This is a genomic window from Mycobacterium colombiense, assembly GCF_001672755.1.
Taxonomy (GTDB): Bacteria; Actinomycetota; Actinomycetes; order Mycobacteriales; family Mycobacteriaceae; genus Mycobacterium; species Mycobacterium colombiense_C.
In genome coordinates, this window is sequence record NZ_LZKI01000195.1 from 1 (window position 1) to 57,466 (window position 57,466).

A 57,466-nucleotide genomic window follows, 5' to 3' on the forward strand; every position below is an offset into this window, starting at 1 on the left:
TGAAGGAGACACTGCGGATGCGGCCTGTACTCGCCCTGGTCAGCAGGCGACTCACAGAACCGATGGAGGTCGACGGGTTTTCGTTGCCCGCCGGGGCCAAGGTCGCGCCATCGATCTATCTCATGCACAGGCGTCCCGACATCTATCCCGACCCCGAGCAGTTCCGTCCCGAGCGGTTTCTCGACAACCGAGCCGGAACCTACACGTGGATTCCATTCGGAGGTGGCGTGCGTCGTTGCCTTGGTGCGACTTTCGCCGAATGCGAGATGCGGATTGTGCTTGGCGCGCTGTTCAGCACCGCACGGGTGCGCCCCGTCGACCTCCATCGGTTCTGTGAGTCGCCTGCTGACCAGGGCGAGTACAGGCCGCATCCGCAGTGTCTCCTTCACCACGGCATCGGCGTACCGTTGGCCGTCGCCGGATTGCGTCTCTTCGATGAGTCGCGAATGCGCATCCGGATGACGGATGATCCGCTCGACCGCCCAGGCCAATCCCGATGCCGTCGTTTCGTGGCCCGCCAGTAGCAACGTGACGAGCTCATCGCGAATCTCTTGGTCGCTCATCGGGTTACCGTCTTCGTGCTCGGCCCTCAACAGCATCGACAGGACATCGGTGCGGACATCGAGGTCGTTTTGCATTCTGCGAGTGGCGATCTCGTCGTGGAGCAGCCGATCCACTTCGCCCAGCAGTCTGTTGGTAAGCGCGGTCCTCAGTTGTTGGGGACCTACGACCAAAAGAAACATCTGCGCGATGGCGTGGGTGGTGAGGGCGAGCATCCGCTGTAGCGCCTGGCGCAGCCGGTCCATGCTTTCCCCTTGTTCGAGCCCGAACACGAGGTGCAAGATGACTTCGAGCGTCAACGCCTGCATCCGAGGATGCAGGCGCACCGGCACACCCCTTGGCCAGCCGGCAATCTCGGCCTCGACAATGGCGGTCATGGTGCTGATGTAGCTCTGCAAGTGGTTGCCGCGAAAGGCGGGCATGAGCAAACGGCGCTGTTCTTTGTGCGCGTCGCGGTCGAGCAGTAGAACCGAGTTCCGGCCCACCACGGGCAGCAGGATGCGGTTCGCCTCCCCGGCGAGCGCCAGTTCCGGAGGCGCGGTGAAAACCTGCCGCACCGCATCTGGATGCGAGACCATCACGATCGGTCCTTCACGGACCAACTTCATGGTGAACGTGTCGCCATATCGAGCGGCGGCACGTTCCATGAATTCCCATGGTCGGGCTATCCACTCAGCGGTTTGCGCTGCCGTTGGTAGTCGAGGACCAGGTGGCAGGGAGTCGGCAGCCATCTTTTACCCCCTAGTGGGGACGGCGCGATCGATCGCTTCAAGCACAGCAACTTTATGTGCTGGGGCCTACCAACTACCAGACCCTCGATCACCTTCGACGCGTCGTGGCGCGAGCGGATGGCCGCGAAGCCATAATCGGCTACACACCGCCTGAACTGCTCAAACTCTGTGATGCGAACGAGTGGAATGGACAAGCTACCGTTCTTGCCCGGGGGTTCGTAGTCTCGTCAAAGTTACTCGCGTCAGGGTCTCTCAACACCCGAGGTCACGTGTTCCGGCCGAACCCCAATACCTCATTAAGCAATAGCAGTAAATGAAGCTCGCCAAAACTCATAAGAACTTCATGTAAGGCGCGACACTGTGCCGGAGTAACGGCAGCCACCGCTACCCGGCAAGAAATGGGAAGCATGAAGATCACTTTTGCGGGATTCAAGATAGCGACTGCAGCCGCCATAGAACCGTTGGTCGCCGCGTCCGGGGAGGACGCGCACGCTTATCCGGGTGCGACAAAATGACTGGGACAAACCGTTATTGGCGCGAAAACCAGTGTGACTTAAATTTACAGACGGGCGCGTACAACGGGCGTGCGGTACGCGGGTGGTGCAAGCGCCGGGCCCGCCGATCCAGGCCCCGGCCATGCCGCCAGTGCAGGCACCGAGCAGTCCGCCGTCCACCCAGGCACCAGCCACCATGCCGGCGCAAGCACCGGACTATTCACCGACCGTGCCTATTCGGCGACGGGGCTGGCTTTTGTTCCCGCGAAGCCAAGCTGGAGGCAATTGCCCATGGCGGCCAACAAAACCGCCGTATGACGGAGTCTACTCAAAATCGACCATATTCGGCTTTGGTGGGTGCGACCTAACCTGAGGACAGTTCCCCGCGTTTGACAACGTTAGGAGTAATAGGTCATGTTGACGCGATTAAAACGCGGATTGAAACATTACAGGGACACGATTCATCGCAAAAAGCGTATTCAGATGTGGGTTGGCGTTCTTTTAATAATGGGAATCGCCGGTATATTCGGTAGCAGTTTCCTGGAAGACGAGCGGTGGCAGAGGCTTGTCGAGGGTCTTGGCGATGCATTCTTCATCGCTGCGGTTGTCGCCTACTTGGTCGACCCTTTGGCACAAGCGCACCTCGCGCAAGAGTGGGGTCGCGACCTCTACTGGGCGATCTTCAGCCCCCACGCACCCGCAGAATTCAAGGAAGCACACCAAAACCTTGCGGCACCCGATGCGGTAATCGAGATGTGTACTCACGAACTCAACATCACACATGCGGAAGGAACCGCCCCGGAGGTGTTGACCATCGATTGGCAGATCTCGATCGATGGCAAGGTGGTCAACCGAGCCGGCCTCAAGCTGGACGACCAGGTATTTGTCGTGAGGCGACACGACGGTAGCGCATCGTCCTATACATATTGGTCATTCCAAAGCGAGGGTCGAGATCAGTTGGTGTTCGATGAGGACGGATTGCATCAGCGGAAGGCGCTCAGGACGGAGCCGAGTGGCCGACGCGTATTGGACCAGTCGAAGCTGTGGGATAAAATGGAGAAGGTTGAATTCGGAAAGCGGTTCTGGTCGGATCGACATGTTATTACGACCCGCCTCACCACGGATTACCTCACATTATTTCAACCCAGAATGGTTCTTAAGCACCGGATCGTGGTCAGGGGACCCGCTGCGTCAAAACTCGACTTCTACATTACACAACTCGGCGCTCGCTTCGGTGAGCTTGAATTTGAAGCCGATAAAGCACCGGACGGAACCCCTTACCAGTTTCAAGAACTTCACAACGTCGCCTTCCCCGGGCAAACAACACTGCTGTTTTGGCACCCGAAAGATGGCGTCGAAGTGAAGCCGACCGGCGCAGCGCCGGACCGTTAAGCCCGCTGTCGCTGTCCTATTTAATGCGCCTCGGCGCGCTACAGCCCGCACCGAAGTAGCGGTTCGCATCTGCAAAGAGTCATCTTTTAAAGATGCTCGGACGCGCAAAAGCATCCATGGCGCTCAATCTTTACGCCGATGTGTTCGATCAGGATGTGGACCGCGCAGCGGTCCGTCTGGATGCGGCGATGCAACTGCTGCGAACAGTTCCGAAGTCCGAAGTCATGTTCGGCGATACGCCCTGACCAGTTCAAACTTTGTGGAGCTAAGGGGAATCGAACCCCTGACCTACTCGATGCGAACGAGTCGCGCTACCAACTGCGCCATAGCCCCTGACCGCTAGCAGGCTACCAGCCGCGGCACCAACTACCGAACTGCCAGCACTATTCGCCGACGGCACGCGGCAAGTCCCGCGGCCAACCGAAGGTCCGCATCGCCATCGCGTAGTCCAGGTGCTCGAAGACGGGGTCCTCGTCGTCGATCTCCAGCACCACCGCGCCGGGACGTCGCAGCCGCGACGGGACCACGTCGTAGTCGCGGTCGTAGGCGTTCTCCACGCCGAGCCGCGCCCTCGCCATCCGCTTCATCCGGCGGTTGCGCACCTTCTCCTCGATGCGCGTCTGGCGCCGCAGGTAACCCAGGTACATCAGGGTGATCGCGGTGGCGGTGCCGCACACCCACCAAGCGGTCGGCGAGACCTGGAAGGCCGCGGTGGCCGAGCCGACCAGAACGACGGCCATCACCACCAGGACCTTCTTGCGGAAGGCGTACTTGCGGGCGCTGACCGCGGCGGCGGTCTTGTTGTCGAACCGGCGCCGTCGCGAGGCGTTGCGCGGCATCGGCGCCGGCGCCTCCTCGTCGGCGTCGTCAGGCTCGGCGGCGGGCTCCAAACCAGACGAGTCCTCGACGTACTCGTAACTGTCCTCGTCCTCGTCGTGTTTGGCGACGGCCTCGGTTTCCGCCACGTCCTCTTCGATCGGCTCGATGTCGGCCGTCTCCGGCTCCTCGGCAGAACCGCTGGCCCCCACCGGAAGTACGTGGGAATCCTCGACCACATCGACGTCGAGATAGTCGGGCTCGGTGGGCTCGGCGACGGCCATCCTCATCACGACCGGGCGCCGGCGGCTCAGCTCGTCGGTGTCGGCGTCGTCGTCAGCCTCGTGGTCGCGGTCTTCATCCTCGGAGAGGTCGCGCTCCTCGTCGAGGTCGGTGTCGGCCGATTCTTCCGGCGGCGTCCAGTTGGGGTCGCTGCGATGCCCGGCGGCCGGACCGTTGCGTTTGATCAGCCGGGAGTTGCCTCCACCGTTGAGCACCCGGGTCGCCAATGCCACGTCGCTGGTGCGCCGCACCGCGTCGCGCTTGCTGACGAGCATCGGCACCAAGACGAACAGCCACAGCACCACGAGCGATATCCACAACAATGACTGCGGGATGCTTGGCATGATGACCTGCTCTCTTCGGTGTCCATCCCCCGCGAAGCCCATTGGTGGCCAACGCGGCCGGGTCGTACTGACCAGGACAATTACACACCTGTAATTTGCCTCTCACAAGCACCACGAGTCACTCGTGTCGCGCCAGTCCCAGAAGGGCAACGATTTGGACTCCCCCGCGGGCCGTCGGAGATCCCAGGAAGGGACGGCCAAATCCCCGCCTCGCCGGCGAATCCGTCACACCCAGCTGGCGTTACCCGCGCGGACCAGCGCCGATGCCACCGAGCCGCTGACCTCTTCCACGGTGATGGCCATCAGCAGGTGGTCGCGCCACGCCCTGTCGACTTCCAGGTAGCGCTGCAGCAGGCCTTCCTGGCGGAAGCCGACTTTGGCCAGCACGGCCCGGCTCGCGGCGTTTTCCGGGCGCACGGTGGCCTCGACGCGGTGCAACATCACCGGGCCGAAACAATGATCCAGCCCCAGCGCCAGCGCCGCGGTGGCCACACCGCCGCCGGTGGCCGATCGCGGCACCCAGTAGCCGATCCACGCCGACCGCAGCGCGCCGTGGGTGACATTGCCGATGGTCAGCTGGCCGCAGAAGTGGCCGTCGAGCTCGATGACGTAGGGCAGCATCCGCCCCTGCCGCGCCTCGGCGCGCAAACCGGAACACAGCGCCGGCCAGGCCGCCACCGCATGACGGGTCGTCCAATCACCCTCGGAGCTGGGCTCCCACGGTTCGAGATGCGCACGATCGGTCAACCGGATCCGACTCCACTGCGCGCCATCGCGCAGCCGCACCGCCCGCAACCGCACGACGCCGGCCGGAACCCGCAGTGGCCCAACGCTCATGGGCCACCCTGGATGACGGGAATTGGCGCGCAACAGGTTCACCGCGTATGCAGTTCTTTCGCTCAGCCGCGCTGAGCCAGGAAGGCGACGTCGACGATCTCGCCGGTGCGGATCTGCTCGGCGCCGCTCGGCACCACCACCAGACAATTCGCCTCGGCAAGAGTCGCCAGCAGGTGCGACGACGCGCCGGGGCCGCCGCCGAGCGCCTGCACCAGATACTCGCCGCTCTCCTGGTCGCGCATCAGCTGGCCGCGCAGGAAGCCCTTGCGTCCGGCCACCGACGTGATGGGCGACAGCGTGCGCGCCTGCACGATGCGGCGCATCGGCTGGCGCTTTCCCAGCGACAACCGGATCAAGGGGCGGACCATCACCTCGAAGACCACCAGCGCGCTCACCGGGTTGGCCGGCAGCAGGAAGGTCGGGACACCCTCGCGGCCCAGCTGCCCGAAACCCTGGATGGATCCCGGATGCATGGCGACGCGCACAACCTCTATCTCGCCGAGCTCGGCGAGCACCTGGCGCACCGCCTCGGCCGCGGCGCCCCCGACCGCGCCGGCGATCACGATCACCTCCGCGCGATTGATCTGCCCCTCGACGATCTCGCGGAGCTCGCGGGGTCCGCCGCTGACGATCCCGACGCGGTTGACCTCCGCACCGGCATCGCGCGCCGCTGCGGCCAGCGCATAGGAGTTGACGTCGTAGACCTGCCCGTTGCCCGGGGTGCGCGAGATGTCGACCAGTTCGCCGCCCAGCGCCATGATCGTCACCCGGGGCCTCGGGTGCACCAGCACGCGTTCGCGGCCGACCGCGGCCAGCAGCCCGACCTGCGCCGCACCGATCACCGTCCCGGACCGCACCGCGACGTCACCGGGCTGGACGTCGTCGCCGGCGCGGCGCACGTAGGCGCCCGACGGGGCACCCCGCAGGATCCGCACCCGCTGCGTCCCGCCGTCGGTCCACCGCAACGGCAGGACCGCGTCGGCCAAGGTCGGCAGCGGCGCCCCGGTCTGCACGCGCACCGCCTGGCGCGGCTGCAACCGGCTCGGGGTTCGTGACCCCGCCTCGACCATGCCCATCACCGGCAGCACCAGGCCCTCGCGCCCGTCGCTCTCGCCCGACTCCTCGAACGGCCCGGGAAGGCCCTCGCTGCCCACCTCGCCGACACCGAGGACGTCGACGCTGCGCACCGCATAGCCATCGATCGCGGCTTGGTCGAAGCCGGGCATCGGGCGCTCCGTCACCACTTCTTCGGCGCACAACAATCCCTGCGCCTCGGCGATCGCCACACGTATCGGCCGCGGGGCCACCGCGGCGGCCGTGATCCGGGCCTGCTGCTCTTCCACCGAACGCACAGCGCGCCTCTCTGCCGTCGGGCCGCGCGTAGGGCGACCCGCTCACTGCGCAGGCGGGGCATCCCCGCCCGGGACCGCTACGCGTTCCGCCGTCGTCCGCCGGCCGGGTTAGCGCCCGGCTACTGCTCGGCCAGACCTAATCGCGCCACCAACCACTGCCGCAAATCCGGGCCGTAGTCGTCACGATCCAATGCAAAGTCAACCGCAGCCTTGAGGTAGCCGCCAGGATTTCCCAAGTCGTGTCGAGATCCGCGATGCACGACCACGTGCACCGGGTGGCCCTCCGCGATCAGCAACGCGATGCCGTCGGTGAGCTGTACTTCGCCGCCGGCCCCACGCTCGATGCGGCGCAACGCGTCGAAGATGGCGCGGTCGAGCACGTAACGGCCGGCGGCGGCGAACGGCGACGGCGCGTCTTCGGCCGGTGGCTTCTCGACCATGCCGTTGACCTTGAGCACGTCGGGATTGTCGTCGTCGGGAATCGGTTCGACGTCGAAAACGCCGTAGGCGCTGACCTCTTCGGGTGTCACCTCAATGGCGCACAACACCGTGCCGCCGTAGTGCGCGCGCACCTTCGACATCGTGCCCAGCACGCCGGTCGGCAGGACCAGGTCGTCCGGCAGCAACACCGCGATGGCGTCCTCGTCGTCGGCCAGCCGCGACTCCACGCAGCCGATCGCATGCCCCAGGCCCAGTGGCTCGCTCTGCACCACGGACTCGACCTTGATCAGCTGCGGCGCGCGGCGGACCTTGTCGAGCATCGCCGTCTTGCCGCGCTCCTCCAGCGTGCTTTCCAGCACCAGGTCCTCGACGAAGTGCGCGACGACGCCGTCCTTGCCCTCCGAGGTGATGATCACCAGGCGCTCGGCACCGGCCTCGGCCGCCTCGGCGGCCACCAGCTCTATGCCCGGCGTATCGACAACCGGCAACAGCTCCTTGGGGACCGTTTTGGTCGCCGGCAAGAAGCGGGTCCCGAGACCCGCGGCGGGCACGACCGCAGTGCGTGGCACCACCACGTTTGGGCTTGACATTGTTCACACGATAACCCGCATCCACTTCGCCGAGTCGATGTGGCGCGGGCAAAGACCGGGCTGTCATGGTTAACAAATGGCGACCACCAGCAAAGCCGCGCTGCGCGACCAGCTGCTCGCCGCCCGGCGCCACGTTGCCGACGACGTTCGCGCCGCCGAGGCGCGGCAGGTGTGCGAGCGGCTGGAGGCCCTGGAAGGCATTGTGACCAGCGGCAGCACGATTTGCGCCTACGTGCCGGTGGGCACCGAGCCGGGGTCCATCGAGATGCTCGACATGTTGCTGCGGCGCACCGGGCGAGTGCTGCTGCCGGTCGCGCGCACCGCGGCCGATAACACGCCGCTGCCGTTGTCCTGGGGCGAATACCGGCCCGGCACGCTGACCACCGGGCGGTGGGGGCTGCTCGAACCGCCGCAGCCGTGGCTGCCGTCATCCGCCCTGGCGCACGCCGGCGTGGTGCTGGTGCCGGCCCTGGCCGTGGACCGCCGCGGCGTGCGGTTGGGTCGCGGCCGGGGTTTCTACGACCGCTCGCTGGGCGGCCGCGACCCGCACGCGCGGCTGATCGCGGTCGTCCGCGACGCCGAGGTGCTCGACGAAGTACCGGCGGGTCCGCACGACATTCCGATGACCCACGCGCTCACGCCGCGACAGGGATTGATCGATCTTGGTGGGCGCTGACATATCGGGAATGAGACATGTCACGTGGCGGTTCTAGCACTTGAGACGCTAGAGTGCTAACCAGTTTGCAATCATCCGGAGGTTTTTGTGCCGACTTACAGCTATCAGTGCACCGAGTGCGACGATCGCTTCGACATCGTGCAGGCCTTCACCGACGACGCGCTGACCACCTGCAAACGCTGCGCCGGGCGGCTGCGCAAGCGCTTCAACTCCGTCGGCGTGGTGTTCAAGGGCAGCGGCTTCTACCGCACCGACAGCCGCGAATCCGGCAAGAAGTCGAGTTCGAGCAACGGCTCCTCGTCGAGCGACTCGGGCTCCAACGGCTCGAGCTCCAGCGACAAGTCGAGCTCGAGCTCGACCGACAAGTCCAGCTCCAGCTCGAACGAAAAGTCGAGCAGCAGCTCCACGACCTCCCCCGCCGCCGCGACCAACTGACGGTTATCCACACCGGCCTCGCCGGCCGTAAGCCCGAGCGCCGGGGTAACGCCTAGCGTTGCCGCGTGGGCCAATCATCCCTCAACCCAAGCCTATTGAGCCGGGTATCGCTGTGGTTGCGCCCGGACTGGGCACGCACCGTGCTGGCGCGCCGTGTCGCCGCGGGCGGGCTGGTGGCGCTGGCCGGGATTGCGACGCTGCGGTCCAACCCCGCCGGTGATTATGCACAAGTGGTGGTGGCCGAGCATGACCTGCGCCCCGGCGCCGCGTTGACTCCCGACGATCTCCGGCTCGAAAAGCGTTTGGCCGCAACCGTTCCCGACGGCGCGCGGGCTGACCTGGGCGCGGTGCTGGGTTCGACGCTGGCCGGCCCCACCCGGCGCGGTGAGGTGCTCACCGACGTCCGGCTACTGGGGAGCCGGTTGGCGGAGTCGACGGCCGGCCCGGGCGCCCGCATCGTGCCGCTGCATTTGGCCGACGCCGCTCTGATCGACCTCGTCCGGGTCGGTGACGTGGTCGACGTGCTGGCCGCGCCGGCCGGCAGTGGGCCGGACAACTCCCCTGTCGCCCCCAAGGTGCTGGCCACCGACGCCGTGGTGGTGCTGGTGTCGGCCAAAGAAAAAATGAAGACCGCCGACAGTGACCGCGTAGTGTTAGTTGCGCTGCCGGCTCGTGTGGCGAACACGGTGGCAGGGTCGGCGCTGGGCCAGACCGTGACGCTCACCCTGCACTGAGTGCCTGGCCGTTGTTGGTCTGCGAGCCGACAGCAAACGCTGTCCAGTCCCAGAAAGGCCATCCCCAATGCTCAAAGGGTTCAAGGAGTTTCTCTCGCGGGGCAACATCATCGATCTGTCCACCGCGGTGGTCATCGGTACCGCGTTCACCGCCCTGGTCACGCAGTTCACCGACAACATCATCAAACCGTTGATCAACCGCATCGGCGTCAATCAACAGTCCAATTTCGGCATCCTGCGGATCGGCATCGGGGGCGGCCAAGCCATCGATCTCAACAACGTCCTGTCGGCCGCCATCAACTTCGTGATCATCGCCGCCGTGGTGTACTTCCTGGTCGTGCTGCCGTACACCACACTGCGCAAGCGCGGTGAAGTCGAGCCGGCCGACGACGCGCAGGTGGTCCTGCTCAAGGAGATCCGCGACCTGCTCGCCCAGACCAACGGCGATTCGTCGGGCAAGCACGGCAGCGTGAGCATCACACCGCCGCCGGAGCACGGACCCCGCGCGGAAGCCGAATCGAAATCACCGGATAACCCCCAGTAGCAGGCGCGTCAGCTCCGCTTGCCGGTGCGTCCCGGTCTTTTCGAAGATGTGCTGCAAGTGAGTCTTGACGGTCGCGGCCGATAGCTCCAGGTCGTCCGCGATGGGTTTGACGCCGTCACCGCGCAGCATGCGCAGCGCGACGTCGGCTTCGGCATTGGTCAGGTCGAACAGCCGGCGGATCAACGCCCTGGGTGGCTCCAGTTCCCTCTCGGGGTCGATGATCACCACCAAAGCCTTTGCCCCACAGCTGTTTTCGACGTTACCAAGCGGAACGAGGTGAAGCACGTAGGGACGCTTGCCCGAGGGCCTGCTGATGGCCAGCGAGTCGCCGCTGCGAACGCCGGCCTGCCGTGCGCCGCAGGCGGCGGCCACGCCGGCTTGCAGCTCGTCGTTGCAGGACATGCGAGTGGACTCGATGCGCCTGCCGCGCAGCGTCATTCCGTCTTCGGCCGTCAGGATTCGTCGTGCCGCGGTGTTGAGGTGGACGACATCGCAGCCGGCGTCGACGATGGCGATCCCGTGTCGCATCGCATCGATCACCGCGGTGATGTCATCGCTGCTCGTTTCCAGTTCCGAGAGATGCGCGCGGGTGCGAAGCGCCTGCTGCAGATGGGGAATCAGGGCCCGGACGACCTTGACCCGCTCCGCGGTCTCGAACGGCTCGTCTCTGGTCGGAGCGGTGACCACGAAGCTGGTGTCCGGTTCCCCGGCCAGCCGGACGAACAGCCCGTCGGTCAGCTCGAATGGCCGCTGCCAGTCGTTGTAGAACTCGGACCGCGATTTGTGCGCCACCAACTCCTGCCCACCCCGGATCAGCCCGGCGGGGCCCTGCTCGCAGGCATCCAGCACGAAGTCGATGCGGCGGTAGTAGGCGTCGTAGGTTCTGACCGCTTCCACTGGGATGGTCGCCGCCAGAACACAACGTGCGTTGCCGGTGCCCGCCACGAGTCCGCACGCCGTGGCGCCGAGCAGCCGGCTGGTTTCGTCGAGCGCCACCGACCAGTTCCCCGGCCTGATCGCCGAGGCGTGGACCGCAGAGACTAAGCGAGAGAACTCATCGATCGTGACCATCGCCGGTCCCTGGGAAATCTGTCGACACCTCAGCACGCCTTCGCCCAACGGAGTGGTTGCGTGACTTTAGCGCGATCTCAACCGTTTGGGCGACGCTTTCCTTCGTTGCTGTGGTTCAGTGGCCCCCGTTACCGCAAACACTTCAGGTCCGCCACGGTCGGCCCGTGACGCGGGCCGCGAGCAGTTTTGATCGTGGAGGTTGAGAATGAGCAATCCGGGCGCACCCGTCGACGCATTTGCGGACGAAACGAATTGCGACGTCTGCATCGTCGGAGCCGGCGTCGGAGAACTCAACGCTTTGTTCGTCGCGAGCCGATACCTCTCCCGGTATCAGACGGTCGTCCTGATCGACCGCCGGGAGCGTGTGGGCGGCATGTGGGTGGACACCTACCCGTACGTGCGCCTGCACCAGCCCCATGGGCTGTTCACCGCGGGAAAACGTCCCGCTCTACGAGCTGGATATCGACGAGCTGCGGCGCAAGGCGAACCCGGTCCTTCCCTATGCCGTGTTCGCCCTGCTGCGGTACAACCTCAGCCTGATCGCCGACGTCCTGCCCACCAGCGCATTTCGGGACTGCGGGCTCGATCCGGACCGCTGGTATCCGTTGCCTCGCCGCTTGCTGAGCACCGCGCGGTTCGCGCTCACCCACCATCGTCAGCGCGAGCACAACCGTCAGACGCTGGACACAGTCCGCGACCGGTTCGACGTTCGTTGCGGCCCGTTGACCGATTCCGCGGCGATCGCCTAACCGCGCAATTCAGATCTCCAGGCTCGACAACTGCCCGATGATCTGGGCGGCCAGCGGATTCAGCGTCGCCATGCCGTCGCGCACGGCGTAGCGGGAGCCGGCCAGGTTGACCACCAGCGTGCTACCGGACACCCCGGCGAGACCGCGTGACAATCCGGCATCGATGATGCCCGCCGACAGGCCCGACCCGCGGATAGCCTCCGCGATACCGAGGATTTCGCGATCCAGGATCTCGCGGGTGGCCTCCGGGGTGACGTCGCGCGGTGTGACGCCCGTCCCGCCGACCGAGACGACCAGGTCCACCCCGCCGATCACCGCGGTGTTCAGCGCGTTGCGGATCTCGATCTCGTCAGCGGCGACCGCGACCACACCGTCGACGACGAATCCCGCCTCGGTCAGCAGCTCGGTCACCAGCGGACCGCTGTGGTCTTCGTCCCCGTGAGCGGTGCGATCGTCGACCACCACAACCAAAGCCCGGCCAACTACCAATTCCGCACCCGTTTCCATGGGAGCAACCGTATATCCGAGCTCAGACAATCCCGTCGCCGAGGGTTCGTCCACTTTCACTACTGATCCGCCTTCCCGAGGGTGACCGGCAACGTCCGGCTGCCGCCGCCAGCGGGATCCTGGAACGTCAGCGTGATCTTGTCGCCGGGCGCCTTGGACCGCACCGCCGCGACCAGCGCGTCGGCGCTGTTGATCGGCCGGTCGTCGACCTTGGTGACCACCACGTTCTTGGGGACGCCGGCGGATGCCGCCGCGCCGCCCGAGACGACGTCGACGACCTTGGCGCCCGGGGTGCCCTTGTCGTTGGTCACCTGCACGCCGAGCGAGGCGTGGGACGCCTTGCCGGTGGCGATCAGCTCATCGGCGATGCGCTTGGCCTGATCGACCGGAATCGCGAAGCCCAGGCCGATCGAACCGCTCTGGGCGTCCGGCGAATCGGCGCCCAGCGTGGCGATGGCCGAGTTGACGCCCACCAGTTGGCCGTTCATGTTGACCAGCGCGCCACCGGAGTTACCGGGGTTGATCGCGGCGTCCGTCTGAATGGCGTCCAGCACGGTGTTCTGGTTGCCCGACTCACCGGTGGTGGACACCGGCCGGTTCAGCGCGCTGACGATGCCCGTGGTCACCGTGCCCGACAGACCCAACGGCGACCCGATCGCGACGACCGGCTGGCCGACGCGAAGATCGGACGAGGAGCCCAGCGAGATCGGGGTGAGCCCGGACATGCCCTGCACCCGAATCACGGCGATATCGCTGGTGGGGTCCGCGCCGACCACCGTGAACGGTGCGGTGCGACCGTCAGAGAAGGTCACCGTCGTCTTGGGCGTCGGGGAGCCGGCACCGGCGCCGCCGGGACCACCCGGGATGCCGGGAGGCACGGGAGCCGCGGGCGGAGCTGCCGGAGGGCCGCCGGGGCCCTTGGGCGGTCCCGCCGCGGCGGCGATCACGTGGTTGTTCGTCAGGATGAGCCCGTCGGTGGACAGGATGATGCCGGAGCCCTCTTCGGACTGGCGCCCTATGTCGGTCTCGAGCATCACGACGCTGGGCACCACCTTGGAGGCGACCCCCTCGACGCTGCCGGGCGGCATGTTCGCGGCCGGGACGCTGGGCGCCGCCCCGATGACACGCCCGCCGCCGTTCCCCGTCGCGTGCGTGCCGAGCTCGACGGCCGTCGCCGCGGCACCGCCGATACCGGCCGACACCACCGCGACGGCTAATGCGCCCACGACCAACAAGCCTGTGCGAGAACGCTTTTGAGGTTCGGGCGGGACAGGCATTCCGGGCAGCATGCCGGGCATGGGACCCGTGCCGGCGCCTCCCGGTATCGGGCCTGCGCCGGTGCCTCCCGGGATCGGGCCCGCGCCGGTTCCCCCCGGGATCCGACCCGGCCCGGTGTTGCTGAAGGGCTCGTAGGGCGGGCGGAACTGCGTCGTCGGCGACGACGAGGGCTGCGACCGATAGCGCCAGTCATATTGCTGGTTGTACGGCTGCTGTTGTCCCGGGGCGTAGCCGGAGGACCCCGCATGGCTCGGGACGTGCGCAGGCTGATTCGGCGCGGGGGGATAACCCGGCTGCTGCGGCGGTGGCGAATACCTCGGGTCATTCGTCATGTCGCTAAGTCGCTCTTCCTCTATCTCAGTGTTTCGGCAAGTCGACGGCTGGGTTCAACAGTAGCCGCAGACCTACCTTGCCCGCGCGGACTGAGAGTCCACTGAGATAACGTTCGCCGATTCCCGAGAGTTCGCCTCGTCGTCGGTCACCGCCTGTGTGGGGCCGGTTGCTGTGTCTACCTGGTCGGTTTCCACATCGTCGGCGGCCGTGGCGTACGTCGAAGCGGGTAGCGGCCGGCCGGGCAGCAGCACATAGAAGGACGTGCCCGGGGGCTGGCCGCCCGGAACGGTGTCCTCGACGCGCAGCATTCCCCCGTGGTTGAGCACGACCTTTTTGACAATGGCGAGCCCGAGTCCGGAGCCAGGCATGGCGCGTGCCGTCGTCGAGCGGTAGAACCGCTCGAACACCAGACGACGCTCCTGGGGCGGGATACCGGGGCCGTGGTCGGCGATCACCAGCTCCGCGTGCGATGGGTCGAGCTGGCGCATCGTGACACCGACGTGCCCACCGGGCGGGCTCCACTTGGCGGCGTTGTCGAGCAGGTTGAGGACGGCGCGCGACAACCCGGCGGCGTCGCCGTACATCTGCCACGGCGTCACGTCGACGTCGAAGTGAATGTCGTTGCGCCGGCGCCTGACTCGCTCCAGGCTGCGATCGACGACCTCGGACATGTCGACGGGTTCGTGCACCACCTGGCCGGCGTCATCCCGGGTGAGATCCACCAGATCGCCGACCAGCGTTGACAATTCCTCGATCTGCGCGATGACATCGGTGCGCAAGTCGACCATCTCCTGCTCGGGCAGGCGGGGCGCCCCCGGCTCCATCGCGGCCATCAGCAGCTCGACATTGGTCCGCAGTGACGTCAGCGGGGTGCGCAGTTCGTGCCCGGCATCGGTGACCAGCCGTGCCTGTCGCTCCCGGGATTCGGCGAGCGCGCGCAGCATCAGGTTGAACGACTCGGTGAGCCTTGCCAATTCGTCGCTACCGAACACGGGAATAGGTCTCAGGTCATCGGTGCGTGCCACCCGCTCGGCCGCTTCGGTCAGCCGTGCCACCGGGCGCAGCCCGGCCCGGGTCACCATGCCGCCCGCCACCGCGGCGATCGCCACACCTACGCCGCCGACGATCAGCAGCACCCAGCGCAGCCGGTTCATCACCGCCTCGGTGGGCTTGAGGCTCTTGGAGATCAGCAGCGAGGTGCCGTTCTGCAGGTGCACGGCGAGGATTCGCTGGTCGCCGGCGGTGCGCCGCGACATGAACAAGTCACCGTGGATGACCGCTTTTTCCGGCGAGCCGACGGGCAGGGTCTGACCCGGCTGCTGGGCGGTGTAGATCGCGTGGCCCGGGTTCACCAGCATCGCGTTGACGTCGGAATAGGCGGTGCCCTCGATGGCTTTGCCGGGGTCGGCAGCCAGTGAACCGCTGGCGATCAGCAGTTGCGCCCGGCTTTGCAGCTGGTTGTCGATGTCGCTGTACAGCGCGGCCGAGATCACGGCGTAGACGGCGAAGGCCATCAGCACCACGACCATGGCCACCATCGACATGGCCAGCAGCATCACCCGCCACCGCAACGACAGGGAGGGCGTTGCGCGCAACGGTGGGCGCATCGGTGGGCGTTGAGGCCGGTGAAACCGGATCATCGAGGGGCCCGCATTGTCACGGGGGCGTCTCCCGAAGGACGTAACCCACACCCCGCACGGTGTGGATCAGACGCGGCTCCCCATCGGCTTCGGTCTTGCGCCGCAGATAGCCCACGTAGACCTCCAGCGCGTTGCCCGAGGTGGGGAAATCGAATCCCCAGACCTCCTCGAGGATGCGGCTGCGGGTGAGCACCCGGCGCGGATTGGCGATCAGCATTTCCAGCAGCGCGAACTCGGTGCGGGTCAGGCTGATCCGGCGCTGACCGCGGGTGACCTCGCGGGTCACCGGATCCAGTGTCAGGTCCGAGAACGTCATCGCCACCGAATCGGCGTCCTCGTCCTCCGGCTTGGTGCGGCGCAGCAGCGCCCGCATCCGGGCCAACAGCTCTTCCAGGGCGAACGGCTTCGGCAGATAGTCGTCGGCGCCGGCGTCCAGGCCGGCGACCCGCTCCGACACCGAATCGCGCGCGGTGAGCACCAGGATGGGCAGGTCGTCGCCGGTGCTACGGAGCTGACGGCACACCTCGAGGCCGTCCAGGCGCGGCATCATCACATCCAGGACGAGGGCATCGGGCCGCTCGTTCGCGATCAGCTCGAGGGCTTCGACCCCGTCATGGGCCAACTCAACGGAGTAGCCGTTGAAGGACAACGACCTACGCAGCGACTCGCGCACCGCGCGATCATCGTCGACGACCAGTATTCGCACGGACCCTAGTTTCGTCCCACCGCCTGAGACTGACCTGAGAGGCGCGCCGGGCGGGGGCTAGCGGCGGCCGCAAGCGCGGCGAAGCCGGGCGCGGCGGGCCGCCGCCACCGGGCTAGCGGCGGTCGAGGTCGATCAGCCCGAGGCGGGCCGCCTTGAGCAGCCGCCGCGGCACTTTGTGCCGCTGACCTGCGACCGTCACACCGACGAGTTCGGTCTTCTCGGCCTTCCACTGCGCGCGCCGGCTACGGGTGTTCGCGCGCGACATTCTGCGCTTGGGTACGGCCATGGTCGGGCCTAACTCCTCAATGTGGGACTTGCAGTTCGGCATGTCGCGCGGCGTGGCCGGTGGGCCGAACGGGCGACGATCGCACATCAGGATAGTCGCTGGTCCGCCTGTGGCCAAAATGGACGTCCGCGCGCCGATCCCCTGCCCGCCGGCGCGGCGCGGGCGCCCCGTTCCGAAGTGGGATCCTTGACGTGACACCGACGGTACCCGCTAACCTACCGGTTGGTTGGTGGGTCCGAACCGGTGAATCCCCGAATGGAGGACAGGCATGGCCTCTGCTTCCGGCGCTTCCGGCGCCTCGGACAGTTCCGGCGCCGTCCGGATCGCGAACTGTTCGGGGTTCTACGGCGACCGGCTGTCGGCCATGCGCGAGATGCTCACCGGTGGTGACGTCGATTACCTCACCGGCGACTACCTGGCCGAACTCACCATGCTGATCCTGGGCCGGGACCGGATGAAACACCCCGAGCGCGGCTACGCCAAGACGTTTCTGACCCAGCTCGAGGACTGCCTCGGCGAGGCCCGCGACCGCGGTGTCCGCATCGTCGCCAACGCCGGCGGCCTCAACCCGGCCGGCCTGGCCGACGCGATACGCGCGCTGGCCGACCGGCTGGGCATCGACGCCCGGATCGCCCACGTGGAGGGCGACGATCTGTTGTCGCGTGCCGCCGAACTCGGCCTGGGCAGCCCGCTGACCGCGAACGCGTACCTGGGCGCCTGGGGAATCGTCGACTGCCTCGACGACGGCGCCGACGTGGTCGTCACCGGCCGCGTCACCGATGCCTCGGTGATCGTCGGCGCGGCCGCCGCGCACTTCGGGTGGGACCGCACCGACTACGACCGGCTCGCCGGCGCCGTCGTCGCCGGCCACGTCATCGAGTGCGGGGCGCAGGCCACCGGCGGCAACTACTCGTTCTTCACCGAGGTCGCCGATCTCACCCAAGCCGGTTTCCCCCTGGCCGAGGTCAGCGCCGACGGATCCTCGGTGATCACCAAACACCCGGGCACCGGCGGCCTGGTCAGCGTCGACACCGTCACCGCACAACTGCTCTACGAAATCACCGGTCCGCGCTACGCCAATCCCGACGTCACTGCCCGGATGGACAGCGTCGAGTTGTCGTCCGACGGGCCCGACCGGGTGCGCATCAGCGGGGCACGCGGCGAGGCCCCGCCACCCACCTACAAGGTGTCGATGAACAGCATCGGCGGGTTCCGCAACTCGATGACCTTCGTGCTGACCGGCCTGGACATCGAGGCCAAGGCCGACCTGATACGCCGGCAACTCGACGCCGCGCTCAACGTCAAGCCCGCCGAACTGCAGTGGTCGCTGGCCCGCACCGACCACCCTGACGCCGACACCGAAGAGGCCGCCAGCGCTCTGCTGCACTGCGTCGTGCGCGACCCCGATCCCGCCAATGTCGGGCGCCAATTCTCCTCAGCCGCTGTCGAATTGGCGTTGGCCAGCTATCCAGGATTTCACGTGACCGCCCCGCCGGGCGATGGCCAGGTCTACGGCGTGTTCACCCCGGGATACGTCGCCGCCGATCAGGTACCACACGTCGCAGTGCACGCCGACGGATCCCGTGTCGATATCCCCTGCGCCACAGAGACTTTGGAGCTATCCCCGGCCACCACGCCACCGCTCCCGGAACCGCTGCCGGCCGGCCCGACCCGGCGGGTGCCGCTGGGCCGCATCGCCGGGGCGCGCAGCGGCGACAAGGGCGGCTCGGCGAACGTCGGGGTCTGGGTGCGCACCGACGAGCAATGGCGCTGGCTGGCCAACACTTTGACCGTCGAGCTACTCGAGGAGCTGCTGCCCGAGGCCGCGGACTTCGACGTCACCCGCCACCTGCTGCCGAACCTGCGGGCGGTCAACTTCGTCATCGACGGCATCCTCGGCCAGGGCGTCGCCTACCAGGCACGATTCGATCCCCAGGCCAAGGGGCTGGGCGAATGGCTCCGCGGCCGCTACCTCGACATCCCGGAGAGTCTGCTGTGAATCTTTGGACCACGCCAGAGCGCGAACAGCTGCGAAAGACGGTGCGCTCGTTCGCAGAACGCGAGATCCTGCCCCACGTTGACGAGTGGGAGCGCACCGGCGACCTGCCGCGCGAATTGCACCGCAGCGCCGGGGCCGCCGGGCTGCTGGGAGCGGGCTTCCCCGAATCGGTCGGTGGCGGTGGCGGCGACGGCGCCGACGCAGTGATCATCTGCGAGGAGATGCATCAGGCCGGAGCGCCGGGCGGTGTCTTCGCGTCGCTATTCACCTGCGGCATCGCCGTGCCGCACATGATCGCCTCGGGCGATCAGCGGCTGATCGATGAGTTCGTCCGCCCGACGCTGGCCGGCGAGATGATCGGTTCACTGGCCATCACCGAACCCGGCGGCGGTTCCGACGTCGGGCATCTGAGGACCTCGGCGGTGCGCGACGGTGACCATTACGTCGTCAACGGCGCCAAGACCTACATCACCTCTGGGGTACGCGCCGACTACGTGGTCACCGCGGTACGCACCGGAGGCGCCGGCGCGGGCGGGGTTTCACTGCTGGTGGTCGAGAAGGGCACGCCGGGCTTCGAGGTAACCCGCAAGCTGGACAAGATGGGCTGGCGGTCATCGGACACCGCCGAGCTGTCGTATACCGACGCCCGCGTGCCGGTGGCCAACCTGGTCGGCGCCGAGAACAGCGGCTTCGCCCAGATCGCGCAGGCCTTCGTCTCCGAACGAATCGGCCTTGCCGCACAGGCTTATTCGAGCGCGCAGCGCTGTCTGGACCTGACGGTGCAATGGTGTCGCGACCGCGAAACGTTCGGCCGCCCATTGATATCGCGGCAGTCGGTGCAGAACACGCTGGCCGAGATGGCCCGCCGCATCGACGTCGCCCGGGTCTACTCGCGCAGCGTGGTGGAGCGACAGCTCGCCGGCGAGACCAACTTGATTCCGCAGGTGTGTTTCGCCAAGAACACCGCGGTCGAGGCCGGCGAATGGGTGGCGAACCAGGCCGTCCAGCTGTTCGGCGGGATGGGCTATATGGCCGAATCCGAGGTGGAACGCCAATACCGGGACATGAGAATCCTGGGCATCGGCGGTGGGACCACCGAGATCCTCACCGCACTGTCCGCCAAACTGCTGGGATTCCAATCATGACCGTGCTGCAGTCCACCCTCGACGCCGAGGCCCCCGTCTTCACCGACGCCGCCGCGGCGGCGATCACCAAACTCGAGGAGATCGACACCGAGCTGGCCAATGCGCTGGCTGGCGGCGGGGCCAAATACGTTGAACGCCATCATGATCGCGGCAAGCTCACGGCACGCGAACGCATCGAACTGCTGGTCGACCAGGACTCGCCGTTCCTGGAGCTCAGTCCGCTGGCGGCGTGGGGCAGCGCCTTCAAGGTCGGCGCCAGCACGGTCACGGGCATCGGCGTGGTGGAAGGCGTCGAATGCATGATCGTCGCCAACGACCCGACGGTCAAAGGCGGCACCAGCAACCCGTGGACCCTGAAGAAGATCCTGCGGGCCAACCAGATCGCCTTCGAAAACCGGCTACCGGTCATCTCCCTGGTGGAATCCGGCGGCGCGGACCTGCCCACGCAGAAGGAGATTTTCATTCCGGGCGGCCGGATGTTCCGCGACCTGACCCGGCTGTCGGCGGCCGGGATCCCTACCATCGCATTGGTGTTCGGCAACTCCACCGCGGGCGGCGCCTACGTCCCGGGCATGTCCGACCACGTGGTGATGATCAAGGAACGCTCCAAGGTCTTCCTCGCGGGTCCCCCGCTGGTGAAGATGGCCACCGGTGAGGAATCCGACGACGAATCGCTCGGCGGCGCCGAAATGCATGCCCGGGTCTCGGGTTTGGCCGATTACTTCGCCGTCGACGAACTCGACGCGATCCGGATCGGCCGCCGCGTCGTCGCCCGGCTGAACTGGGTCAAGCAGGGGCCGAAACCCAAACCGGTCACCGCGCCGCTCTTCGACACCGAGGAGCTCATCGGCATCGTGCCCGCGGACCTGCGCATCCCCTTCGATCCGCGGGAAGTGATCGCCCGCATCGTCGACGGCTCCGAATTCGACGAATTCAAGCCGCTGTACGGCTCGTCATTGGCGACGGGCTGGGCCCAGTTACACGGCTATCCGATCGGCATCCTGGCCAACGCGCGCGGCGTGCTGTTCAGCGAGGAGTCCCAGAAGGCCACCCAGTTCATCCAGCTGGCCAACCGCTCCAACACGCCACTGTTGTTCTTGCACAACACCACCGGCTACATGGTGGGCAAGGATTACGAAGAGGGCGGGATGATCAAGCACGGCTCGATGATGATCAACGCCGTGTCCAATTCGACCGTCCCGCACATCTCTCTGTTGATCGGCGCGTCCTACGGCGCGGGCCACTACGGCATGTGCGGGCGCGCCTACGACCCGCGGTTCCTCTTCGCATGGCCGACCTCCAAGTCCGCGGTGATGGGGGGCGCCCAGCTGTCGGGGGTGTTGTCGATCGTCGCCCGCGCGGCCGCCGAGGCGCGCGGCCAGCAGGTCGACGAGGACGCCGACGCGGCGATGCGGGCCGCGGTCGAGGGCCAGATCGAAGCCGAGTCGCTGCCGCTGGTGCTGTCCGGGATGCTCTACGACGACGGGGTGATCGACCCGCGCGACACCCGCACCGTATTGGGAATGTGTCTGTCCGCCATCGCCAATGGCCCGATCAAGGGGACGTCGAACTTCGGCGTCTTCCGGATGTGAGCCCCATGATCACTCGAGTTCTGGTCGCCAACCGGGGCGAGATCGCCCGGCGGGTGTTCGCCACCTGCCGCCGGCTCGGCCTGGGCACCGTCGCCGTCTACACCGAACCCGACTCCGGCGCGGCGCACGTCGCCGAGGCCGATGCCCGGGTGCGGCTGGACAAGACCAACGACTACCTCAACGCCGCGGCCATCATCGCGGCCGCCCGCGCCGCGGGCGCCGACGCGATACACCCCGGCTACGGGTTCCTCTCGGAGAACGCCGAATTCGCGGCTGCCGTCCAGGACGCCGGCCTGACGTGGGTCGGCCCGCCGGTGGACGCGGTGCGCGCGATGGGCTCCAAGATCGAGTCCAAAAAGCTGATGGCCGCGGCCGGGGTACCGGTGCTCGACGAGCTCGACCCCGACGCCGTCACCCAGGCGCAGCTGCCGGTGCTGGTCAAGGCCTCCGCCGGCGGCGGTGGCCGCGGCATGCGGGTGGTCCGCGAATTGTCCGCTCTAGCAGGCGAAGTCGCCGCTGCGAGCCGCGAGGCGCAGTCCGCGTTCGGTGACCCGACGGTGTTCTGCGAGCGCTATCTGCCCACCGGGCACCACATCGAGGTTCAGGTCATGGCCGACACCCACGGCACCGTGTGGGCGGTCGGCGAACGCGAATGCTCGATTCAGCGCCGCCACCAGAAGATCATCGAGGAGGCGCCCTCGCCGCTGGTGGAGCGAACACCCGGCATGCGCGCCAAGCTGTTCGACGCGGCCCGGCTGGCCGCCGAAGCCATCGGGTACACCGGGGCCGGGACGGTGGAGTTCCTGGCCGACGACGACGGCGAGTTCTACTTCCTGGAGATGAACACCCGGCTGCAGGTCGAACACCCGGTCACCGAGGAGACCACCGGGCTCGACCTCGTCGAACTGCAGCTCGCCGTCGCCGACGGCGAGCGTCTCGACGTGCAACCGCCTGCCGCCCAAGGACATTCGATCGAGGCCCGGCTCTACGCCGAGGACCCCGCCAAGAACTGGCAGCCGCAGGCCGGCCGGGTGCACGCATTCGACGTGCCGTCGGTCCGGACCGAGTTCAGCTCGCTGGGACACCGGACCGGGATCCGGCTGGATTCCGGCATCGTCGACGGGTTCACCGTCTCGATCCACTACGACCCGATGCTGGCCAAGGTCATCTCCTACGCCCCGACGCGCCGTCAGGCGGCGCTGGTGCTCGCCGATGCGCTGGCCCGCGCCCGCGTGCACGGGGTGCGCACCAACCGCGATCTACTGGTGAACGTGCTGCGGCATCCGGCGTTCCTCGACGGTGCCACCGACACCGCGTTTTTCGATACCCACGACCTGGCGCGGCTGGCGGCGCCGCTCGGCGACGCCACGGTAATCCGCCTGTCCGCCATCGCGGGCGCGCTCGCCGACGCCGCGCACAACCGCGCCGTCGCCCCGGTGTTGGGCGCCGTCCCCAGCGGCTGGCGCAACCTGGCGTCGGGACATCAGGTCAAGGACTATCGCGACGACCAGGGTGACGAGCATCGGGTGCAATACCGGTTCAGCAGAACCGGATTGGCGCTCCCTGACGACCCCTCGGTGCGGCTTGTGTCGGCCACGGCGCAGGACGTGGTGCTGCGGGCCGACGGCGTCGACCACAGCTTCTCGGTGCGCCGGTACGACGCGGGCGATTCCGACGTCTACGTCGATTCCGCACGCGGAGCCGTGCACCTGGTCGCGCTGCCGCGCTTCCCCGAGCCCGGTTCGACGGTCGAAAAGGGCTCGCTGGTGGCACCCATGCCCGGCAGCGTCATCCGGCTCGGCGCCGCGATCGGCGACACCGTCACCGCCGGCCAGCCACTGATCTGGCTGGAAGCCATGAAGATGGAACACACCATCGCCGCCCCGGTCGACGGGGTACTCGCCGAACTCAACGTCAAGACCGGTCAGCAAGTCGAAGTCGGCGCCGTGCTGGCAAGAGTGGAAGCGCCGCAATCAGAAGGGGATCAAGCATGACCGACACCAGCTTCATCGAAAGCGAGGAGCGTCAGGCCCTACGCAAATCGGTGGCGGCGTGGGCAGCGAACTACGGCAGCGAGTACTACCTGCGCAAGGCCCGCGCCCAAGAGCACACCGACGAATTATGGTCCGAGGCCGGCAAACTCGGCTTCCTCGGAGTGAACCTGCCCGAGGAGTACGGCGGTGGCGGCGCCGGAATGTACGAGCTGTCGCTGGTCATGGAGGAGATGGCGGCCGCGGGTAGCGCGCTGCTGCTGATGGTGGTCTCGCCCGCCATCAACGGCACCATCATCAGCAAGTTCGGCACCGAGGAGCAGAAGAAGCGCTGGATCCCCGGCATCGCCGACGGCACGCTGACGATGGCGTTCGCCATCACCGAGCCCGACGCTGGCTCCAACTCGCACAAGATCACCACCACCGCCCGCCGCGACGGCAGCGACTGGATCCTCAAGGGCCAGAAGGTCTACATCTCCGGCATCGACCAGGCGCAGGCGGTGCTCGTGGTGGCCCGCACCGAAGAGGCCAAGACCGGCAAGCTGCGCCCCGCGCTGTTCGTGGTGCCCACCGACGCGCCCGGATTCACCTACACGCCAATCGAAATGGAACTGATCAGCCCCGAACGCCAGTTCCAGGTCTTCCTCGACGACGTTCGGCTGCCCAGCGACGCGCTGGTCGGCGCCGAAGACGCCGCCATCGCACAGCTTTTCGCCGGGCTCAACCCCGAACGCATCATGGGCGCGGCGAGCTCGGTGGGGATGGGACGGTTCGCCCTCGGCAAGGCGGCGGATTACGTCAAAACCCGCCAGGTGTGGGGCACACCGATCGGCGCGCACCAGGGCCTCTCACATCCGTTGGCGCAGTGCCACATCGAGGTCGAGCTGGCCAAGCTGATGCTGCAGAAGGCCGCCACCCTGTACGACTCGGGCAACGACATGGGTGCTGCCGAGGCCGCGAACATGGCGAAATACGCTGCGGCCGAGGCGGCCACGCGGTCGGTGGACCAGGCTGTTCAGTCGATGGGTGGCAACGGGCTGACCAAGGAGTACGGCGTGGCCGCGATGCTGACCTCGGCGCGGCTGGGCCGCATCGCTCCGGTCAGCCGCGAGATGGTGCTGAACTTCGTCGCGCAGACATCGCTTGGCCTGCCCCGCAGCTACTGATGGACGCGCTCGTCGAATACGCCGGCCCCGCCGACACGGGCGGCCCGTACGCGCGGCTGACACTGAACTCACCGCACAACCGCAACGCGCTCTCCACCAGGCTGGTCAACCAGCTGCATCAGGGACTGCGCGATGCCTCGGCCGATCCGGCCGTGCGGGTGGTGGTGCTGGGCCACACCGGCGGCACCTTCTGTGCCGGTGCGGATCTGAGCGAGGCCGGCGACGGCGACCCTAGTGGCGATCGCGAGGGCGGCGTAGCCGGGCGAAGCGGGTCGCCACCGTCGGCCAGTGGCGATCGCGAGCGCGGCGCAGCCGGGCGAAGCGGGTCGCCACCATCCGCGCGTGGCGATCGCGAGGGCGGCGTAGCCGGGCGAAGCGGGTCGCCACCGTCGGCGTACGACATGGCGGTCGAGCGGGCCCGGGAGATGGCCGCCTTGATGCGGGCCATCGTCTCCTCGCCGCTGCCGGTGATCGCCGCGATCAACGGGCACGTCCGCGCAGGCGGATTCGGTCTGGTGGGTGCCTGCGATCTCGCGGTCGCCGGCCCACGCAGCACCTTCGCGCTGACCGAGGCCCGGATCGGCGTCGCCCCGGCGATCATCTCGTTGACGCTGCTGCCGAAACTGTCGGCGCGGGCCGCGGCGCGCTACTACCTGTCCGGCGAGACGTTCGACGCCGGCCGGGCGGCCGAGATCGGACTGATCACCGAGGCCGCCGAGGACGTCGACGCCGCGGTCGACAAACTGGTCTCCGACATCGGCCGCGGTTCGCCGCAAGGCCTCGCGGCCTCCAAGGCACTGACCACCGCCGCGGTGCTGGACGGGTTCGACCGCGACGCCGAGCGGCTCGCCGAGGAATCGGCCCGGCTGTTCGTGTCCGGCGAAGCGCGCGAAGGCATGCTGGCGTTCCTGGAGAAGCGGCCGCCCAACTGGACGAGTTAGCCAGCCGAGAAGTTAGCCAGATGTCAAACAAAGGGCCCGGCCGGATGGCCGGCGGCGCGGCGCGGACCGGCGCAAGGTTGCAGTTTAGCCAATCCTCTTGCAGCAAAACCTGGACGTCGTAGGCTCGTGGGTGATGAGCAACTCAACGCAACGGGATGCGGAGGACACGCGCGGCGAGCCGTCGCGCGCGGCTGACACCGATCGCATCCAGATCGCGCAGTTGCTCGCGTATGCGGCCGAACAGGGACGCCTGCAGCTCAACGACTACGAGGACCGCCTGACCAGGGCTTATGCGGCCACCACGTACGAGGAACTGGATCAGCTGCGGGCCGATCTGCCGGGGACGCCGATCAGTCCCCGCCGTGGCGGCAAGCCCAATCCGGCGCCCTCGACGCTACTGCTGGCATTGATGAGCGGCTTCGAGCGCCGCGGCCGATGGAACGTCCCGAAGAAGCTCACCACCTTCACCCTGTGGGGCAGCGGGGTGGTCGATCTGCGCTACGCCGACTTCACCTCGACCGAGGTCGACATTCATGCGATGTCGATTATGGGTGTGCAGAACATTTTGCTGCCGCCCGAGGTCAACGTCGAGGTGCACGGCCGCGGCGTGATGGGCAACTTCGACCGCGCCGTCCTCGGAAAGGGCACGCCCGGGGCGCCGACCGTCCACATCCGCGGCTTCTCGCTGTGGGGCGGGGTCGGCATCATCCGCAAGGCCCGCCGGCCGCGCGGCTAGCAAGACGTTTCAGTCGGGCACGTAATCGAACGTGTCGGGGTTGGGGCCGTTGCGTCCCGACTCACCCTTGTTCAGCGCGGAGATCGCGTCCATGTCGGAGTCGTCCAGCTCGAAGTCGAACAGCTCGAAGTTCTCTTTGACGCGTTCCGGCGTCACCGATTTCGGGAAGACGATGTCGCCGCGCTGAATGTGCCAGCGCAACACCACCTGCGCCGCCGACTTGCCGCGCGCATCGGCGACGCGGTTGATCACCGGATCGTCGAGCACCTTGCCCTGTGCGATGGGTGCCCACGCCTCGGTGGCGATGCCGTGCTCGCGCCCGTAGGCCCGGACTTCGTCGTTGCCGAAATAGGGATGCACCTCGACCTGGTTGACCGACGGGACGGTGTCGGTCTCGTTGGCGAGCCGATCCAGATGTGCGACTTGGAAATTCGACACACCAATGCTGCGAGCGCGGCCATCGCGCGCGAACTCCTCGAACACTTTCCACGTCGAGACGAAGTCGCCGTCGTAGAGCGTGGGCAGTGGCCAATGGATGAGGAACAGATCGACGTAGTCGGAATCCAGCTTCTTCAGCGTCTCGTCGAAGGCGCGGCGCGCGTCATCGGGCCTGTGAAATCCGTTGTTGAGCTTGCTGGTGACGAAGACATCGCCGCGGTCGAGACCCGCATCGCGAATGCCTTGTGCGACTTCCTTTTCGTTGCCGTACATTTCTGCGGTGTCGATGTGGCGGTATCCGATCTCGAGCGCCGTCTTCACCGCCGCCGCGGTCTCGTCGGGCTTGATCTGGAACACCCCGAAGCCCAGCTGCGGGATGCTGACCCCGTCATTGAGTTTGATCGTTGGAACCTGGCTCATACGTCTCCTCCTTTTGAGTCCCTGTACCCAGTCCAAAGCACGCCTACCCCTGACCGGGGTTGCCCAGCGCGGCGATCAGCGTCGGCGAGACCGCAGGTAGTCGCCGACCACGGCCGCTCCTAATCCGTCGAGATCGGGCACCACGACCCGTCCCTCGACCCGCCGGGCGACCTGGTCGATGAACCGGGCCAGGCCCGGGTCGCTGCCCAGTCGGAAAATGGTGATCTGGGCGCCCAGCCGCGCCATCTCGTCGAAGCCGCGCACGGTGTGGGCGATGGTCCGCGGATGCGGCGGATAGTCGAAGAACACGGTCGTGCCGTCGCCGTCGAAATCCTCCAGGTGCGCGGTCGGCTCGCCGTCGGTCACCACTAGCACCACGGGCTGCGCGTTGGGATGGCGACGCAGATGGCGACCGGCCAGCGCCAGCGCGTGATGCAGATTCGTCCCCTGCTCGTAGACTCCCTCGAGGCCGGTGAGCTCGGCGGCGGTCACGGTCCGGGCGTATCGGCCAAAAGCGATGATCTGCAAGGCATCCGAGCGAAAGCGCGTGCACACAAGATGGTTCAGCGCCAGCGCCGTCTGCTTCATGGGCAGCCAGCGATTCTCCATCACCATGGAGAACGAGGTATCGACCAGCAGCGCGACCGCGGCCTGCGTACGCGTCTCGGTCTCGGAGACCTCAACGTCGTCGACGGTGATCTTCACTCGTCCGTCCGGGCCATCCAGGGTGGCGGTTCCCGATTGCCGCAGAACGGCATTGGTCAACGTGCGGGAGATGTTCCACGGCTCGGTGTCGCCGAACTGCCAGGGCCGGGTGGCGCCGGTGAGTTCGCCGGCCGCTCCGGCACGCCGATGGTCGCGCTCCCCGCGGCGACCGGAAAGTTGTTGTGCTACATCGCGTAGCGCGGTCTCGCCGAGTCGGCGCATGGCCTTCGGTGACAGCCGCCACTGGCCGTCGGAGCCGCGATCCAAGAACCCCTGATTGACCAGCGCGCGTTCCAATTCGGCGAGCGTCCGGGCGTCGACGGCCGCCTCGTCACCGAGCTGGCGCGCCAGCGCGTCCAGGTCGACGTCGTCCATGGTGGCGCCCGGATAGCTCTGCGAGAGTTGCTCGGCCAGTTGCTCCAGCTCGGCGATGTCGGACAGCGCCTGGGTGCCCTCCCCCATCCCGAACGGGTTGTCACCCGAGAACTGTTCGGACCCGCTCCAGTCCTCCCCGGGCCGGGCCGCCTGCAGGTGCGCATCGAGCCGGTTCAGCGCCTGCATCAGCGAGGGCGAGCCAAAAGCCTGCTGCGCCAACGCATCCAGCTCTGCGCGCTGCTCGGCGCTCAGGCTGTTGCGGAAGCGCTGCGCGGCGGCGGCACGCTTGGCCAGGGAGTCCAGCAGCTCATCGACGTTCTGCGGGTTCTCCGGGAAGAACTCGCCGTGCTTGTCCATGAAATTTTCGAAGTCTTGCTGGGTGTCCTCGCCGCGGGCGTGCTTGTCCAGCAGGTCGTTGAGGTCGTTGACCATGTCGTTGACCCGCTGGCGATCCTCGTCGGTGGCGCCTTCCAGGGCCTGCTTCATGCCCGCGAAGCGTTGGTCGAGCATCTCGCGGCCGAGCAGATCCTTGATCTGGTCGTACTTTTGGCGCGCCTCGCCGCTGCGCCAGTTGTAGTCGGAGAGCTCCTGGACGGCCTTGGCCGGCGACGACGGCAGCGCGTCCAGTTGCAGTTCGCCGAAGCGGGCGTCGTCGTCGAGCGCGCGGGCCAGTTCCTTGCGTTCGGCCAGCACGGCCTCGTCCAGGAGTTTCTTGATCTCCTGCAAGGTTCCGTCTAAGTTATTGCGCCGCAACAAATCCCGTCGCCGCCGGTTGGCCTCGGCGGCCAGCCGGTCGGCACCGGGCAGGTTCTTGGTGCCGCGGCGCAGCAGCTCCGACAGCGCACGGCGCGGTGACGTGCCGGCCATGACATCCTGGCCGATCTGTTCGAGCGCCTCGCGCAGATCCACCGGCGGCGCCAGCGGGTCGGGCCCGCCGGTATACGCCGAGTAGCGCGAGGAATGCCCTTTAGCCATAGACGGTTTGACCCTCCCCGGATACCTTGTCGATGCGCTTGGCCAGATATAGGGCCTCGAGCGCCAGTTCCAGCGCCGCGGCGCGTTCGCCTTCCGACTGCGCACCGAGCTTGGCCGCCACCTTGTCCACTACGGGCAGGTTCGGGACCGCGGCCAGCACGTCCTTGGCCGATACCCGCTCACCCGTCGTCACCGCCGAACCGCCCTCGACCGCGCTCACCAGTGAACCGACGTCGATGCCGCCCAGCACCCGCGACGCGGTGTCCGCGGTCGCGCGCCGCAGCAGGTGTTCGAGCACGGCCTGCTCGCGGCCCTCCTCGCCGGACTCGAATTCCAGCTTGCCGCGCAGGACGTCGATCACCGTGCCCAGGTCGACAACCCGGGCCACCGGATCGGTCTCCCCCAGCACGGCACCGCGATGCCGCGCGGCGGCGGCGACGGTCTCGGCCGCGGCAATCGCGAACCGTGCCGACACCCCGGAGCGTTGATCGACGGAGTTGGACTCCCGCAGGTAGCGGGCGAACCGCGCGATGATCTGCATCAGGTAGTCGGGAACCTGGGCCGACAGGTGCGCTTCCTGCGCGATCACGCCCACTTCCGCGTCCAGCTCCAGCGGATAGTGGGTCCGGATCTCCGCGCCGAAACGGTCTTTGAGCGGGGTGATGATGCGGCCCCGGTTGGTGTAGTCCTCGGGGTTGGCGCTGGCGACCACCAGCACGTCCAGCGGGAGACGGAGCGTGTAACCGCGGACCTGGATGTCGCGTTCCTCCATCACGTTGAGCATCGACACCTGGATCCGCTCGGCGAGGTCGGGCAGTTCGTTGACCGCGACGATGCCGCGGTGCGCGCGCGGGATCAGGCCGTAGGCGATGGTCTCCGGGTCGCCCAGGCTGCGGCCCTCGGCCACCTTGATCGGGTCGATGTCGCCGACCAGGTCGGCGACGCTGGTGTCCGGGGTGGCGAGCTTTTCGGTGTAGCGCTCGCTGCGGTGCTTCCATTCGATCGGCAGGTCGTCGCCCAGGGTGGCGGCCTTGCGGATGGACTCCGGCGTGATCGGCGAGAACGGGTGCTCACCCAGTTCGGCCCCGGCGATCACCGGCGTCCACTCGTCGAGCAATCCCGTCAGCGCGCGCAGCAGCCGGGTCTTGCCCTGGCCGCGTTCACCGAGCAGAACGAAGTCGTGGCCCGCGATCAGCGCCCGCTCCAGCTGGGGCAAGACGGTGTCGTCGAATCCCAGAATGCCCGGCCAGATGTCTGCGCTATCCGGCCCGTCGGCTAAAGCGGTGAGCAGATTTTCGCGTATTTCCTGCTTGACTCCCCGTTCACGATGACCGGCGGCACGCAGTTCGCCGACTGTGCGGGGCAGGTTGCTCGGTGACGTCACCACTCCACGCTACGACGCGCGCTCTCACGAGTCATGCCAAGGGCGTTCACTACACGCTTATTGACACCCGCGTCGCCCGCGCACACCGTGGCTAGTGCGCGAAGTGACGCGCCCCGGTGAGATAGAGCGAAATGCCGGCGTTGGCGGCCGCCGCGGTCACCTCGTCGTCGCGCACCGATCCACCGGGGTGCACGATCGCCTTCACTCCCGCGCCGGTCAGCGTCTCGAGTCCGTCGGGGAACGGGAAGAACGCGTCCGAGGCCGCGACCGCGCCGCGCACCCGGTCGCCACCGCGTTCGACGGCCAGCCGCGCGGCGTCGACCCGGTTCACCTGACCCATGCCGACGCCGATGGTGGCGCCGCCGCCGGCGATCACGATCGCGTTGGATTTCACGGCGCGACAGACGCGCCAGGCGAACACCAGGTCGGCCAGCGTCGCCGGATCGGCGGGTGAGCCGGTGGCCAGCGTCCAGTTCGCCGGGTTGTCCCCGTGCGCGTCGAGCTCGTCGCGCTGCTGCACCAACAGGCCGCCGCTGATCGGCCGCAGCTCGGTGCCACCGCTCAGCGGCTCCGAACCCACCAGCACCCGGATGTTCTTCTTGCGGGTCAGCACCTCCAGGGCGGCCGGCTCATAAGCGGGCGCGACGATGACCTCGGTGAAGATGGTGCTGACGTACTCGGCCATCTCCAGGCTAACTTCGGTGTTGGCCGCGATGACCCCGCCGAAGGCGCTCAGCGGATCGCACTCGTGCGCCTTGCGGTGTGCGTCCGCGACCGATGCCGACGAGATGGCGATCCCACATGGGTTGGCGTGCTTGATGATTGCCACGCAGGTCTGCTCGTGATCGAAGGCGGCCCGCCAGGCCGCGTCCGCATCGGTGAAGTTGTTGTAGGACATCTCTTTTCCGTGCAGCTGCTCGGCCTGCGCCAACCCCGGCCAGGCGCCCGGGTCGCTGTACAGCGCCGCCTGCTGGTGCGGGTTCTCGCCGTAGCGCAGCATCGCCGAGCGACGCCAGCTGCGGCCCAGCCACTTCGGGAAGGTCGTCGGCGGGTGTTCGGGAGCCAGCGTCGACTCCATCCAGCTCGCGACCGCGATGTCGTACTCGGCGGTGTGCTGAAACGCCAGCGCGGCCAGCTTTCTGCGCTCAGCGAGGGTAAAGCCGCCTTCACGCACCGCGGCGAGCACTCCGTCGTAACCCTGCGGGTCGGTGATCACCGCAACGCTGGGGTGGTTTTTCGCCGCGGCCCGCACCATCGACGGGCCGCCGATGTCGATCTGTTCGACGCATTCGTCGATGCTCGCCCCGGAGTCGACGGTCTCGGTGAAGGGATACAGGTTGACGACGACGAGCTCGAACCCCGCAATCCCGAGCTCCTCGAGTGCGGCGGCGTGCTCGGGCTTGCGAAGGTCCGCCAGCAGTCCCGCGTGCACGCGCGGGTGCAGCGTCTTGACGCGGCCGTCGAGGACTTCGGGAAAACCGGTCAGCTCCTCGACCCGGGTCACCGGAATGCCTTTGTCGGCAATGACCTTCGCGGTCGATCCGGTCGAGACGATCTCGACGCCCGCGCCCGCCAGACCCTGGGCGAGGTCGACCAGCCCGGTCTTGTCGTACACGCTGATCAATGCGCGCCGGATCGGCCGTTTGGCGTCTTCGCGCCAGTCGTCGGTGCTCATCGGTTCGTCGCCTTTCGTCCGATCGTCGCTGTTCTCCCGACCAGGGTCAGGCCGCCGGTTGCGATCGCGGCCACCACGTCCACCAGGAGCTTGCGTTCGGTGACCTTGATGCGTTCATGCAGAGTCTCTTCGGTGTCGCCGTCGAGCACCGGAACGGATTCCTGCGCCAGAATCGGCCCGGTGTCCGTCCCTGCGTCTACCAGGTGCACCGTACAGCCTGTGACCTTCACGCCGTAGGCCAACGCGTCGGCCACTCCGTGCGCGCCCGGAAACGCCGGCAGCAGCGCGGGATGGGTGTTGATGACGCGGCCGTAGAACCGCGAAAGAAACTGTGGTCCAAGGATTTTCATGAAGCCAGCGGAGACCACCAGGTCGGGTGAGTGCGCGGCGGTGGCCTCGGTGATGGCTGCGTCCCAGGCGTCGCGGTCCGGGTGATCGCCGAGCCGGACGGTGAAGGCGGGCACGGACGCGGCCGCGGCGATCTCGGTGGCCAGGCAGTCGCGGTCGGCGCCGACGGCGACCACCCGGGCCGGGTAGTCCGCGACGGCGGACGTCAGCAGTGAATTCAGCAGCGACCCGGTGCCCGACGCCAGCACCACTACCCGCGCCGGTGCGTTCGGGGGCACATGGAGCGGTTCGACCACATCGGCGAGCCTACTGGCGACGTCATCGCCCCGACGATCAGGCTGGCCGCAGGGGAATTGCCCGCCTCGAGCGACAATCACCTGGTGGCGGACCGCACCCCGCCGCGGTTGTCGCTACGAGGCGAGCGAAAGGCCTAATCCCCGGAATCTCGCTCGGTCGCGCGCGGCTCCGGTTCGGTCGGGAGCGGCGCGTCGGCACCGGCCGGCGCGTCGGGTTCGGTGGGGCCGCCGCCAGCGGCGACCACATCGTCCGCAGGCACGTCGCCCACATCGTCCGGATGCGCATCGGCCGAATCCGCCGGAATCCCGTCTATCCGCTCCGCGTCCTCGGGCAGCCGATCGTCGTCGAAAACGCCGGCGAAGTCCGCGGGTTCCTCGACAGCCGCGACCGGCGCGGGCCTGGGCTTGATCCGTCGGGGACGACGCATGATCCCGCCGCTCATCACCACGGTGATCCCGCCGACGACCACGAACCAGAAGAACACGCCGACGAGCAACGCGCCCTGGTCCACGCCGACGTGGCCGAAGTTGCCCAGCTGGCCGCTGCCGGCGTAAGCGAGCAACGACATCACCAGCGTCCCGCCGACCGCGGCGACCAGCAGCTTGGCTGCGGCCGCGAGCGGTGGCAGCGCACGCCGGGCGCACTGCTGGCCGACGGCCACGCCGGACGACGCGCCGATGATCAGCAGCGCCACCCAGACCGGCCCCAACGGTGGCCTGGGGACCGCGGCCAGCACCGGCAGGGCCGGGATGTCGCCGCCGAACACGGTGAATGAACTGAAGGTCGCGAACCCGATATGCGCGCTGGAGCCGACGGCCATCGCCGCGGTGCCCACAATCACGTTGGGCGCGTAGAGCATTGACAGCAGGGTGAGGCTGAACTCGCCGAAGATCGAATCGGTGATGCCGTAGAGCTCCTGCATGGTCGACCAGTGCACGACCAGCGACCCGGCGGCTACCAGACCGGACAGCCCGAGCAGCGCCAGCAGACCGGCGGATGCGGCGCGCACGGAGTCGCCGAGCCAGAACGGCAGCGACGCGGCCGCCAACGCGCGCGGCCCCACCCGGGACCACACGCCGATCCCGGCGCCGGCGGCATGCACCACGAGCACGCTGAGGAACGCGCGCAACGCGCTGGGTGTTTGCAGCTCGGTGATCACCGAGGACGCGTCGTGGATGACCGCCAGGGCGATCGCCGCCATCAGCAGCGGGCCGCCCAGCGCCGACGCGACGACCCAGCGGACGACCAGCCACGACGAGTGGGGCGTGGTGGCGCGCGCCGTGCTGCGCGCGGTCGCCCAGATCATCAGGAGGACCGGCAGCAGCGGCATCACACCGAGTTCGCGGCCACCGATCGAGACCGGGACCTGGTGCACGCCCAGCCACATGCTGGCGATGGCGCCCAGCGCGCCGGTCATGTCGCTGTTGGCGATCAACAACTGGATCAGCGTGACCGCGGCGATGATGACCAACGCCACCACTGCCGGCGCGAACGCGACCCTGACTAGGTCACGCGCCTGGCGAGCGCCCGCTGCCCGGTTGTCCTCCACCCGTGTCACTCTGGGGCACGTCCCCGACTAGGCGCGACAGCGCACGGTCAGGCGGGCGCTGGCCCAGACGGTGACGACCCCGACTGCTGCTCCTGGCCGAACTGCTGGCCCCCACCCTGCTCGGAGAAGTTCGTCGTCGCCGAACCGGCATCCGATCCGCCGACGTTCGGCGGCGGGCTGAAGCTGGGGAAACCGGTGGGCGGCGTGGACGGGCCGTGCTGCTGCGCGGACGGCTGGGGACCCGACTGCGGCGACGGCTGAGCACCGAAACCGCCGGTCGGAACGCCGCTCTGGGTGGGCGCCGCGCTCGGCGAATAGCCGCCGTACTGCGACCCGTATCCCTGCGGCGACTGCTGCTGACCCCCGTGCTGCTGGCCGCCGGGCTGCTGTCCGTAATACGGCTGCTGGCCGTACTGGCCGTATTGCCCGTACTGGTTGTACTGCGCGTAGGGGTCGTACTTGGGCCGGGGCGCCGGCGCGGTGATCACCCCGGACTCCAGCAGGACCACGACGACCGCGGCGATCGCCTGCAGCACGACGGCCGCCACCAGCGGCCACATCGCCCAGCCGATCGCGAACCCGGCGGGCAGGTTGATCGTCTCGGTGATGGCCAGCAGCGCACCGAGGACCGCGATCACCGCGACGATTCCCGGGTAGTTCTTGGTCTTCGGCAGCAGGCCGAGCCCGGCGAGCAGCGCGGCCAGCACGGCAACCACCACCGCGGTGCCGGCGTCGCCGGCGCGCCCACCGATGCCCGGGCCGAGGTCGGCGCCGATGGTGAAGGTGGGTCCGAAGTTCAGTAGGTACGCCGCCAGACCCAGCACGACCACCGCGATGTTCAGGAAGAACGGCAGCTTGCTCGTTCCGTCGTCGTCCTTGGCGAAGGACGGTGTGGCGCCCGCATAGCTGCCGCCGGGTTGCGCCGGTGGATAGCCCGGGCTTCCGGGAGAGTAGGTCATGGCTCCTCCTGTTGCTTCCAGTGCCTTGAACTGCCTAGCGGTCGCCACGGTTGCAGTGCAACGCTGTGCTTCCAGGCGCCTCGCTGAGTTAGCGACGCGGTCGATCACCCACGCTAGCGCACGTGCGGCAACCCGTGCCGCTGCCACCGGCTTGGACGGCGCGGCCCACACGGACGGCGGCGCGAGCCCTTCGCGAGACGGTCCGTGTCACAACGGCTTGCTCAGCAGAGGTAGAACACGTTCTAATTCTCTGCATGGATTACGGGCTTGTGCTTTTTACCAGCGATCGTGGCATCTCCCCGGCGAAGGCCGCGAAGCTCGCCGACGACCACGGCTTTCAGACCTTCTACGTGCCAGAACACACTCACATTCCGGTGAAGCGCGAGGCGGCTCACCCCACGACGGGCGACGAATCGCTGCCCGACGATCGCTACATGCGGACACTAGACCCATGGGTAAGTTTGGGTGCCGCGTGCGCGGTCACTTCGCGGGTGCGGCTGTCCACCGCGGTGGCCCTGCCCGTCGAGCACGACCCGATCACCCTGGCGAAAAGTATTGCCACCCTTGACCACCTGTCCGGCGGACGGGTCAGCCTGGGCGTCGGGTTCGGCTGGAACACCGACGAACTCGCCGACCACAACGTGCCGCCGGGCCGGCGCCGCACCATGCTGCGCGAATACCTCGAGGCCATGCGCGCGCTGTGGACCGAAGAGGAAGCCCAGTACGACGGCGAGTTCGTGAAGTTCGGTCCCAGCTGGGCCTGGCCCAAGCCGGTGCAGTCGCACATCCCGGTGCTGGTGGGCGCGGCGGGCACCGAGAAGAACTTCAAGTGGATCGCCCGCAGCGCTGACGGGTGGATCACCACCCCGCGCGACTTCGACATCGACGAGCCGGTGAAGCTGTTGCAGGACACCTGGGCGGCCGCGGGGCGCGACGGCGCCCCGCAGATCGTGGCGCTGGACTTCAAGCCGGTGCCCGAGAAGCTCGCCAAGTGGGCCGATCTCGGCGTGACCGAGGTGCTGTTCGGGCTCCCCGACAAATCGGAGGACGAGGTCGCCGCCTACGTCGAGCGGCTGGCCGGCAAACTCGCCGCCCTGGTCTGACGCTCAGGCCAGCGTGGCCCGGTTGTCCTTCTCGGTCGGCCTGACCACGATCGAGGCCCCGAGCGGCTCGCCGCCGCTGAGCAGGCCGACCAGATCGGGGTCCTCGCTCAGGGCCAGGAAGCGGCTGCCGTCGTCGTCGAGCCGGCCGACGATGAGGCCGGTGTGCACCGGCCAGTCGTAGCGCACGGTGTAGGTCTCGATGGTGGCCGGACCGTCGGCCTTGATAGTCACCGGCACCTTGGGGCGGGCGGCGACCTCGGCGCGCAGCGCGGCGCTGTTGTCGGGCGTCCAGTTCACCGGCGTGGTCGAGTACACCCCGACGGAATACTTGCTCATGATCCCGCCGTTGGCGGCGACCAGGCCGAATTGGCCTGGGAGGTCCCGCATTTCGCTGACCGTCTCGGCGATGCCGTGCAGTGAGTAGTTGTTGCCGGGTCCGCCGAAGTACGGCAGGCCGCCGGTGAGCGTCAGCCCGCGAGGATCGTCGGTGGCCAGTCCCATCCCGTCGCAGAAGTTGAACACCGGCACCGGAAAGCAGCTGTAGAGGTCGAGGGTCGAGATGTCGTCGATGGCCACGCCGGCGCCGGCGAGAGCCTCCCGGACCGCGAGCACCGAGGCCGAGTTGCGCGTCAGGTCGAGGCGGTCCAGCAGCGGCTGGTCCACCATGTCGGCGTGGCCGTGCAGGAACACCCAGCGTTCCTCGGGCACGCCGAGCCGGCGGGCGGCGCCCACCGACATCAGCAGCGCGGCCGCCCCCTGGTTGACCTGGTCGCGCGCCACCAGCAGCCTCGGGTACGGATCGCAGATCATCCGGTTGGACGCGGTGACGGTGATGAGCTCGTCGACGCTGCGCTCCACCGGGGACGACGCGAACGGGTTCTTCGCCGCCACCTTGGTGAACGGGGCGAACAGCTCGCCCATCTGGCGCCGGTAGTCGGCCACGCTCAAGCCGAGCCGGGCGCGGCGCGCGTTCTCCAGCAGCCCGTACTGGGCCGGCGCTCCAATGAGTCCGTGCGCGACGGTGTAGTCGTCGAACAGGCCGTCGTAGCCGTAGCCGCGGTCCTCGAGGGAGCCCTCGACCGTGTCGGAGTGGTCCGGCTTATCCCGGTCGGCGAAATACCGGATGCTGGAAGTGTTTTCGGAGCCGACGATCATCACGACCTCGGCGTCGCCCGAGGCGATGACGCCGGCGAACTCGGTGACCAGATGCTGGGGCCCCTGGCCGCCGATCGGCTCGAGAATCGCGCGGCCCGGTGCGGCCCCGATGCGCTTGGCCACCGAGCGCGGATAGTTGTTGGACTTGCCCATCGGCGCCGGTGTGCGCCCGGAGAGCTCGAACTGCCGGATCGCGGCGACGGTGTCGATGGCCGCGGCAACGGCGGTGGCGGCGGCCCCGGTGTCATGCAGTGCGGCCTGCGCCGCTGCCGTCGCCAGTTCCACCGACGACATCCCGCGGTAGCCGGAGTCCTCGATGCGCTCGGTGAACTGCCCCACCCCGACGATGACGGGGGTGTTCGGGTCGAGATTCATAGACCCACTATCTACCGAGGGCCGGGCCCCGGCCAAATCCGGGGCCCCTGCGCGGAGTCGGCCCTACAGGCTCTTCAGGATCTCCCGGGCAAGCTCCGCGGTCTCCGACGGCGTCTTGCCGACCTTGACCCCGGCCGCCTCCAAAGCTTCCTTCTTGGCGGCCGCGGTGCCCGACGATCCGGACACGATGGCGCCGGCGTGGCCCATCGTCTTGCCCTCCGGCGCGGTGAATCCCGCGACGTAGCCGACGACCGGCTTGGACACGTTGGCCTTGATGTAGTCGGCCGCACGCTCCTCGGCGTCACCGCCAATCTCACCGATCATCACGATGACCTTGGTGTCGGGGTCCTTCTCGAAGGCCTCGATGGCGTCGATGTGGGTGGTGCCGATCACCGGGTCGCCGCCGATGCCGATCGAGGTGGAGAAGCCGAAATCGCGCAGCTCGTACATCATCTGGTAGGTCAGGGTGCCCGACTTGGAGACCAGGCCGACCGGGCCCGGTCCGCTGATGTTCGCCGGGGTGATGCCGGCCAGCGCTTCGCCCGGGGTGATGATGCCCGGGCAGTTCGGCCCGATGATGCGCGTCTTCTGCCCCTTGTCGACGTTGTAGGCCCACGCATAGGCGCTGTCCTGCACCGGAATTCCCTCGGTGATGACGACCAGCAGCGGGATCTCGGCGTCGATGGCCTCGATGATCGCGTCCTTGGCGAACTTCGGCGGCACGAAGACGACCGACACGTTGGCACCGGTCTCCTTCATCGCCTCCGCGACGGTGCCGAACACGGGCAGCTCGACGTCCTTGCCGACGGGGTCGACGTGCGACACGGTGGTGCCGGCCTTGCGGGCGTTCACGCCACCCACCACCTGCGTGCCGGCCTTCAGCATGAGCGCGGTGTGCTTGGTGCCCTCACCACCGGTGATGCCCTGGACGATTACCTTGGAGTCTTTGTTCAGGAAGATCGACATCTCTTGTGTCCCTTACTTGTTCGCCAGCTCGGCGGCTTTGTCGGCGCCGGCGTCCATGGTCTCGGCCTGGATCACCAGCGGGTGGTTGGCTTGGGCCAGGATGCGCCGACCTTCGTCGACGTTGTTGCCGTCGAGCCGCACCACGAGCGGCTTGTTGGCCTCGTCGCCGAGCATGTTCAGCGCGGTCACGATGCCGTTGGCGACGGCGTCGCACGAGGTGATTCCCCCGAACACGTTCACGAACACGCTCTTGACCTGCTTGTCGTTCAGGATGACGTCGAGGCCCGCGGCCATCACCTCGGCCGACGCGCCACCACCGATGTCCAGGAAGTTGGCCGGCTTGACCCCGCCATGCTTCTCGCCGGCGTAAGCGACGACGTCGAGCGTCGACATCACCAGGCCCGCGCCGTTGCCGATGATGCCGACCGCGCCGTCCAGCTTGACGTAGTTGAGGTCGTGCTCCTTGGCCTTGAGCTCCAGCGGGTCGGTGGCGTCGCGGTCCTCGAACTCGGCGTGGCCGGGCTGACGGAAGTCGGCGTTGGCGTCCAGCGTGACCTTGCCGTCCAGCGCCAGGATCTGGTCCTGTGGGTCGCGCACTAACGGGTTGACCTCAACCAGGGTGGCGTCCTCGGCGACGAAGACCTCCCACAGCTTGTTGATCGTGATCGCGGCGGCGTCGAGCACCTCGGCGGGCAGGTGGCCCTGCTCGGCGATGGAACGCGCGGTCGCCAGGTCGACACCCTTGACGGCGTCCACCGGAACCTTGGCCAGCCGGTCGGGCTTGGTGGCGGCCACCTCTTCGATCTCCATGCCGCCCTCGACCGAGCACATGGCCAGGTAGGTGCGGTTGGCGCGGTCGAGCAGGAAGGAGATGTAGTACTCCTCGGCGATGTCACTGGCCTCGGCGACCAGCAGCTTCTTCACGACGTGTCCCTTGATGTCGAGACCGAGGATGTTCTTGGCGTGCTCGTAGGCGTCGTCGGGGGTCGCCGCGTACTTGACGCCACCCGCCTTGCCCCGGCCGCCGACCTTCACCTGCGCTTTGACCATCACCGGACGACCGATCTCGGTGGCGATCTCGCGAGCGCCCTCGGCGGTGTCGGTCACGCGTCCCGGCGTAGTCGGTACGTTGTGCTTGGCGAACAAATCTTTTGCTTGATACTCGAAAAGGTCCATGGACTCTCTGTCTTCGCTCGACTCAACTACTAGGCCTCTTGGTGGGCGGTGCCGCACTCGGCAACTCGCACGGACGAACTGTATCCACCCCTCGAACAGCTCTTACCGCCGCGTCCGCCGATGTGGCACAGCTCACCGGCTAGGGGTTGACCGCCCGCGTGATCCAAATCACAATTCGGCCCGGATTTTCCAACGAGGTTGCCAGCCCCGCGCGTTAGCGGATACCTTCCTAGGGTCCAGATAACGTTATGGTCACGATACGAGGACATTTCAGGTTGTCCCAGCACCTTTTTGCCCGGCCTTCTGCCGTAACTGACGGCGTCGTGCGGGTAGGTCGCGCCGCAGGCGCCCGATGGGCCGACGCACCGCATCGCACCGAAGTCACCGAGATCCTTCCGCTCGACGGGTTCGACTTCGACGACTTCGAGTTCAGCGACGACGCCGGTGATCTCGGCGACTTGGACTTCAGCAGCGACTCACCGTTCGACAACGAAGCTCAGGTGCTGCTGGCGCCCGAGCTCGACGACCGGAACGAGGCCGACGACGTCCACCCGGTATGGCTGGCCGCGCCCGTCACCGAGGTGCTGCCGCGGGTGATCGTCGAGCCGCGCACCGAGCGGCGTCCCGAGCGCTCGCACACCGCCGATGTCGTCGGCGTCGCGCGCCGCGGCGGACAGCATCGCAAGCAACCGACCAGCGCGGCCCGGGGCCGTCTGCTGATCTCGGCGATGGCCGCCGGCGCTGCCGCCGCGGCCGCCCACACGGCAACCAGCCACGCCGACACCCCCAAGACTGACGCCGTGCTGACCGCCAACGCGTCCGCGCTCAACGGCGGGGCCGGCGGCAGCAGCACCGTCCGCGGCCCCCAGGTGATCGCCGCGGCCCCGGCGGCCACCGCCGCGCTGCACAACCAGGAGCTGGCCAAAGGCGTCGCCTTCGCCAACGATCGCGCGCAGCGCGAGGCGCGGTTGTCACAGCCGCTCTACGTGATGCCGACCAAGGGCATCTTCACCTCCAACTTCGGTTACCGCTGGGGCGTGCTGCACGCCGGCATCGACCTGGCCAACTCGATCGGGACACCGATCTACGCGGTGTCCGACGGCGTCGTCATCGACTCCGGCCCGGCCAGCGGCTACGGCATGCTGGTCAAGCTGCGTCATGCCGACGGCACGGTCACGCTCTACGGCCACATCAACACCACGCTGGTCAGCGTCGGTGAGCGCGTGATGGCCGGCGACCAGATCGCCACCATGGGCAACCGGGGTAATTCCACCGGCCCGCACCTGCATTTCGAGGTGCTGCAGGGCGGCAGCGAACGGATCGACCCGGTGCCGTGGCTCGCTAAGCGTGGTCTTATGGTCGGCAACTACGCTGGCTGAGGTGACCGCGCCGAACGACGAAACTTCCGGTCCACGTCCGCCCGAGCCCACGCCCAAGCACGATTCGCCCTCCGAGTCACGGACGCGGATCATCCGGCGCGCGCCCACCGGGCCCATCCCGACCACGCCGGACAGCCCTACCACCCACTTCGCCCAGCAATCGGCGCCCTACCAAGCCGGTTCCCGTGCGGGTCGCACCGGCTATGCCGGGGTGCCGGCCCTTGAGCCCACCGATCGGACGGCCATCGCCGCGTGCGCGGTGAGCATCATCAGCGGCTGGGCCACCTCGGTGGTGGCCACGGATCTGATCGCCGGCTGGTGGCGAACCGACCGCCTGTTCTGCATCGCGGTCGCCTTTCTGGCCCTGGTGTTCGCGGGCACCACGGTGTCGGGCGTGATCCTGTTGCTGCAGCGCCGATCGATCAGCCGCTACCTTCTGATGGCCGGTGCGCTGGTCGCCGTCCTCACTTATATCGGCGTGTTCATCGCCGGCGCCCGCGTCGCGTGGATCGTCCACCTGCTGCCGATATTGCCGATCGCCACGGTCGTGCTGGTGCTGCTGCCGCAGACCAAACGCTGGCTGGACGCCTGACGTTCGCCGGCTAGAGCTTGCTGATCGGGGCGTGGTTGTGCATCAGCTTCACCCGCCCGGAGCTGCCGAAGTCGATCAGCGACATCGCCGATTCGCCGACGCCGGAGACCTCCTCGACCCGGCCCAGCCCGTACTTGTCGTGCGTCACCCGGTCGCCGGCCGCGAGCACCAGTAGCGGCCGCTTGCTCATTCCCGAGCGGGTCGGGGCCGCCCGCGGCGTGCCGAACCGTCCGGCGCCGCTCACCGGCGCGCTGAATGACGGGGCCGGCGCCGTGCGCCGCCATTCGATGAGCTCCTGCGGAATCTCTTGCAGGAAGCGCGATTCCGGGTTGAGCATCGGCTGTCCCCAGGACGACCGGACGATGGCCCTGCTCACGTAGAGCCGTTGCCGCGCCCGGGTGATCCCGACGTAGGCAAGCCGCCGCTCCTCGGAGAGTTCGACCGGATCATCCAGCGACCGCATGTGGGGGAACATTCCGTCCTCCCAGCCGGTCACGAACACCACCGGAAACTCCAGGCCCTTGGCGGTGTGCAGGGTCATCAGGGTGACCATGCCGGCGCCGTCCTCGGGGATCTCGTCGCTGTCGGAGACCAACGAGACCCGCTCCAAGAACTCCGCCAGCACGCCGGTGTCCGGCACGTCTTCGTCTTCGGGGGTCTGCAGCGACTCGCCCAGCGCCGCGGCGTTGGCCCGGTCGGTGCTGAATTCGTGCGCCACGCTGACGAGTTCGTTGAGGTTGTCCAGGCGCGCGAGTTCCTGGGGATCGGTGGAGGATTCGAGCTCCCGGCGATATCCGGTGCGTTCGAGCACCGACTCGACCAGATCTCCGAGATCGTCGTCCAGGCGGCCGCGCAGCTCGTCCAGCAACTCGACGAAACCGGCGATCGCCTTCTCCGCACGCGAATTCAGCATCGGCACTTTGCCTTCGGCCGCGGCCACGAGCGCGTCGGCGAAACTGGCGCCGGTGTTCTCGGCGTACACCGCCACGCACGCCTCGGCACGATCGCCGATGCCCCGGCGCGGGGTGTTGAGGATGCGCCGCATGCTGACCGCGTCCCCGGGGTTGTCCAGCACCCGCAGATAGGCGACGATGTCGCGGATCTCCTTGCGCTCGTAAAAGCGCACTCCCCCAACGACTTTGTAAGGTATTCCGGCGCGGATGAACACCTCTTCAAAGGACCGCGAGGAGTTGTTGGTGCGGTAGAAGACGGCGACGTCGTTGTAGGTGATCTCGCCCTTTTCGGCGAGCGCGTCGATCTCCTCGGCGACGAAACGGGCCTCGTCGTGCTCGTTGTCGGCGACGTAACCGACGATCAGCTCACCGGCACCCTCGGCGGTCCACAGCCGCTTGTCGCGGCGCCCGGAGTTGCGGGCGATCACTGAGTTGGCCGCAGACAGGATGTTTTGCGTCGAGCGGTAATTCTGTTCCAGCAGAATGGTAGTCGCGTCGGGGTAGTCGCGCTCGAAGTCCTCGATGTTGCGGATCGTGGCGCCGCGGAACGCATAGATCGACTGATCGGCGTCGCCGACGACGCACAGTTCCGCGGGCGGCACCTCGTCGGATACCTCGTCACCGCCGGACCTCGCTGGACCGCCGCGGCCGGCCAGTTCGCGCACCAGCACGTACTGCGCGTGGTTGGTGTCCTGGTACTCGTCGACGAGGACGTGCCGGAACCGCCGCCGGTAGTGCTGGGCGATCTGCGGGAAGGCCCGCAGCACCGCCACGGTTTCCCCGATCAGGTCGTCGAAGTCCAGCGCGTTGGCCGCCCGCAGCCGCCGCTGGTACTCGCCGTAGACACTGGCCACCGTGCGCGACAGCTCGTCGGAATCGTCGGTCAGGTTGCCCACCGCCTGCGCGGGGTCGATCAGCTCGTTCTTCAGGTTGGAGATGGCGTTGGCCAGCAGCCGGGGCGAGTAGCGCTTGATGTCGAGGCCCATGTCGCGCCCGATCATCTGCAACAGGCGCCGTGAGTCGTCGGCGTCGTAGATGGAGAAGTTGGAGTTGAGGCCCTCGATCAGGGAAGCCTGGTTGCGCAGGATGCGCACGCAGGTCGAGTGGAAGGTGGAGACCCACATCGCGCGGGCCCGGTTGCCCACCAGTCGCACCACCCGTTCGCGCATCTCGGCGGCGGCCTTGTTGGTGAAGGTGATGGCCAGCACCTGGCCCACCCCGACCCCGCGTTCCGCGATCAGGTAGGCGATGCGGCGGGTCAACACCGCGGTCTTCCCCGAACCCGCACCCGCGACGATCAGCAGTGGGGAACCCTCATGCACCACCGCTTGGCGCTGTTGCGGATTGAGGCCCTCGAGCAGTTGATCTGCTTCGGAGGCCGGCTTGGCATCTGTTGCGTGCACACTCATGTCAGTCCAAACTTACCGCCGCCCACTGACGCACAGCGCCCCGGCATCAGACCAGGCTAGTGGCCCGGACGGCCGGGACGGCGTCACTCGGACTACCGGGAATTCGGCGTGTCGGAATGCAATTTGCGACCCTTATTTCGCCCGCCGGGGCAATTGCACCCGAGTCAAAAACGCGCAGCTTAAACATCATTTTTTGCGCGTTCGCCGTTTTTAGTGGCACACTCGATTCGTGCTCAACGTGCAGTGCCGGCGATGCTCCTCGACTCAGGAGTGGCGCCGCCGATTTCCCTACGGGTACCGGTTTGCGGTGCCCGTGGCCTAACTGCTTCCGCAGAGCCCCTTGGTCCGCTTTCGGCACGCGGGGCTCGTCTTTTGTGAGGCCCGAAACTGCATGAGACCAGAAACCCCACATCACGACGACGACGCGGAGTCAGCAGGCATGGACATCGACACGGTGGCGACCCAAGAGGTCACCGACATAGACGAGTTGCGCCAGGAGATCGACCGGCTCGACGCCGCGATTCTCGCGTCGGTGCAGCGGCGCACCGAGGTGTCACAGGCGATCGGCAGGGCCCGGATGGCCTCGGGTGGGACGCGGCTTGTCCACAGCCGCGAAATGAAGGTCATCGAGCGCTACAGCGAGCTCGGCCCCGAAGGCAAGGACCTGGCGATACTGCTGCTGCGGTTGGGCAGGGGCCGGCTCGGCCACTGACCTCGACGGTTCAGTCGTCGGGCGTCAGAGCTCCCCGCTACACCTGGCTCCGTCAGGTCACAGCCCATAGGGTCGAAGGATGACCTCCGTGCACACCCTCCCCGACATCACCGCCACTCCGGCGTGGGACGCCCTGCGCAGGCATCACGAACAAATTGGCGAAACCCACCTGCGGCAGTTCTTCGACGACGATCCCGATCGCGGTCGCGAGCTGACCGTCTCCGTCGGCGACCTCTACATCGATTACAGCAAGCACCGCATCACGCGAGAAACGCTGCGGCTCTTGGTCGATCTGGCGCGCACGGCCAACCTCGAAGAGCGCCGCGACCAGATGTTCGCCGGCGTGCACATCAACACCTCGGAGGATCGCGCGGTGCTGCACACCGCGCTGCGGCTGCCCCGGGACGCCGAGCTGGTCGTCGACGGCGAGAACGTTGTCCAAGAGGTGCACGAGGTGCTGGACGCCATGGGCGAATTCACCGATCGGTTGCGCAGCGGTGAATGGACCGGGGCCAGCGGCAAACGAATCAGCACAGTGGTCAACATCGGCATCGGTGGATCGGACCTCGGACCGGTGATGGTTTATCAGGCGCTGCGCCACTACGCGGACGCCGGGATCTCGGCGCGGTTCGTCTCCAACGTCGACCCGGCCGATCTGATCGCCACCCTGGCCGATTTAGACCCGGCCACAACACTTTTCAACGTCGCATCGAAGACATTCTCGACACTGGAAACCCTGACCAACGCGACGGCCGCGCGCCGGTGGATCACCGATGCCCTCGGCGACGCCGCGGTGTCGCAGCACTTCGTCGCCGTCTCCACCAACAAACGTCTGGTCGACGACTTCGGCATCAACACCGACAACATGTTCGGTTTCTGGGATTGGGTCGGCGGCCGCTACTCGGTGGACTCGGCGATCGGCCTGTCGGTGATGGCCGTCATCGGCCGAGAAGCCTTCGCGGACTTCCTTTCCGGCTTCCACATCGTCGACCGCCATTTCAAGACCGCGCCGCTGGAATCCAATGCGCCTGTGCTGCTTGGACTTATCGGCCTGTGGTACTCCAATTTCATGGGCGCGCAATCGCGCGCCGTGCTGCCGTACTCCAACGACCTGGCGCGCTTTGCGGCCTACCTGCAACAGCTGACCATGGAGTCCAACGGCAAGTCGACCCGCGCGGACGGCAGCCCGGTCACCACGGACACCGGTGAAATCTTCTGGGGCGAACCGGGAACCAACGGGCAGCACGCGTTCTACCAGTTGTTGCATCAGGGCACCCGGTTGGTGCCCGCCGACTTCATCGGCTTCAGCCAGCCCACCGACGACCTGCCCACGGCCGAGGGCGACGGCAGCATGCACGACCTGTTGATGAGCAACTTCTTCGCCCAGACCCAGGTGCTGGCCTTCGGCAAGACCGCCGAAGAGATCGCCGCCGAAGGCACACCCGCGGACATCGTGCCGCACAAGGTGATGCCCGGTAACCGGCCGTCGACCTCGATCCTGGCCAACCGGCTCACCCCGTCGGTGATGGGACAGCTGATCGCGCTGTACGAGCATCAGGTCTTCACCGAGGGCGTGATCTGGGGAATCGACTCGTTCGACCAATGGGGCGTGGAGCTGGGCAAAACCCAGGCCAAGGCCCTACTTCCGGTGATCACCGCGGACGGTTCACCGGCGCCGCAGTCGGACAGCTCCACCGACGCCCTGGTGCGTCGCTATCGCAGCGAACGCGGGCGAACCAGCTGACTCAGGCGAACATCTTGGTCAGCTGAGGCGGCAGCACCCGCATCAATTGCACCAGCGGGGCCCACGGCCACCACGGCACCGCAGCGCGGCCGGGCTCCCGTTCCATCGCCGCGACGAGCGCGTTGACGCCAGTTTCGTTGTCCACCATCAACATTGTGCTGTTGGACTTGGCCGTCATCTCCGACTCGATGTAGCCGGGCTCGATGACCGAAACCTTGACGGGGCCCCCGGCGTATTCGGCGCGCAGCGATTCGCCCAGTGAACTCACCCCGGCCTTGCTCGCCGCATAGGCCGCCTTGACGCCGGGCACGCCCTTGTTGCCGAGCACCGACGAGATCAGCACCAGGTGGCCCGAACCGTTCTTGTTGAACATCTCCAGCGCGGTCTCGATCTGCACCAGCGCCGCGACCAGGTTGGTTTCGATGGTGGCCTTGTTGGCCCACAGCTTGCCGGAGCCCAGTTTCGCGCCCTTGCCGATGCCGGCGTTGACGACGATGCGGTCGATGCCGCCCAGTTCGTCGCTGAGTTCGGCGAACACCTTGGGGACGGCCTCGTGATCGTTGACGTCCAGCGCGGCGACCGCGATCCGAATGCCCGGATACTTCTGCGAGAGCTCGGCTTTCAGCTCATCGAGCCGGTCGGTGCGACGCGCGCACAGCGCGAGGTCGCGGCCCTTGGCGGCGAAGGCGCGCGCCATGCCGGCGCCCAGGCCCGAGCTGGCACCGGTGATGAGGATCTTCTGGCGAGTCATCGGGGCAGCATATCGACAGGCGTCAACTCCGGAGTCGGGCGACTACTTCAGCAAACGCGACATGCGCCGGTCGGCCAGAATCTTGCCGCCGGTCTGACACGTCGGGCAGTACTGGAAAGACTTGTCCGCGAAGGACACCTCGCGGACGGTGTCCCCGCATACCGGGCAGGGCAGCCCGGTGCGGGCGTGCACCCGCAATCCGGAGCGCTTCTCACCCTTGAGCGTGGCCGCCCCTTGCCCGACGGACCGGCTCACCGCGTCGGTGAGCACCGAGACCATCGAGTCGTGCAGCGTCGCGAGCTGCGCGTCGGACAGCTTGCCGGCGGTGGCGAACGGCGAAATGCGCGCCACGTGCAGGATCTCGTCGCTGTAGGCGTTGCCGATCCCGGCGATCACCTTCTGGTCGGTGATGACCGTCTTGATCCGGCCGGTGTTGCCGGCCAACACGTTGGCCAGCGCGTCGAGGTCCAGGTCCAGCGCGTCCGGGCCCAGCGCGGCGATCCCGGGGACCTGGGTCGGGTCGTCGACCAGCCACACCGCCAGCCGTTTCTGGGTGCCGGCCTCGGTGAGATCGAAGCCCGGCGCCTCACCGGGCGTGCCCAGGTGCACCCGCAGCGCGATCGGGCCCTTGCCGGGCCGCAGCGGCGCCGCGGCCAGCTTGTCCGACCACCGCAACCAGCCTGCACGCGACAGATGGGCGATCAGGAACAGGTTGTCGGTGCGCAGGCCCAGGTACTTGCCCCACCGCTCGGCCCCGACAACAGCCTGGCCGTGCAGTGCGCTGATCGGCGGGTCGAAGGTCTTCAGCACGGACAGGGCGGCGATGTCGACCCGCCCGACCGTCAAACCGACGGCGTGGCGCCGCAGGTGGTCGGCCAGCGCTTCGATCTCGGGTAGTTCGGGCACGGTTTCAGTGTGCCGGTCGCAGCAAATAGGTGTCCATGATCCAGCCGTGCCGGGCGCGGGCTTCGGCTCGCAGCGAAACGATGCGGGGGCCCACCTCGCCGATCGTGCCCGCGATGAGCAGTTCGTCGTCGGTACCCAGGTAGGCGCCCCACCAGATTTGCGTGTCGGGCGGGCAGACCTGGAACGAGCAGTCGGCGTCGAGCATCACGACGGCGGACCCCGGGTTCGGGCCGTGGGTGCGCAGCTGCCGCCCGGTCGTGATCAGAACGGGTTCACCGACCTCGTTGAGCGGGATGCGGTGCCGGGCGGTCAACGCCTGCACGGCGGTGATGCCCGGGATGACGTCGAACGTGAAGTCGACCCGTTCGGCCACCGCGTCGAGGATGCGCAGCGTGCTGTCGTAGAGCGACGGGTCACCCCAGGCCAGAAACCCGCCGACGCCGTGCGGACCCAGCTCGGCGGAGATGGCGTCGGCCCAGATCTGCGCGCGGGCGGCGTGCCAATCCGCAACCGCGTCCCGGTAGTCGGCGTCATCGGCCCGCTTAGGGTCGGGCAGCTCGACAAAGCGGTAGCCCGGCTCACGGATGAAACGGCCGCAGATGTCGCGTCGCAGCGCCACCAGGTCGCTCTTCTGTTCGCCCTTGTCCATGGCGAAGAACACCTGGGTGTCGTTGAGCGCCTCGATCGCCTGCACGGTCACGTAATTGGGGTCGCCGGCCCCGATGCCGATGACGTGAATGTGCCGGCCCACTACGCCGCCTCCTGATGCTCGTTGTCCGTCAGATTGCCGAATCGCGACCTCCGGCATCTAGCCGGGACCGCAAGTACCCAGTACCATGGGTACCGTCTGAAGCACCCAATGGAGGGACGCCAGCAATGACCACTCCGGTGAAGCCAGGTGGGCCGAGTCGTGAAGACTTCTCGGACCGATTGCTCAAGGGCTCGGTCAAAAAGTCCTACGAGCCCGTCGTCGACATCGACTGGGACGCCCCGCTGGACCCGGACAAGTTCTACCTACCGCCCCGGCTGGTGTCGCTCTACGGCACGCCGATGTGGGACCAGATGACCCGCGAGCAACAGATCGAGCTGTCCCGGCAGGAATTGGTCAACACCCTGTCGGCCGGGATCTGGTTCGAGAACATGCTCAACCAGGCGCTGCTGCGCACGATCCTGCACGAGGACCCGACCAGCAGGTCGACCCATTACAAGCTGACCGAACTGGGCGACGAGACCCGCCACATGGTGATGTTCGGCAAGGCGATCGAACGCATCGGCGCCAAACCGGTGCGCCCCAAACTGTTTCACCGGATGATCATCAACTGCCTGCCGCTGGCGTTTCAGCGCGGCTCGATGCTCTGGGTGGCCGCCCTGATCGGTGAGGAGATCTTCGACTCGCTGCAACGACAGATGATGGACGACCCGGAGCTGCAGCCAATCATTCAGCGGCTCATGCGGATTCACGTCACCGAGGAGGCGCGCCACATCCAGTTCGCGCGCGACGGTGCCCGCAAGCGCGTGGTCGAGATGCCCCGGTTCAACCGCTGGTTCATGGCCAACATCAACGGCCTGGGCGGCTACTTCTTCAACTACCTGTTCAGTAACCCCGTGCCCTATGCGCGGGCGGGTCTCGACCCCAAGCGAGCCCGCAAGCTGGCGCGCACCAGTCCGCACCGCCGCGACATACAGGTTGCCGGCTTCGCGCCGCTGGCGGCGTTTTTGACCGAGGTCGGCCTGATGGGTTCGATCGCACGCCGCGGCTGGACGCGCAGCAGGTTTCTGTGACGCAGCCGCCGGACCACGCCGAGCGTCGCTGCCATATCGTCGTCGTCGGGCCGGGCGCCTGCGCCTGGAGCGCCCAAACCGCTTTGCTGGCAGCCGGTTTCACCGACCTGGTGAAGCTGGACCGGCCCACCCGGGACGCGCGCTTTGACGACGACTCCGATACCTGGCTGTTGACCACGGCGGAGGGCGATGAAATCCGGGCCGATGTCGTCGTCGCCGCCCACCATCCGGTCCAGCGGCCCTGGCTGCCCGCCATCCCCGGACGCGACGAGTTCGGTGGAGCGGCGTTTCACGCCGCGGTGTGGGATCCCGGATTCGATCCGTCCGGCAAGCGCGTCGCGGTGATAGGCACCGACTCCGCCGCCGCCCACCACCTCGAGCGGCTGACCCAGGCGGCGGCATCGGTCACCGTGTTCGCCCACGCACCGCGTCGCGTCGTGCCCGACATCCCGGCGTGGTCCACCCGGGCCACACGCTGGCTGCGCCGCCGCACGCCGGCTTCGCGGCCGCAGGTCGGCATCGCCGGGTCCGCGATCGAGGCGGTGACCGCATCGGGCGTGCGCACCGCCGACGGCGCCGTCCACCGCGTCGACGCCATCATCTTCGGCACCGGCTACTTCATCCCCGAGGACGTCGCCGACCAGACCCTCACCGGCTCGGCCGGGCTGACCATCCGGCAGGCCTGGCACGACGGCATGGAGCCGTTCTGCGGGGTGGCGATTCATGGGTTCCCCAATTACTTCTTCGTCACCGGTCCCGATCCGGACGCGCAGGCGCGCTACGTCGCCGAGTGCCTGAAAGCCATGAGGCGCACCGCCAGTGGCCGCATCGAGGTGCGCGCCAGCAGCCAGCGGGTGTTCAACGAGCGCGCCCAGCTACGGCCGGCCGGGCCGCCCTCGGTGGCATCCGCCTTCGATCTCTCGGCCAGCGCACCCACCGGTGACGACACGTACGACGGCGACGCCACGCTGGAAATCGCCGGCGCCCGCCACTCGGTGCGGGTCCGGCTGACCGGTCATCTGGACCCGATCGACGGCCGCTACCACTGGCAGGGAACGGTGTCTGGTTCTTCGTCGGGGCCCTTGGCCGGCGACCTCAAGCAATCACGGACGGGCACGCTGACGGTCGGGGAGCGCAGCGCGCCGGCACGCATCGTCGAAGAGACACCGTGGGGGACGCACTCGGTCTCCGGAGTGGGCGCTCCCCCCTACGCGCTGAGCAATCACTGAGCCCGATGTGTGCTCCGCGCGCCGGCTGACGCGCGGCGCGATGGCTGATGCCTTTGCGCTGGTTAACCGGCTGTTCTTCTGGCATACCGAAAAGTTTGGCGGCGGTCACCGCGTGGTAACCCCGATGGAAGCGCGTGCTGGGCATTTGACTCCATAGCGCGTCGGGCTGGGGTTGGTCGGCTCCCGACGGGTGTGGGAGGGGGGCGCATGGTGCTTTTGTTGCGGGCTTGCGGCATGGATTTACCGGGATCGCAATCGCAGCCTGCGGTTTCCGGCTGTGTCGAGGCCGCTGGTTCTCGAAGTAGACTTTTGCCGCTGAGAGCGGATACTCAAGCAGTCGGCCCGGCATGATGCGAGGAGCGGGAAATGGAACCGGACGCCAGGACCGAGCTGGGATGAGCCCGGTGGCCGTTGCGATGCGGACGGATGACTCGGTTGCCGTTCTGACCGTCGACGGCGAGCTTGATGCCGCCAACTCGATCGCACTTCGCGAACGCATCCTCAAAGCCACGCTGGACGATGCCGCCGCCGTGATCGTCAACGTCTCCGGGCTCCAGGTGCGCACCGAATCGGCTTGGGCGACCTTCATGGGCGCGTACTGGCAGGCCGGCAGCGCCCCCCACATTCCGATCGTGCTGGTCTGCACCGACCGGGCGGTCCGCGAGGCGATCACCAATAGCGGTGTCACCCACTTCATGCCGGTCTATGCGAGCGAGAAGGCCGCGCTCAAGGCGCTCGGCCAGAACAGCCGGCGCCCGGTGCGGCGCGCCGATGTGCAGCTGCCCGCCGACCTGACCAGTCTGCGCGAGTCGCGGCGCCTGGTCCGCGAATGGCTCACCACCTGGTCGCAGTCCAAGCTCATTCCGGTCGCGCTGGTGGTGGTCAACGTGTTCGTGGAGAACGTGCTGGAACACACCGCCAGCGTTCCGGCGGTGCGCATCGAAGCGCAGGGCACGACGGCGACCATCGCGGTGTCGGATGCAAGCAACACGCCCGCGGTGCGACTGCCGTCGCCGAAGAAGGGCATCGACGTGTCCGGGCTGGCGATCGTCGACGCGTTGTCCCGAGCGTGGGGCAGCACGCCCACCGCGTCCGGGAAGACGGTGTGGGCGGTCATCGGCCCCGAGAACCAGCTGTAGCCCAAAACCTGCCCCGGTCGACGGCCCGGGTGTGTCGCCGCGCCGACCTGCCGGTTGTGCTGAAACTAGAACACGTTCTAATGTCGACTGACGACCCCTTCAGGAAGGCAGATGACGTGCGGTTTACCTACGCAGAGGCGATGACGGACTTTAGGTACTACATCCCGCTGGCCAAGGCAGCCGAGGCGGCCGGCTACGACGCCATGACGATCGCCGACAGCATCGCCTACCCCTTCGAATCCGATTCGAAATATCCCTACACGCCGGACGGCAACCGCGAATTCCTGGATGGCAAGGAATTCATCGAAACCTTCGTGCTCACTTCGGCATTGGGTGCGGTGACCACGAAGCTGCGGTTCAACTTCTTCGTGCTCAAGCTGCCCATCCGGCCACCGGCGTTGGTGGCCAAGCAGATCGGGTCGCTGGCCGCGATGACTGACAACCGGGTGGGCTTCGGCGTCGGCACCAGCCCGTGGCCCGAGGACTACGAGTTGTTGGGTGTCCCGTTCGCCAGGCGCGGCAAGCGGATGGACGAATGCATCGAGATCATCCAGGGCCTCACCACCGGCGACTACTTCGAATTCCACGGCGAGTTCTACGACATCCCCAAGACCAAGATGACCCCGGCACCCACCAAACCCATCCCGATTCTGATCGGCGGGCACGCCGACGCCGCGCTGCGGCGCGCGGCGCGTCTGGACGGCTGGATGCACGGCGGCGGCGATCCCGAGGAACTCGACCACCTGCTGGCCAAGCTCAAGAAGTTCCGCGAGGAAGCCGGCGAGACCGGGCCGTTCGAGATCCACGTGATCTCGGCCGACGCCTACACCGCCGACGGCATCAAACGGCTCGAGGACAAGGGCGTCACCGACGTCATCGTCGGCTTCCGCATCCCCTACATCAAGGGCAAGGACACCGAGCCGCTGGACAGCAAGATTCGCAACCTGGAGATGTTCGCCGAGAACGTGATCGCGAAGCTTTAGCGGCGGTCGCACGCGAAACGCGTTACAGCACATCCCATTTCGGGGCGCGCTTTTCCCGGTGCGCCATCGCGGCCTCGAGCGGGTTGTTCGTGAAGCCGCTGAGGATCTGGGTGCGGTTCTCGATCTCGATGGCATGGCGCAGGCTGGGCGCGTCCAGTGCGGCGTTGAGGCCAATCTTGGTCTGCCACACGCCGTATGCGTTGTTCTCGGCGATCGAGAGGGCCAGCCTCAGCGCGGCCGGCATCAGCTCGTCGGCGGCGACGACCTCGTGCACCAGATTGATGCGGTAGGCCTCCGCCGCGTCGATGATGCGACCGGTGAGCATGAGTTCGCGCGCCACCCCGGCGCCGACGATCTTGGGCAGCAGGTAGCTGGTGCCCATGTCCATCGACGAGAACCCCGCCTTGATGAACACCGAACCGAACCGCGCCTGCTCGGAGGCGACCCGGATATCGCAGACCAACGAGAACGCCAGCCCACCCCCGACCGCAACCCCGTTCACCGCGCCGATCACCGGAATGTCCATCTCGTAGATCCGGGTGTACAGGTTGGCCAGCCGGACCTGGGCGTCGTAGTTGACCTTGAACGCCGGGGTGGTCGGCTTGTTCTGGGTCCAGGGCCGGCCGGTGCCGCTCAGATCGGCGCCGGCGCAGAATCCGCGCCCGGCACCGGTCAGGATCGCCACCCGGTACTCACCGTTGTCCAACACGTCCAGGGCCTCATGGACGCCGTCGATCAACGACCCATCGATGGCGTTGAGGCGCTCCGGCCGGTTCAGCGTGATGCAGGCGATGTTGTCTTCCAGACGTTCCAGTGTCACTGCAGGCATAGGGGAACCGTAGGCGACGTCGCTCTTTACCGAGGAGGCATACGGTGGTTTTGCCACCACATCGAAGGAGCAGCCATGGCACGAACCGAAGGCGACACCTGGGACCTGGCCAACAGCGTGGGCGCCACCGCCACCATGGTGGCCGCGGCCCGGGCGGCGGCAACCAGACGCCCGCAGCCGGTCATCACCGACGAGTTCGCCGAGCCGCTGGTGCGCGCCGTCGGGCTGGACGTATTCACCAGGCTGGCGGCCGGCGAACTCGATTCGATGGACCTGGAGACGGGTGTCGGGTTCTCGCGCATGATGGACACATTCGCCGCCCGGGCACGGTTTTACGACGACTATTTCGCCGCGGCCGGGCAGGCCGGGTTGCGCCAGGTGGTGATCGTGGCATCGGGTCTGGACTCGCGGGCCTACCGGCTGCGATGGCCGGCCGGGACGACGGTGTACGAGATCGATCAGCCGGAGGTGATCGCGTTCAAGACGGCGACGCTGGCCGAGATCGGCGCGGCGCCGACCGCCGAACTCCGCACCGTGGGCATCGATTTGCGTGAGGACTGGCCGGCGGCCTTGCAGGCGGCGGGTTTTGACCCGGACCAGCCGACGACGTGGCTCGCCGAGGGAGTGCTGATCGGATTCCTTCCGCCCGAGGCCGAAGTTCGGTTGCTGGACGCCATCATTCCGTTGTCCAGCGAAGGCAGCCGGTTCGCCGGCGACTTCGGGACCGTCGCCCCGACGACGCCGGAGGGACAGGAACAGGCCCGGCTCATGACCGAGGGGTGGCGACGGCAGGGCCTTGATCTGGACATCGCCGGCTTGGCCTACCCGGGCGAGCACACCGACGTCGCCGCGCACCTGGCGGCAAACGGCTGGGATACCACCACATTTCGGCTCACCGACCTGTTCGCGGCCGCGGGCCTACCGGAACTGGGGCCCGCCGAGCATCAGGTTCCCGCCGCCACGATCAGCTTCGTCAGGGCGGTGCGGCTCTAACCGGCGCGCGCGGCCCACACTCGCCGCGCAGCCGCCTGTCACGCGGACCGCTTGGCCAGCCACTCGGCCTGCATCACCAACAGGGCCATGACCGCCAATTGCGGTGTCTGCGGGTCGAGTTCGCGGTAGCGCTGATAGACGTTGACGACGACGCGCTCGGCGTCCAGCCACGTGGCGTACTCGCCGAGGTCGATCGTGTCGGCGGCCTCGGCCCACGACAAGCCCCGCCGGTAGGCGGCCTCGGCCTGTTCGGCGACGTGCACGAGATAACCACGCACCGCGCGGATTCCGTCCGGATCGGTAACGGGGCCGTGGCCCGGCACTACCGTCGGCGCGTCCAGCGCGATCATCGTGTCGCACGCCGCAACCCAGTTGGCGATCGGGCCGGCCCACACGATTGGCGTGCAGCCGATGAACAGCAGGTCGCCGCCGAACAGCACCCCCGCGTCGGGCACGTGCACCACCGAGTCGGCGGCGGTGTGCGCGGGACCCAGATTCAGCATGTCGATCCGCCGCCCGCCGACCTCGACGGACAGGTTGCGCTCGAAGGTCTGGTCGGCGTTGCGCAGCGTGATGTTGCTGAAGTCAAAGTGCCCGAAGCGTTCTCGCGTGTACGGGGTCGCTACTGGCCCGAGGTTGGCGGTTTGCGCCATGGCCAACATCTCGGGCGCCATCCCGTGCTCGATCTCCTCGGCGGTGCCGTGCGCGGCGATGATACGCACCGACGCGTCGAGCAGTTGGTTGCCGTGGGTATGGTCGCCGTTGGAGTGCGTGATCAACGCGTCGGTGATGGGCGCGGACGCGGTGATGGGCCGCATCGCGGTGAGCATCTCGCGGGTCAGCGCCAGGTCGAACAGGGTGTCGACCAACAGGGACGCGCCCTCGCCGGCGATCAGCCCGGCGTTGCTCCACCCGTAGCCCCCGTCCGGCAGCGTCCATGCCCACACCCGGTCGGCGACCTGATGCAGCCCGCGGGTGTAGGGTACCCGGGCCGGTGCCCGATTGACCCGCGGCGCTGCGGACGCGGCGTCCGGGTTGGGCCGCGCGGCCAACGCGTGTGGCGCGCGGCTCGCGCGGACGGTCTGCCGGGTCTCGCCCAAGCCCTGGACTTGGAGCGTGACGACGTCGCCGTCGTGCAGCCAGCCGGGAAAAGATTCCAGCGCAGTGGGATTGAGATGCTCGACCAGTGTGCAGGTGGGCACCGTTCCGGACCCGATGACGTCCCCGGGGTTGAGGGTGACGCCGCGTGAGGCGTAGGAGATGACTTCGCCGAAGGTCCAGTCCATCTGGGCCGTCGACCCCGTACCGATGACGGCGTCGTTGACCAGGGCGGTGACCCGCAGGTCCAGCTTGCCTGGATGGGACGGGTGGCGGTAGGGCTCGAGCTCGTCGGGCGTCACCAGGTAGGGACCCAGCGTGACACCGCTGTCCTTGCCTTTGCCCTGTCCGATACCCAGTTGGCTTTCCATCTGCTGCAGGTCGCGTGCGGACCAGTCGTTGAAGATGGTGTAGCCGATGATCGCCTCTTCGGCCTGCTCGACGGTGAGATCCCTGCCGCCGGCCCCGATCACCGCGGCGACCTCCAATTCGAAGTCCTGCCAAGCGCTTCCGGGTGCCGTCGGGGCATCGTCGTAGGGCCCTAAAACGGTTGCCGGACAGGCGAAGTAAAACGCGGGGATGCGATACCAGCTGTCGGCGAGCCGCCGCCCGCCGCCCAGCGCGGCCTGGCAGTTACGCATGTGGTCGAGGAAGCACAGGGAATCCCGGATGGATGGCGGGCGCGGGATGGGCGCCAA

General features: G+C 67.5%; 50 protein-coding genes, 1 tRNA gene and 4 pseudogenes (1 of these 55 cut by a window edge). 26 read left to right on the forward strand and 29 right to left on the reverse strand.

All coding sequences use genetic code 11. The features are described 5' to 3' along the window. Window positions 1-62: 62 nt before the first annotated feature. Window positions 63-263 (forward strand): annotated as a pseudogene (locus tag A5708_RS27715) (cytochrome P450); the annotation flags it as partial. A gap of 105 nt (window positions 264-368) precedes the next feature. Here the strand turns inward: A5708_RS27715 and A5708_RS27720 are convergent. Further along, a pseudogene (locus A5708_RS27720) lies at window positions 369-1,292 on the reverse strand (cytochrome P450); the annotation flags it as partial. A gap of 1,001 nt (window positions 1,293-2,293) precedes the next feature. On the opposite strand from A5708_RS27720, the gene A5708_RS24825 reads away from it, so the two are divergent. Together A5708_RS24825 and A5708_RS27330 are read left to right on the forward strand one after the other, a co-directional pair. Beyond that, a complete protein-coding gene (locus tag A5708_RS24825; protein ID WP_155766179.1) occupies window positions 2,294-3,178 on the forward strand; it encodes a hypothetical protein in 885 nt (294 codons plus the stop codon). Between the two features lie 92 nt (window positions 3,179-3,270). Continuing rightward, window positions 3,271-3,423 carry a hypothetical protein gene (locus tag A5708_RS27330; protein WP_196772751.1) on the forward strand — a complete coding sequence of 51 codons (153 nt, stop codon included), beginning with the start codon at window positions 3,271-3,273 and terminating at the stop codon, window positions 3,421-3,423. Window positions 3,424-3,438: 15 nt separating this feature from the next. On the opposite strand, the gene A5708_RS24830 is transcribed toward A5708_RS27330, so the two are convergent. The 5 genes from A5708_RS24830 to A5708_RS24850 all read right to left on the reverse strand — a co-directional run bounded on the left by A5708_RS24830 (window position 3,439) and on the right by A5708_RS24850 (window position 7,840). Then, window positions 3,439-3,511, reverse strand: a tRNA-Ala gene (locus A5708_RS24830). A 50-nt stretch (window positions 3,512-3,561) separates the two neighbouring features. After that, window positions 3,562-4,620: a gephyrin-like molybdotransferase receptor GlpR gene (gene glpR / locus A5708_RS24835; protein WP_065031154.1), complete on the reverse strand. Its 1,059-nt coding sequence runs from the start codon at window positions 4,618-4,620 to the stop codon at window positions 3,562-3,564. A gap of 225 nt (window positions 4,621-4,845) precedes the next feature. Further along, entirely contained in the window at window positions 4,846-5,499 is a 654-nt protein-coding gene (locus A5708_RS24840; protein ID WP_196772753.1) for a GNAT family N-acetyltransferase, read from the reverse strand. A 20-nt stretch (window positions 5,500-5,519) separates the two neighbouring features. Continuing rightward, window positions 5,520-6,809, reverse strand: coding sequence for a gephyrin-like molybdotransferase Glp (glp, locus tag A5708_RS24845; RefSeq protein WP_065031156.1), 1,290 nt, complete (start codon window positions 6,807-6,809; stop codon window positions 5,520-5,522). A 119-nt stretch (window positions 6,810-6,928) separates the two neighbouring features. Then, complete coding sequence (locus A5708_RS24850) at window positions 6,929-7,840, reverse strand: UTP--glucose-1-phosphate uridylyltransferase (protein ID WP_065031157.1); 912 nt, start codon at window positions 7,838-7,840, stop codon at window positions 6,929-6,931. A gap of 76 nt (window positions 7,841-7,916) precedes the next feature. On the opposite strand from A5708_RS24850, the gene A5708_RS24855 reads away from it, so the two are divergent. The 4 genes from A5708_RS24855 to mscL all read left to right on the forward strand — a co-directional run bounded on the left by A5708_RS24855 (window position 7,917) and on the right by mscL (window position 10,229). Beyond that, window positions 7,917-8,516, forward strand: a complete 600-nt coding sequence (locus A5708_RS24855; protein WP_065031158.1) for a 5-formyltetrahydrofolate cyclo-ligase — start codon at window positions 7,917-7,919, stop codon at window positions 8,514-8,516. A gap of 87 nt (window positions 8,517-8,603) precedes the next feature. Continuing rightward, complete coding sequence (locus A5708_RS24860) at window positions 8,604-8,951, forward strand: FmdB family zinc ribbon protein (protein ID WP_065031159.1); 348 nt, start codon at window positions 8,604-8,606, stop codon at window positions 8,949-8,951. A gap of 65 nt (window positions 8,952-9,016) precedes the next feature. Beyond that, a complete protein-coding gene (locus A5708_RS24865; RefSeq protein ID WP_065031160.1) occupies window positions 9,017-9,685 on the forward strand; it encodes an SAF domain-containing protein in 669 nt (222 codons plus the stop codon). 67 nt (window positions 9,686-9,752) lie between these two features. After that, window positions 9,753-10,229, forward strand: a complete 477-nt coding sequence (gene mscL / locus A5708_RS24870) for a large-conductance mechanosensitive channel protein MscL (protein ID WP_065031161.1) — start codon at window positions 9,753-9,755, stop codon at window positions 10,227-10,229. Here the strand turns inward: mscL and A5708_RS24875 are convergent. Further along, a complete protein-coding gene (locus A5708_RS24875) occupies window positions 10,209-11,225 on the reverse strand; it encodes a helix-turn-helix transcriptional regulator (protein WP_196772755.1) in 1,017 nt (338 codons plus the stop codon). The genes mscL and A5708_RS24875 overlap by 21 nt on opposite strands. A 280-nt stretch (window positions 11,226-11,505) precedes the next feature. Between A5708_RS24875 and A5708_RS28080 the strand changes: the two are divergent. Both A5708_RS28080 and A5708_RS24880 read left to right on the forward strand, forming a co-directional pair. Then, window positions 11,506-11,736: pseudogene (locus A5708_RS28080) on the forward strand (potassium transporter); the annotation flags it as partial. Then, complete coding sequence (locus A5708_RS24880) at window positions 11,717-12,049, forward strand: hypothetical protein (protein WP_065031163.1); 333 nt, start codon at window positions 11,717-11,719, stop codon at window positions 12,047-12,049. The pseudogene A5708_RS28080 and the gene A5708_RS24880, both read left to right, overlap by 20 nt. Before the next feature lie 9 nt (window positions 12,050-12,058). Here A5708_RS24880 and A5708_RS24885 read toward each other — a convergent pair whose 3' ends face one another. From A5708_RS24885 to rpmF, 5 genes are all read right to left on the reverse strand, one after another. Continuing rightward, the gene (locus tag A5708_RS24885) at window positions 12,059-12,556 is read right to left on the reverse strand and encodes a MogA/MoaB family molybdenum cofactor biosynthesis protein (protein ID WP_044487196.1); all 498 of its coding nucleotides are present in this window, start codon (window positions 12,554-12,556) and stop codon (window positions 12,059-12,061) included. A 59-nt stretch (window positions 12,557-12,615) separates the two neighbouring features. Then, window positions 12,616-14,166, reverse strand: coding sequence for a S1C family serine protease (locus A5708_RS24890; protein WP_065031164.1), 1,551 nt, complete (start codon window positions 14,164-14,166; stop codon window positions 12,616-12,618). Between the two features lie 72 nt (window positions 14,167-14,238). Then, on the reverse strand, window positions 14,239-15,807 hold the full coding sequence (locus tag A5708_RS24895; protein WP_065031165.1) for a HAMP domain-containing sensor histidine kinase: 1,569 nt from the start codon (window positions 15,805-15,807) through the stop codon (window positions 14,239-14,241). 16 nt (window positions 15,808-15,823) lie between these two features. Next, window positions 15,824-16,513 carry a two-component system response regulator MprA gene (gene mprA / locus A5708_RS24900; RefSeq protein WP_065031166.1) on the reverse strand — a complete coding sequence of 230 codons (690 nt, stop codon included), beginning with the start codon at window positions 16,511-16,513 and terminating at the stop codon, window positions 15,824-15,826. Window positions 16,514-16,625: 112 nt separating this feature from the next. Next, window positions 16,626-16,799: a 50S ribosomal protein L32 gene (gene rpmF / locus A5708_RS24905; protein ID WP_003872812.1), complete on the reverse strand. Its 174-nt coding sequence runs from the start codon at window positions 16,797-16,799 to the stop codon at window positions 16,626-16,628. Window positions 16,800-17,067: 268 nt separating this feature from the next. On the opposite strand from rpmF, the gene A5708_RS24910 reads away from it, so the two are divergent. The 7 genes from A5708_RS24910 to A5708_RS24940 all read left to right on the forward strand — a co-directional run bounded on the left by A5708_RS24910 (window position 17,068) and on the right by A5708_RS24940 (window position 26,369). Next, window positions 17,068-18,798: an acyclic terpene utilization AtuA family protein gene (locus A5708_RS24910; RefSeq protein ID WP_065031167.1), complete on the forward strand. Its 1,731-nt coding sequence runs from the start codon at window positions 17,068-17,070 to the stop codon at window positions 18,796-18,798. Then, window positions 18,795-19,943: an acyl-CoA dehydrogenase family protein gene (locus tag A5708_RS24915; RefSeq protein WP_065031168.1), complete on the forward strand. Its 1,149-nt coding sequence runs from the start codon at window positions 18,795-18,797 to the stop codon at window positions 19,941-19,943. The genes A5708_RS24910 and A5708_RS24915 overlap by 4 nt, the downstream gene beginning before the upstream one ends. A 2-nt stretch (window positions 19,944-19,945) precedes the next feature. Beyond that, the gene (locus tag A5708_RS24920; protein ID WP_155766182.1) at window positions 19,946-21,535 is read left to right on the forward strand and encodes an acyl-CoA carboxylase subunit beta; all 1,590 of its coding nucleotides are present in this window, start codon (window positions 19,946-19,948) and stop codon (window positions 21,533-21,535) included. A gap of 5 nt (window positions 21,536-21,540) precedes the next feature. Next, window positions 21,541-23,529, forward strand: a complete 1,989-nt coding sequence (locus A5708_RS24925; RefSeq protein WP_065031170.1) for an acetyl/propionyl/methylcrotonyl-CoA carboxylase subunit alpha — start codon at window positions 21,541-21,543, stop codon at window positions 23,527-23,529. Beyond that, on the forward strand, window positions 23,526-24,692 hold the full coding sequence (locus A5708_RS24930; RefSeq protein ID WP_065031171.1) for an acyl-CoA dehydrogenase family protein: 1,167 nt from the start codon (window positions 23,526-23,528) through the stop codon (window positions 24,690-24,692). The genes A5708_RS24925 and A5708_RS24930 overlap by 4 nt, the downstream gene beginning before the upstream one ends. Next, window positions 24,692-25,633: an enoyl-CoA hydratase family protein gene (locus A5708_RS24935; protein WP_065031172.1), complete on the forward strand. Its 942-nt coding sequence runs from the start codon at window positions 24,692-24,694 to the stop codon at window positions 25,631-25,633. Before A5708_RS24930 ends, A5708_RS24935 begins: the two co-directional genes overlap by 1 nt. Before the next feature lie 133 nt (window positions 25,634-25,766). After that, a complete protein-coding gene (locus A5708_RS24940) occupies window positions 25,767-26,369 on the forward strand; it encodes a DUF1707 SHOCT-like domain-containing protein (protein WP_065031173.1) in 603 nt (200 codons plus the stop codon). Window positions 26,370-26,378: 9 nt separating this feature from the next. Here the strand turns inward: A5708_RS24940 and A5708_RS24945 are convergent, their stop codons facing one another. The 7 genes from A5708_RS24945 to A5708_RS24975 form a co-directional block, all read right to left on the reverse strand. Continuing rightward, entirely contained in the window at window positions 26,379-27,227 is an 849-nt protein-coding gene (locus tag A5708_RS24945) for an aldo/keto reductase (protein ID WP_065031174.1), read from the reverse strand. A gap of 75 nt (window positions 27,228-27,302) precedes the next feature. After that, window positions 27,303-29,282: a vWA domain-containing protein gene (locus tag A5708_RS24950; RefSeq protein ID WP_065031175.1), complete on the reverse strand. Its 1,980-nt coding sequence runs from the start codon at window positions 29,280-29,282 to the stop codon at window positions 27,303-27,305. Continuing rightward, a complete protein-coding gene (locus A5708_RS24955) occupies window positions 29,275-30,669 on the reverse strand; it encodes an ATP-binding protein (protein ID WP_065031176.1) in 1,395 nt (464 codons plus the stop codon). The genes A5708_RS24950 and A5708_RS24955 overlap by 8 nt, the downstream gene beginning before the upstream one ends. Window positions 30,670-30,757: 88 nt before the next feature. Further along, window positions 30,758-32,341, reverse strand: coding sequence for a bifunctional phosphoribosylaminoimidazolecarboxamide formyltransferase/IMP cyclohydrolase (purH, locus tag A5708_RS24960; RefSeq protein ID WP_065031177.1), 1,584 nt, complete (start codon window positions 32,339-32,341; stop codon window positions 30,758-30,760). Beyond that, window positions 32,338-32,985 carry a phosphoribosylglycinamide formyltransferase gene (gene purN / locus A5708_RS24965; protein ID WP_065031178.1) on the reverse strand — a complete coding sequence of 216 codons (648 nt, stop codon included), beginning with the start codon at window positions 32,983-32,985 and terminating at the stop codon, window positions 32,338-32,340. Before purN ends, purH begins: the two co-directional genes overlap by 4 nt. A 134-nt stretch (window positions 32,986-33,119) precedes the next feature. Continuing rightward, window positions 33,120-34,535 carry a DUF6350 family protein gene (locus A5708_RS24970; protein WP_081293085.1) on the reverse strand — a complete coding sequence of 472 codons (1,416 nt, stop codon included), beginning with the start codon at window positions 34,533-34,535 and terminating at the stop codon, window positions 33,120-33,122. 47 nt (window positions 34,536-34,582) lie between these two features. Next, the gene (locus A5708_RS24975) at window positions 34,583-35,494 is read right to left on the reverse strand and encodes a DUF5336 domain-containing protein (RefSeq protein ID WP_065031180.1); all 912 of its coding nucleotides are present in this window, start codon (window positions 35,492-35,494) and stop codon (window positions 34,583-34,585) included. A 254-nt stretch (window positions 35,495-35,748) separates the two neighbouring features. On the opposite strand from A5708_RS24975, the gene A5708_RS24980 reads away from it, so the two are divergent. Continuing rightward, a complete protein-coding gene (locus tag A5708_RS24980) occupies window positions 35,749-36,597 on the forward strand; it encodes an LLM class F420-dependent oxidoreductase (protein ID WP_065031181.1) in 849 nt (282 codons plus the stop codon). A gap of 3 nt (window positions 36,598-36,600) precedes the next feature. Here A5708_RS24980 and A5708_RS24985 read toward each other — a convergent pair whose 3' ends face one another. From A5708_RS24985 to sucC, 3 genes are all read right to left on the reverse strand, one after another. Next, window positions 36,601-38,127: an acetyl-CoA acetyltransferase gene (locus A5708_RS24985; protein ID WP_065031182.1), complete on the reverse strand. Its 1,527-nt coding sequence runs from the start codon at window positions 38,125-38,127 to the stop codon at window positions 36,601-36,603. A 63-nt stretch (window positions 38,128-38,190) separates the two neighbouring features. Continuing rightward, window positions 38,191-39,093 carry a succinate--CoA ligase subunit alpha gene (gene sucD / locus A5708_RS24990; RefSeq protein ID WP_065031183.1) on the reverse strand — a complete coding sequence of 301 codons (903 nt, stop codon included), beginning with the start codon at window positions 39,091-39,093 and terminating at the stop codon, window positions 38,191-38,193. A gap of 12 nt (window positions 39,094-39,105) precedes the next feature. After that, a complete protein-coding gene (gene sucC / locus A5708_RS24995; RefSeq protein ID WP_065031184.1) occupies window positions 39,106-40,269 on the reverse strand; it encodes an ADP-forming succinate--CoA ligase subunit beta in 1,164 nt (387 codons plus the stop codon). A 323-nt stretch (window positions 40,270-40,592) separates the two neighbouring features. On the opposite strand from sucC, the gene A5708_RS25000 reads away from it, so the two are divergent. Together A5708_RS25000 and A5708_RS27335 are read left to right on the forward strand one after the other, a co-directional pair. Further along, on the forward strand, window positions 40,593-41,648 hold the full coding sequence (locus A5708_RS25000; protein ID WP_155766180.1) for a M23 family metallopeptidase: 1,056 nt from the start codon (window positions 40,593-40,595) through the stop codon (window positions 41,646-41,648). Window position 41,649: 1 nt separating this feature from the next. Further along, window positions 41,650-42,240 carry a hypothetical protein gene (locus A5708_RS27335; protein WP_196772757.1) on the forward strand — a complete coding sequence of 197 codons (591 nt, stop codon included), beginning with the start codon at window positions 41,650-41,652 and terminating at the stop codon, window positions 42,238-42,240. A 10-nt stretch (window positions 42,241-42,250) separates the two neighbouring features. Here A5708_RS27335 and pcrA read toward each other — a convergent pair whose 3' ends face one another. Next, complete coding sequence (gene pcrA / locus A5708_RS25010; protein WP_065031185.1) at window positions 42,251-44,602, reverse strand: DNA helicase PcrA; 2,352 nt, start codon at window positions 44,600-44,602, stop codon at window positions 42,251-42,253. 391 nt (window positions 44,603-44,993) lie between these two features. Between pcrA and A5708_RS25015 the strand changes: the two genes are divergently transcribed. Together A5708_RS25015 and pgi are read left to right on the forward strand one after the other, a co-directional pair. Beyond that, complete coding sequence (locus tag A5708_RS25015) at window positions 44,994-45,314, forward strand: chorismate mutase (protein ID WP_081293086.1); 321 nt, start codon at window positions 44,994-44,996, stop codon at window positions 45,312-45,314. 79 nt (window positions 45,315-45,393) lie between these two features. Further along, window positions 45,394-47,058, forward strand: a complete 1,665-nt coding sequence (gene pgi, locus A5708_RS25020; RefSeq protein ID WP_065031187.1) for a glucose-6-phosphate isomerase — start codon at window positions 45,394-45,396, stop codon at window positions 47,056-47,058. 1 nt (window position 47,059) lies between these two features. Here pgi and A5708_RS25025 read toward each other — a convergent pair whose 3' ends face one another. From A5708_RS25025 to cobF, 4 genes and pseudogenes are all read right to left on the reverse strand, one after another. Continuing rightward, a complete protein-coding gene (locus A5708_RS25025; protein ID WP_065031188.1) occupies window positions 47,060-47,809 on the reverse strand; it encodes an SDR family oxidoreductase in 750 nt (249 codons plus the stop codon). A 42-nt stretch (window positions 47,810-47,851) separates the two neighbouring features. Beyond that, the gene (locus A5708_RS27725) at window positions 47,852-48,340 is read right to left on the reverse strand and encodes a zinc finger domain-containing protein (protein WP_419538354.1); all 489 of its coding nucleotides are present in this window, start codon (window positions 48,338-48,340) and stop codon (window positions 47,852-47,854) included. A 132-nt stretch (window positions 48,341-48,472) separates the two neighbouring features. Then, a pseudogene (locus tag A5708_RS27730) lies at window positions 48,473-48,715 on the reverse strand (DNA-formamidopyrimidine glycosylase family protein); the annotation flags it as partial. A gap of 4 nt (window positions 48,716-48,719) precedes the next feature. Beyond that, window positions 48,720-49,466 carry a precorrin-6A synthase (deacetylating) gene (gene cobF, locus A5708_RS25035; protein ID WP_065031190.1) on the reverse strand — a complete coding sequence of 249 codons (747 nt, stop codon included), beginning with the start codon at window positions 49,464-49,466 and terminating at the stop codon, window positions 48,720-48,722. Window positions 49,467-49,591: 125 nt separating this feature from the next. Between cobF and A5708_RS25040 the strand changes: the two genes are divergently transcribed. The 4 genes from A5708_RS25040 (at window position 49,592) to A5708_RS25055 (ending at window position 53,848) form a co-directional block, all read left to right on the forward strand. Then, window positions 49,592-50,497 carry an AurF N-oxygenase family protein gene (locus tag A5708_RS25040; RefSeq protein WP_065031191.1) on the forward strand — a complete coding sequence of 302 codons (906 nt, stop codon included), beginning with the start codon at window positions 49,592-49,594 and terminating at the stop codon, window positions 50,495-50,497. Between the two features lie 245 nt (window positions 50,498-50,742). Continuing rightward, window positions 50,743-51,726: a DUF4873 domain-containing protein gene (locus A5708_RS25045; RefSeq protein WP_231118015.1), complete on the forward strand. Its 984-nt coding sequence runs from the start codon at window positions 50,743-50,745 to the stop codon at window positions 51,724-51,726. A gap of 395 nt (window positions 51,727-52,121) precedes the next feature. Next, window positions 52,122-52,865 (forward strand): STAS domain-containing protein, encoded by a 744-nt coding sequence (locus tag A5708_RS25050; protein ID WP_065031192.1) that lies wholly within the window; start codon window positions 52,122-52,124, stop codon window positions 52,863-52,865. A gap of 116 nt (window positions 52,866-52,981) precedes the next feature. Beyond that, window positions 52,982-53,848 (forward strand): LLM class flavin-dependent oxidoreductase, encoded by an 867-nt coding sequence (locus A5708_RS25055; RefSeq protein ID WP_065031193.1) that lies wholly within the window; start codon window positions 52,982-52,984, stop codon window positions 53,846-53,848. Window positions 53,849-53,870: 22 nt separating this feature from the next. On the opposite strand, the gene A5708_RS25060 is transcribed toward A5708_RS25055, so the two are convergent. After that, window positions 53,871-54,677, reverse strand: coding sequence for an enoyl-CoA hydratase/isomerase family protein (locus A5708_RS25060; protein WP_065031194.1), 807 nt, complete (start codon window positions 54,675-54,677; stop codon window positions 53,871-53,873). A 75-nt stretch (window positions 54,678-54,752) separates the two neighbouring features. Between A5708_RS25060 and A5708_RS25065 the strand changes: the two genes are divergently transcribed. Beyond that, entirely contained in the window at window positions 54,753-55,670 is a 918-nt protein-coding gene (locus A5708_RS25065) for a class I SAM-dependent methyltransferase (protein ID WP_065031195.1), read from the forward strand. A gap of 38 nt (window positions 55,671-55,708) precedes the next feature. Here A5708_RS25065 and A5708_RS25070 read toward each other — a convergent pair whose 3' ends face one another. After that, on the reverse strand, window positions 55,709-57,466 hold the 3' portion of the coding sequence (locus A5708_RS25070) for a fumarylacetoacetate hydrolase family protein (protein ID WP_065031196.1). 192 nt of this gene lie beyond the right edge of the window; the window shows 1,758 of its 1,950 coding nt (coding positions 193-1,950); the start codon falls outside the window, past its right edge — the gene reads right to left on this strand; the stop codon is at window positions 55,709-55,711.

Coding starts and splice junctions, on each gene's coding strand:
- A5708_RS24825 (WP_155766179.1), top strand. CDS start 2,294: ATGGGAATCGCCGGTATATTCGGTAGCAGTTTCCTGGAAGACGAGCGG.
- A5708_RS27330 (WP_196772751.1), top strand. CDS start 3,271: ATGCTCGGACGCGCAAAAGCATCCATGGCGCTCAATCTTTACGCCGAT.
- glpR (WP_065031154.1), bottom strand. CDS start 4,620: ATGCCAAGCATCCCGCAGTCATTGTTGTGGATATCGCTCGTGGTGCTG.
- A5708_RS24850 (WP_065031157.1), bottom strand. CDS start 7,840: ATGTCAAGCCCAAACGTGGTGGTGCCACGCACTGCGGTCGTGCCCGCC.
- A5708_RS24855 (WP_065031158.1), top strand. CDS start 7,917: ATGGCGACCACCAGCAAAGCCGCGCTGCGCGACCAGCTGCTCGCCGCC.
- mscL (WP_065031161.1), top strand. CDS start 9,753: ATGCTCAAAGGGTTCAAGGAGTTTCTCTCGCGGGGCAACATCATCGAT.
- A5708_RS24880 (WP_065031163.1), top strand. CDS start 11,717: ATGGGCTGTTCACCGCGGGAAAACGTCCCGCTCTACGAGCTGGATATC.
- A5708_RS24885 (WP_044487196.1), bottom strand. CDS start 12,556: ATGGAAACGGGTGCGGAATTGGTAGTTGGCCGGGCTTTGGTTGTGGTG.
- A5708_RS24890 (WP_065031164.1), bottom strand. CDS start 14,166: ATGACGAATGACCCGAGGTATTCGCCACCGCCGCAGCAGCCGGGTTAT.
- A5708_RS24895 (WP_065031165.1), bottom strand. CDS start 15,807: ATGATCCGGTTTCACCGGCCTCAACGCCCACCGATGCGCCCACCGTTG.
- rpmF (WP_003872812.1), bottom strand. CDS start 16,799: ATGGCCGTACCCAAGCGCAGAATGTCGCGCGCGAACACCCGTAGCCGG.
- A5708_RS24910 (WP_065031167.1), top strand. CDS start 17,068: ATGGCCTCTGCTTCCGGCGCTTCCGGCGCCTCGGACAGTTCCGGCGCC.
- A5708_RS24925 (WP_065031170.1), top strand. CDS start 21,541: ATGATCACTCGAGTTCTGGTCGCCAACCGGGGCGAGATCGCCCGGCGG.
- A5708_RS24930 (WP_065031171.1), top strand. CDS start 23,526: ATGACCGACACCAGCTTCATCGAAAGCGAGGAGCGTCAGGCCCTACGC.
- A5708_RS24935 (WP_065031172.1), top strand. CDS start 24,692: ATGGACGCGCTCGTCGAATACGCCGGCCCCGCCGACACGGGCGGCCCG.
- A5708_RS24940 (WP_065031173.1), top strand. CDS start 25,767: ATGAGCAACTCAACGCAACGGGATGCGGAGGACACGCGCGGCGAGCCG.
- A5708_RS24945 (WP_065031174.1), bottom strand. CDS start 27,227: ATGAGCCAGGTTCCAACGATCAAACTCAATGACGGGGTCAGCATCCCG.
- A5708_RS24950 (WP_065031175.1), bottom strand. CDS start 29,282: ATGGCTAAAGGGCATTCCTCGCGCTACTCGGCGTATACCGGCGGGCCC.
- purH (WP_065031177.1), bottom strand. CDS start 32,341: ATGAGCACCGACGACTGGCGCGAAGACGCCAAACGGCCGATCCGGCGC.
- A5708_RS24975 (WP_065031180.1), bottom strand. CDS start 35,494: ATGACCTACTCTCCCGGAAGCCCGGGCTATCCACCGGCGCAACCCGGC.
- A5708_RS24980 (WP_065031181.1), top strand. CDS start 35,749: ATGGATTACGGGCTTGTGCTTTTTACCAGCGATCGTGGCATCTCCCCG.
- A5708_RS24985 (WP_065031182.1), bottom strand. CDS start 38,127: ATGAATCTCGACCCGAACACCCCCGTCATCGTCGGGGTGGGGCAGTTC.
- sucD (WP_065031183.1), bottom strand. CDS start 39,093: ATGTCGATCTTCCTGAACAAAGACTCCAAGGTAATCGTCCAGGGCATC.
- sucC (WP_065031184.1), bottom strand. CDS start 40,269: ATGGACCTTTTCGAGTATCAAGCAAAAGATTTGTTCGCCAAGCACAAC.
- pcrA (WP_065031185.1), bottom strand. CDS start 44,602: ATGAGTGTGCACGCAACAGATGCCAAGCCGGCCTCCGAAGCAGATCAA.
- A5708_RS25015 (WP_081293086.1), top strand. CDS start 44,994: ATGAGACCAGAAACCCCACATCACGACGACGACGCGGAGTCAGCAGGC.
- pgi (WP_065031187.1), top strand. CDS start 45,394: ATGACCTCCGTGCACACCCTCCCCGACATCACCGCCACTCCGGCGTGG.
- A5708_RS25025 (WP_065031188.1), bottom strand. CDS start 47,809: ATGACTCGCCAGAAGATCCTCATCACCGGTGCCAGCTCGGGCCTGGGC.
- A5708_RS25040 (WP_065031191.1), top strand. CDS start 49,592: ATGACCACTCCGGTGAAGCCAGGTGGGCCGAGTCGTGAAGACTTCTCG.
- A5708_RS25050 (WP_065031192.1), top strand. CDS start 52,122: ATGAGCCCGGTGGCCGTTGCGATGCGGACGGATGACTCGGTTGCCGTT.
- A5708_RS25060 (WP_065031194.1), bottom strand. CDS start 54,677: ATGCCTGCAGTGACACTGGAACGTCTGGAAGACAACATCGCCTGCATC.
- A5708_RS25065 (WP_065031195.1), top strand. CDS start 54,753: ATGGCACGAACCGAAGGCGACACCTGGGACCTGGCCAACAGCGTGGGC.